We start from the raw sequence: 57,671 nt of genomic DNA on the forward strand, positions 1-57,671 counted from the left end.
AAGCAGCCGATTTACTCTTCTTGGTAATTGTGGCCCTTCCTTTTCGTACTAATTGTGAAATTGTTGGCATACTAATATATATGTATAAATACTACCCTCGTTTAAGGGCTGGCAAATGTAGTAATTATTCATTATAATTCAAATGCTATCCCATAATTTTATGTGATTTTTTTTTCGCTGTTTTTCATAGAGGGTTATAATGACGCAAAGGAGTCTTTTTAATACTAAATTAATTCTGGGTTTATACCTTAATATATAGGCTATCTAAATTTAATTATTTGATAGTCCCAATTGTCAACTTCACTATAATAATCATAAGAATTCTAATGATTATTATTTAATTAAGAATATTTTAATTTATTATTCATTTTTTTAACAATTCTTTTGATAAATAATTTAACAATACACTCTTAAATTGTTTTTTTTTCGGTCTTTCTTCTTAAAGTTTTATTAAAATATGTTTGGATTATTAACATGAAATTTGGATTTTCGCAGTTAGCTAATTCAAATAATTAAAAAATGAGAACAAATTTAAATGGAATCTTGACGCTGCTATTGGCGTTTGTTGTGCATTTATCATTTGCGCAAGACAAAGCGATTTCGGGTACAGTTACCGATTTTGAAGGTTTACCCCTGCCGGGTGTAAACATCCTTGTTGAAGGTACAACAACCGGTACCCAAACCGATTTCGATGGTAATTATACTATCAGTGCAAGTGAAGGTCAGGCACTTCTCTTTACTTACATCGGACAAAGAGATGTAAGAATTGTCATTGGCGCATCGAACACCATTGATGTGCAGATGGAAGAAGATGCCCAGGCACTGGAAGAGGTTGTAGTAACTGCACAAGGTATCGAGAGAGAGGAGAGATCGTTGGGTTATGCGGTATCAACCGTAGATGAAGCGGCAATTGAATCAAGACCGGAAGCAGATATAGGTAGGGTACTACAAGGAAAAGTAGCCGGGGTAAATATTACCGCCAGTAATGGCCTTTCAGGTTCAGGTACTAACATAATTATTAGAGGTTACACTTCTGTGACCCAATCTAACCAGCCACTTTTTGTGGTAGATGGGGTACCAATTGATTCAGGAACAAATAACCAGGGATCCATCTTGGACGGTAACACGGCTTCAAGTAGGTTCTTAGATCTGGATCCGAACACAATCCAGGAAGTAAACGTTCTTAAAGGGTTGAGTGCAACCGTTCTTTATGGTAACAGAGGTAGAAACGGGGTAATCCTTATTACTACTAAAAGTTCCGCAAAAGGCGATGCTCCAAGTAAAATGGAAGTTAGTGTAAGTACTTCAGCCTTTATTTCTGATGCTATTCTGCCTAAATACCAGGATAACTACGGAGGTGGTTTCCACCAGGGATTTGGCTTCTTCTTTAGTAACTGGGGTCCAAGGTTTGACAGGACAGATGATGATGGAGTATCTCTGGCCGGGCAATTTCTAGGTAATCAGTCTGGATTTGCACAATTAAGTCATCCTTTAAATTTTCTGGCAGACCAATCATTGGTAGCCGGTTATGAAGATATTGCTGCGCAACCTTATGAGTACAGACCTTACAATGGAGTTCGAGATTTCTTTAGAACCGGTTATGTTACCAGTACCTCTATTAACTTAAGAGGGGGTAATGAAAATGCCAGCTTTAATTTTAACTACGGTAGAACAGAAGATAGAGGTATCACTCCTGGAAACAAGGTATTAAGAAATAACTTTTCTTTAGGTGGTAATGCAAGACTAAATAACAAGTTTTCAATTCAAGGTTCTTTCCAGTTTATCAAAACAGATTACAACTCGCCTCCAGTGGCCCCTTCTTTGGGTAGTGGATCTGCCTTTAACGGAGGGTCAGTTTTTGGAGATGTTTTGTATACTCCCAGATCGGTTGATTTAACAGGTCTTCCTTTTCAGGCGGCAGATGGCAGAAGCATGTATTACCGTTCCGGTAACGACATTCAAAACCCTTACTGGACAGTCGCAAACGTACAAACAAGTCAGGATACAGACCGTTTTATAGGGAACACCAGCATTTCTTATGAGATCAACGACTCTATGAACCTTTCATATAGATTAGGTTTAGACACCTATACAGAATTTAACAAATACGGACAAAACAAAGGGGGAGTTGACGGGCAGCCTTTGGGTCTTTTAAGAACCCGACAGGTTAGAAACACTATCTGGAACCATGATATTATATATACGTTAGATAAGAATTTATCAGAGAGTTTAAATTTAAAAGCAATTGCCGGTTTTAATGCCAGACGCGATGTTTTCAATTCTGATGGACTCGAAAGCCAGGGACAGTTAGTATTCGGCGTATTGGAACACTTTAACTTTACTACACCATCTGCACAAAACTCTTTTGTTAGAACAGGGAATGCCAATTTAGCACAAACCTTTGAAGAAAACCTTTTAGGAGCATATGTGGATTTAACCTTTAGCTATGAGGATTGGATCTATGCAAACGTGGTTGGTAGAAATGACTGGTCTTCTACTTTAGAACAAGAGAACAATTCTTTATTCTATCCCGGAGCCAGTGTTTCATTTATTCCTACATCTCTTTGGGATTCATGGTCTAGCGATGCGCTTAACTACTTGAAGTTCCGTTTTGGATACGGTTCCTCTGCAGGTTTCCCAACACCTTATAACACAAGAAATGTATTAGGCTTAAATGCTCGTGCACTAGTTGATATCAACGGAAATGTAGTTTCTTCTAACTCGGTGGATAATTCTTTGGGTAATCCAAATTTGAAACCTGAAAGAGTTGCAGAACTTGAATTAGGAATAGATACCAGACTTTTCAATATCTGGAATTTAAATGTGAGTGTGTTTGATAAGAAAACTACCGATTTAATTACGAACAGGCCATTAGATAGTTCCACCGGTTTTACAGGTACAACAGTAAATATCGGAGAAATTAAATCTAAAGGTATCGAAGTAGATACCAATATTGATATTCTTAAAGAATTCGAACATGGAGTAGGATTTAATATTGCAGCTAATTTTACCGCAATAGAAACAACCGTAACAAAGTTGGCAGAAGGAACAAACAATATTCTTCTTACTTCTGCTATTGCCGGAGAAGCAGCTAACTATGCCGTGGAAGGAAGGCCCTTTGGAGTATTTTTAGGAACGACAATCCTTCAGGATGATGCGGGGAATAATTTGGTTAACGATGCCGGTCGTTATTTAGTAAATAATACTATTTCGGAAATTGGAGATCCTAATCCGGACTGGAACACTGCTGTGATTCCTACTATTTCGTATAAGAATTTTTCACTGTCGGCTAACTTACAATACCGCCATGGTGGGGATATCTATTCTACAACAGCCACAACTCTTATAGCGCGTGGCGTAGTAGATGATGATACACCTGTTCAAAGAGAAGCTCAATACATCCTTCCTGGTATCCGGCAAGCAGATGGACTACCAAACCAAACGGCAATTACTGCTACGCAACTAGGTTTTAGCACATACTTTGCAGATGGTATTAATACTTTTACCGTATATGATGGAAGTACGTTTAGAATTCAAGAAGCTTCGTTAACTTATGCTTTACCTTCTAAGACGCTAGATCAGACTCCATTTGGAAGTTTGTCTTTCACTTTATCAGGTCAAAACCTTTGGTTTAACGCAATTAATATGCCTTCCAATGTTAACTATGACACTAACTCTTCTAGTACAGGTGTTGGTAATGGACAAGGAATTGATTTCTTTACGGGGCCTTCGTCAAGAAGATATGGATTTACTGTAAGGGCATCCTTTTAATAGATAAGAGAAATGAAAAATATAACGAATATTATGAAAAATAGGTTTAAGTTTATTGGTTTGGCATTTATTGCCACATCAATGTTACTAATAAATGGATGCGAAACAACGGATCTGGATGTGCAGCCGAATCCAAACTTTTTAAGCCCGGAGCAATCGGATATTGATTTTTTCCTGAATGCAATTCAAATAAGAATTGCCAATTTACATTCAGGAACTGAAGGACGTGGTGAAAATGGATGGGCACAGTTTGGAATGGAACCTGTAAGAATACAACACGGTTTTGGCCCTACTTACCGGGATTTTTATGATCCGGGAGATTTTGATCAAATTTGGGATGATGTGTATTCTGAATTACTGATCGATATCAGAACCATGACTCCTTTAGCAGAAGAAGCTGAATTGTATACACATGTAGCAATAGGACAGATAATCGAAGCATATGCTATGATGAACATGGTAGATTTGTTTGGAGATGTTCCTTACTCTGAAGCCGCCAGAGGGGTAGAGGGAATTTTTAATCCTGCTGTTGACTCAGGTGCTGATATTTATGCAGCTTTAGATGCTCTTTTACAAGATGCTATTGCTAATATTCAAAAATCCGAATTGGCTCTTCCAACCAATGATTTGTATTATGGAGGAGATGAAGGTAAATGGAGAAAAGCGGCTAATACTATGAGATTGCGTTTGGCTGTTCAAAGTAGGCTGGTAAGTCCAGCTGCTTCTGCTGCTACTATCAATAGTATTGTTGGTGGGGGTCAGTTTATCGCGTCCTCTGCAGATGATCTTCAATTCCAGTGGGGTACAAGTAACGCAGCACCGGATAGCAGGCATCCTTATTTTGATGCCAATTACGATGGTGCAGGCCCTAGTTCTGACTTTTACACCTGTAACTATTATATGAATTTAATGGCGAATCAGTATACGGCTATTGATCCACGAATTCGCTATTATATGTACAGACAACAAAGTAATTATGACGGGGCTGATAATATTACCAAAGAATGTGTAAATGAACCATTAGTACCTAGTTGGTGGACAGGTTTTGATTACTATTGCACAGTACCGGCAACCAATGGATATGGTGGTCTTTGGGGAAGAAACCACATGGATGATGATGGTATTCCGCCAGATGACGCTTTTAGAACACTCCATGGTACATATCCTATAGGAGGGCCATTTGATGCAGAGGATTTCCGAAATGTTTCCGGTTCTACTGCGGTTAGCGAAGGTTTAGCCGGAGCAGGAATTTCTCCTATGCTTTTAGCTGCCAATACCCATTTAATGTTAGCAGAATCTGCTCTTGAACTGGGAACGGCCGGAGACGCCAGAACTTATTTAGAAACAGGCGTTAGAGAATCCATGAACAAAGTCGCAGCCTTTGGAGCTCCGGTGGCAACCGGATCTGGTTTTGAAGCTACTCCTGCACTTATTGATGCTCATATTGCGAGGATTCTAGCCGCCTATGATGCAGCCGACAATACTGGAAAACTGAGAATTATTGCGGAGCAAGTTTTCATTGCTTCCTGGTGTGACGGTATGACTGCGTATAACACCTATAGAAGAACAGGACAACCAGATAATTTAAGCCCTGCTTTTGTTGTTGAAAATCCTGGTAACTTTCTGAGATCTATGTGGTATCCACAGACGGCTTCAGATAATAATACCAATATTTCACAGAAGGCAAATCCGGATACCCCGGTATTCTGGGATACTAATCCTCCAGGTTTTGTAAATTAAAATATCGATAAAAAATGAAAAATATGAAAAATATAAGTAAAATCATTTTAGGGATTCTTGCCGTTGCCTTAACTATGGCATCCTGCGAAGATGAAGACAAGTTTCCACTAAGTGTTCATTTGGATGACGCCAACAAGGCGGCTTATGTCCGTACGGTTGTTAATCAATATCTTTATCTTGTAGAAGATATTAAGGATGCTTCTTTTGAAGCAACCGTAGATGTACCGGTTGACAATGTAGCCCAGTATGATCTGAGCTTTACTTTGAGAAGTGCTAGTGGTGAGTATGATACTATACCATTGAATACTATTACTGAATTTCCCACAAGTATCTCATACACTTATGCGGAACTAGCTGGTTTAGTAGGGTATTCTATCGATGATATAGCTGGCGGAGACATTTTCCAGTTCATTGGTACTTGTATAGGAAAGGACGGGAGTTTTTGGACAGTTGACAATTATACGGGAGATGTTACCGGGCAACTAGCACAGCGTAATGGCTTTGCTTTTAATGTATTAGTTGAATGTGCTCCTATTACGGATGTTGAAACGGCAGGGACCTGGGTTGCTGATTTACAGGATACATTCGGAGATGGCTGGGATGAGGCTTTCTTAACTTTTAGTATAGACGGTTCAACAACCGCTTATACTATTTCTGCAGCTCAAGGAGGTTCAGCAACTTACGATATAGAAGTACCAGACGGTGTTGTATTGGAAATTTTTTATACGCCTGGAAACTTTGAAAGTGAACACACGTACCAGCTTTACTCCCCTGACGGAGCGCTTTATGGCGATTACGGACCGGCTCCCGGGAGATGTGCTAACTAAATTTTAACATAATCTGGAAGTATCTAGATAATTAGATACTTCCAGATTTATATCTTTTAAAAGCTATATTTCGATTATTTATATAATTGATTTATAGCTTTTTTCTTTTGTTAATGAAGAGTCCTCGTAAATGGTTAGTATTTATCTATCTTTAAAGCATGCAAAAAACCTCCCGCATTTACGGTATAAGAGCTGTTATAGAGGCTATTAATTCTAAAAGCACCATAGACAAAATATTTATTCAAAAAGGTCTTGGCGGCAGTCTTTACAAAGAATTAGAATCCCTGATCCGTGAAAATGGGATAAGCTTCTCCTATGTTCCTATAGAAAAGCTCAACAGGCTTACACGAAATAACCACCAGGGAGTAATTGCCAATATCTCGCCCATTGAGTTTTACAACTTTGAAACTTTAGTTGAAGAGGTGATGGAAAAGAAGGAAGCACCTTTATTTCTACTTTTAGACCAACTCTCTGATGTAAGGAACTTTGGGGCCATAATACGAACTGCTGAATGTACCGGCGTGGATGGCATTATAATTCAAAAAAAAGGCGCCGCACCGGTAACGGAAGATACCATAAAAACATCGGCCGGAGCTGCCTTTAAGGTGCCAATAGCTAAAATAGATCATCTGAAAGACGCCGTTTTCTATTTACAGTCGTCAGGAATTCAGGTAATTGCCGCTACAGAAAAAACGGAACACAGTATTTACGATATAAATTTTAAGGTGCCCTGCGCCATTATTATGGGCTCTGAAGATTCAGGCATATCACCATCAATATTAAAAACCGTAGACCATAAGGCAAAATTGCCTCTTTTAGGTGAAATAGCCTCCCTTAATGTATCAGTAGCCTGCGCGGTTTTTTTATATGAAGCCGTAAGACAAAGAACCACTTAATTCAATTGCCTTGGTCATTGGTTTTATCCTTCCTGAAATGATATTTTATTTTATAAGTCCTTTCCTGAGATTCTGAATCGTCGTTTTTACTTTCAATAAAGTTTCCTTGTTCATCAAAGTGTTTTAAAAATTCATCCTCCTCTTCATTGTAATTTTCCAATTCCCAGGCATATTTTTTCACAGATGGTAGTTTTGCCTTAACAAATACAGCAAGGAGCAATCCGGTAATAAATCCGGCTAAATGCCCTTCCCAGGAAATATCCTCCTTCAAAGGAAATATGAACCATAACAAACCTCCATAAATAAATACAACCATTAATGAAAGGGCTACAAGCCGGTAATATTTGGTGAAGATTCCTTTAAAGAAAATAAAGCTGGCCAATACATAGATCAAACCACTGGCGCCAATATGATAAGACGGCCTTCCTATAACCCAGGTTAATAATCCCGAAAATAGCACACCCCACAGCAGGACCTTGAAGGAGACACTTCTGTAAAAATAGACCAAAGAAACAGTTAGAATGGCAATTGGTATGGTGTTATTGTAAAGATGTTCAATTGAGCCGTGCAGAAACGGGCTAAAAAACACTCCTCTTAATCCCTTTAAAGTTCTGGGATATATACCGTATTGATTTAAATTGATCTGAAATCGGATCTCCACCCAAAATACAGTCCAAATCAATAGCACCGCTATCATTGGAACTAGCAGTACTCTATTCGAAAATTTAAAATAGCTATCCTCAGACATAAGATTAAGTTACATTTTATTTCCTCAATTTATTGGCCACAATCACAAAACATGATAAATTGTCAGGGCAATGTTTTTAATTATAAATTTAGAAACCTTGTAATAAATTAAGTAATCGTATTAGGTATAAACGTATTTATTACATTTATCATATGAATGAGCCACTTGCAGAGCGGGTACGCCCAAAAACACTTGAAGATTATATTAGTCAGCATCATTTGGTTGGTGCAGATGGTTCTTTAACAACCCAGATAAAAAAAGGCAGTATTCCATCACTCATTCTTTGGGGGCCACCGGGTACGGGAAAAACTACCCTGGCCCATATTATTGCAAATGAAAGTGAACGTCCCTTTTATACATTAAGCGCCATAAACAGCGGCGTTAAGGACATCAGGGAAGTAATAGAAAAAGCCAAACAAAGTGGTGGTTTATTTACCGCTAAAAATCCTATTCTATTTATTGATGAGATACATCGGTTTAGCAAATCACAGCAGGATTCTTTATTGGGGGCCGTTGAAAAAGGCTGGGTAACACTCATTGGGGCAACTACAGAAAATCCAAGTTTCGAAGTTATTCCGGCACTTTTGTCGCGTTGCCAGGTTTATATCCTCAAATCTTTTGGAAAAGAGGACTTAGAAGCATTGTTGCAAAGAGCAATGGCCGAAGATATAATGTTAAAGTCAAAAAATATAAAGCTCAAAGAAACAGAAGCGCTTTTACGACTTTCCGGAGGAGATGGCAGAAAATTGCTGAATATATTTGAGTTGGTAGTTTCCTCTGAAGATAAAACGGATATTATCATCACAGACCAACTGGTGATGCAGAAAGTCCAGAAAAACACTGTATTATATGATAAGACAGGGGAACAACACTACGATATAGTATCGGCCTTTATAAAATCTATCCGTGGTAGTGATCCCAATGGAGCAGTATATTGGCTTGCCAGAATGATTGAGGGAGGAGAAGATGTAAAATTTATAGCGCGGCGTTTACTAATATCTGCGTCTGAGGACATTGGTATGGCTAACCCTACTGCATTGGTTATCGCCAATTCTACTTTTCAGGCCGTTAGTACTATTGGCTATCCTGAAGCCCGAATACTGCTTAGCCAATGCACAATTTATCTGGCAACTTCACCAAAAAGTAATACCAGTTATATGGCTATCAAAAAAGCACAGGAGTATGTTAAGGATTCCGGAGATCTTTCTGTGCCACTAGCGTTGAGGAATGCCCCCACCAAGCTTATGAAAGAATTAGGTTATGGTGAAAACTACAAATATGCACATGACTATGAGGATAATTTTACAGAACTGGAATTCTTGCCAGATCAAATAAAAGGGACCTCCTTTTATATCCCCGGAGATAATAAAAGAGAGATGGCACTCAAAGAATTTCTTAAAAAAAGATGGAAGGATAAATACTAGAATTTAATAGTAAATTCTTCTAATTGTGCTTGGCCAGAAACATAATATTCAAAATACCATTGGTTTGAGCGTTTATAAACTAAGCCGCTTCCTTTTTCATTGACGCCTATATAAACCTCCGGAATGGAAGTCTGATATATTTTCAAACGAATTTTTGGGGTACTGTCTACTAGCTGATATCCATTTGGAATTTCCTGGGCATACAATACATATGAATCTGAAGTCTTGGGAATAGTGCTCGTGCTTGCAGCAACCACGGCCGTATTTTCGATGGCGGCTGTTTTTGGATTCGGGGTTATTTCGGATTGTGTTAAATTCTCCTCAACTGCGGTGGTTGTTTGCCTGCCCTTATTCTCTGATGGCTCTCCTTTTCCCTCTGCATCAATTACAACTGCTGTGGTAGATACACTTTTGGTCTCAACAGGATTATACTTGTAGTTAAGGGAATTGATTGACGTAAAAGCCATTTCAATAGCTTCCTTATAACTCGATGTGTAATCCTTTTCTTTGCTCCTTCCTTCCAAACTTTTGTAAACTTCATTGGAATTGCAATCCTCCAGAACAATGGAAGCTTTAGTTACGAACATACTGGTTGTATGATCCAATTGTGCCAGGAGACCAAGACATCTGTTCGTATTTAAGTCAGATGGCAAATCATCTTCATAATAAGTTTCAAATCCCTTTTTTGTAAAAAGATACTTTAACAGCGTACTGGTCTTGTATTGATTTTCATCTTTAAAGCCCTTAAAGTTTTTAGGTATAATAATATATTTATACTCATTCAACTGGGCTTGCAGCCCTAATGAAAATATAAAAACCAGGAACAGGCAGGAAAATAAATTCTTCATTTAGTATACAGTTCAGTTTCTCTCCCAAGATATGATATTTAATCCTAACTGAAAAGAAGCGTAATTGCTATCGGCTACGTTGCCATAAGAGAATAAATTATCCCCCATAATATAAAAGTTCACCGGTCCTGCCTGGAGACTCATACCTAAACCCACGTTTGAGGCCGTGAACTTATCAACAGTATAAGTTGCTTTTAACGCAAGGACTTTAGCAAATCTTCTTTGATAAAATGCGGTTAAAGCAAACTGGGGACCCCGAGGTCTGCTAATAGCATACAATTGACCGCCTACACTATTCAGATAATATAACGATCTGTCACCACTCTCCGCATTATTATCACACTCACAATCTGCTGCAATTGGCGTGCCTTGCTTACCAAAATTATATCTAATGGAGGAGTAAAATTTTATAGGCCTGAAGCTTACATAGTTCTTGCTGTCCTCTTCAAAGGGAACCAGCTCTTCAATTTCATCTACCAGATCTTCCCAAAAATCAGCATTCGGATCATTTAGGGCATCTGGCAAAATTACTTCTACACCCTCAACGGATGTGCCCCCTTTAAGTGTATAATTAGTTACATCAGAGGAGTGATACAACAATCCGATATCTAATAGACTTCCCGTAATTACTGTTTGGTCATTGAGATTATAAGTTACCCCTAAATCAAATCCAAGTCCGGGATCACCACCAAAAAACCCTCTTTTTGTGAATAAACTTGTCACACTACTACCATTATCATTGGCATCTATAAGAGCATCCAGACCCGAAGTTCTTAATTTCATATCTGAAACCAGGGTATTCCTCAACAAATTATTCTGGCCTAAAGTTGTCTCAAAATAACCGCTATTATTTGTGGATCTAATGTCTATTATTCCCGAATACAATTTGATTCGTGCTCCTAAAGTGAGATTATTTTTTATTTGTCTGTTAATTCCAAAATGCAGCACATTTATGAATTGCCCGCTGGTATTGAGATCATTGAGATCAAATCTTTGTCCCAGTCTGTCGGCATTACCTTCATAAGCTAAAATTGCAAGATCTTTTGGCCAATAATTTAGTGCATAACCTTCGACATACATTCCAAATGAGAAGAAATTAGCCGGGTTCTTTTGACTACGAAATCCACCGTTTAATATATCAACCTGAAAGATGCCATTTACTTCATCGCGTTCACTCAATGCATTGAGTGCCCGATCTCTTATTTTCTGATTAATATCGAGTCCATCAGCAGCAAAAATATCGTTTACGGTAAGCCCGCTTGTTGCTCCCTGTGCATATATACCCGATATAAATGGTATACCCGCATACCAATTATAAATTGTATTTATACCCGGATTAACCATTATTGCCTGTGGAATCTCCTGAAAATCATACAGCACCTCCTTATTTTGGGCATAACAGCTTAGGTATCCTGTGAAAAGGATAATCAATGATAATAGCTTCCTTATCATTTCAGCCGAATCCTGAATTTTGCGCTCGACCTTAAGAAAATTGCCGGGCTAGGTAACGAAGACACACTGATATTATCACCTAAATTTGTAGCACTTACTCTTATTGCAGAGGTATTTCTAATAATATCCAGGCTTCTACCTGCGGGTCCATAAGCAATTTCTCTTGTTAATATTGCAGTAGGGGCTGCATTAACCATAAAATTTTCAGAATCCAAAACATTCCCTGCCTCATCTAAGAATTCGAAAGTTATATCGAGAGGTTTGCTTGTCGTATTTTCAACTTCATAAGTAATAACTCCATCGAGGACATTGTCGGCAACAAACTCTTCGCTAAAAGCATCGAAATTAAATATCTGGGAATAAAAATTTACCCCATTTAATTGATTAATTATATACTCAGGGGTTTCAACATAAAGAATGCTGGCTTCCGCCGTTGGAATAATGTCGAAATTATCTAATTGATCAAAATCCTGTTTTTCCGCGCAGGAACTAAAGATTCCAGTGCAAAAAAGAATTGCAAGTACAGATATCGGGATATATTTCATTGCTTTATACCAGTTTTAAAATGGTTATTATTTATTTTACCACCTAAATAGGTATTGCCTCCTATATTATTCTCCCATATATAACTCTATAAATAGTTTTTTATTTCACGCAGATTATGAATCATTGCACAATGCTCGTGTTTCGGATCATTATGAGCATTAAAATGTAAGGCATGAAATCCTGCTGCTTTCGCCCCAAGTATATCTGCCTCGATATTATCGCCAACCATTATTGACCTGTTGGCCTTAGCATTTGCCTTTTGAAGTGCAAGTTCGAAAATTAATGGATTTGGTTTTTTTACCCCTGCCATTTCAGAATTAATGACCTGATTAAAATATCCGAAAATATTTGAATTGACCAGTTTTCTGGTCTGTACTTCTTCAAATCCGTTGGTAATTATATGTAGTTTGTATTTGGGTTTTAAATAATTCAGTATCTCAATCGTATTCGGTAACAAATTATTATAGGCAGCAAGGTTAGTAATATATTCTGCCGATAGTATATCTATAACTTCATCTTTTATTTCGTATCCTATCTCATCAAAAGTTGTTTTTAGTCTTTGAAAGCGCAATTCCGGTTTCTTAATTTTATCTTCACGATATAATTTCCAAAATTCGAGATTCAGGGGCACATAAACTTCCAGGAATTTGGAGAGATTTACTTCTAATTCCGCTTCGGCAAATATTTTTTCGAATGTCAATGCTGAATTTCTTTCAAAATCCCATAGTGTATGGTCCAAATCAAAAAATATATCTGAAATACCTTGACTATACATGATACTTTTGAATTACTTTTTGGTACAAATTTAACCAGTTTATTTCCTGCTCTCCACCTAATAGTTCATTGGAGAAAATGGTGATAAAGTGACCATTAACCTTTTTTACCTGATCGTAATAAATCTTTATTTTTTCAAGTATTTCCTCTTCAGAGTAGGAATTAAGTAAGGCATAATCATGAACAGCGAATGGGTGTACTTTTATGGGTTGCTGTTCTTCTATTGTAATATCATAAAAATTAAAAGGCGTACATGTGCCGGCTTTAAAACCCATTTCATGAGTGTATCCCATAGTATAATCATCTGTGAATTCTGCCTCCACAAGGTTTCTGTAAGTATGAGGAATATCTACCCTGTTATATCTCATTCTTGAATTGTTTATTGGCCTATTCACAACATTCGATAGCCTCTTTTTCTCTTCTTTCAATAATTCAATGTCCATAAAAGAACTATATGAAGCTGCCAGGGACACTAAGCTATAGTCTGCAACAGATTTAATAAGGTATTTAAAATTATTGTTTTCGGGTGAAACATTTTTATCATAGGTTGAATAATTGGCGAACTGAAAGAAGAATATACTTTTTATTTGAAATTTCCTATGAATTTCTATGAGGCTTTCGTAGTTATTATAAGGATCTTTTCTAATCTTTAACCACACAGAAGTGCGCTGCACCACACGTTTCAATTTAAAAGTACCAATGTCATATAACAAGCCTGCTATGCTCCGCATAGGCCCTCTGTGTGCAAAACAGTGTGAAGAAGTAACATCAATAATAGAAGTAAACCGAAACTTACGTTCTCTGCTATCTATAGCAGGAAATCGTTCTTTAAGCTTATCCAGAAATTTGTATGCCCAAATATCCACCACAGGTACTCGCAAAAAATTATTCTTATAAGCAATACTTTCTGAGGGAGGAAATCTGCCATGCACATCTTTTAGGTATGGCAAATATTCTTCGTATCTGGTTAAAAGATAAAAACTTGCAGCAAAAATATCATAAGGAATAGCACTGGGCTCACTTGTCCTGAAAAAACAAGCTGTGCCCTCCCACTCCTCAACAGTTATTTGCAAATCAGTTATTCCATGTACAAATAACAGATCTTTACTTCTTACAAAAAACTCATTTTGCAAAGGCTGCTTGCTATAAGTGATCTTAGGACCGGTGTGTTTTATAAAATCTTCAACCTTTGTAGTAAAAATGATATCTATCCCAAGTATCCTTGTAAAAATCTGCTTCATGGTGTAACTGAAGCGCGAAGTAATTTTATGGGTATATATCAGGAGCATATTTATATCAAATTATTATCGGCAAAGCTATAGTATTTGTTTTGTGTAATAATTACATGATCGAGTACCCTTATATCCATAGCTTCAGAAGCTTTTTGAAGCTTAGTTGTAATTTTTTTATCTGCCTCACTTGGTTTAAGTGTGCCTGAGGGATGATTGTGGGCTAATATTAAGGATACCGCTCCTAATTCCAGTGCCTGTTTTATTACTAAACGAACATCTACCAGAGTGCCAGTAATACCTCCCTTACTCAATTGAGCTTTTTGAATGACCTTATTTGAGTTATTTAAGTAAACAATCCAGAATTCCTCGTGAGGAAGGTCTGCAAGCAAGGGTTGCAAAAGATCGAAAACCGACTGGCTCCCTAAGATCTGTGGCTTCACCATGGCCTTCTCATTTTGCCTCCTCCTGCCTATCTCCAAAGCCGCAGCAATTGATACGGCCTTGGCCTCGCCAATACCTTTAAATTTCATTAATTGTTTTATGGATACCTTACCTAATTCATTTAAGTTATTATTGGTAGATGCCAAAATTCTTTTAGAGAGCGCCACTGCTGTTTCGTTTTTGGTCCCCGAACCAATTAAAATGGCAATAAGCTCGGCATTAGAAAGAACTGAACGGCCCTTATGCACTAATTTTTCCCGTGGTTTGTCATCATCAGACCAATTCTTAATGGAAAAAGAAGAAGATTTGTGTTGCATGGCCTAAAGATAATCAACTAAAAAAATTATTGTAAATTTCATTCATAAATTCCTAACTAAGAATTCATGAAATCTATTTTTGATGAAGCTACCTATAACGAAGTTGTAGAGCGTTTTAATCAGTTAAGTGCAGAATCAGAAGGTTTATGGGGTAAAATGAGTGTTGGCCAAATGCTATGGCATTGCCAAATATTCATAAAAACGGCGATTAAAAATAAAAAATATGACAAACGGGCAAATCCGATTATAAGCTGGTTATTTAAAAAGTCTATGTACAACGATAAGCCCTGGCGAAAAAGCTTACCTACTCCACCTATAGCGAGGGCTAAAGAAGAGAAAGACTTTGAGGTAGAACATAAAAAGTTACAGGAATTAGTTAAGGAACTATATAATCTTCGCGACAGGAAGGACTGGAATGCACATCCCATTTTTGGAGATTTTACCCCGGAGCAATGGGGTAAACTTGAATACAAACATTTAGATCACCATTTAAGGCAATTTGGGGTTTAAGAGATATGATTAAAGGAGTGTAACAATGATTAAACGGTCTTAGTTAATTTCGATCATATTTACGATCTCATTCAAATCAAGCCCGCCATAGTCTCCTGAGCTCATAAACAGCACTATACTGTTAGTAACATCCTGATTGAAAAGAAATTCTTTAAAAGCAGTACTATTGGTAAAAATATGAAGCTCTTGCTGTTGAAATGCCTGCTCGATCTGTTCTTTTGTTATTTCATCTAAACCCTTTATTTTAAGCGATTCAGGTATATAAAATACAGCCGATACATCTGCTTCTTTCAAAGACCCCCTGTATTCCTTTAAAAATTCCGCATTTAAACTGCTATATGTATGTAGTTCTAAACAGGCTATTAGTTTTCGATCCGGAAATTGTTCTTTTACTGCCTTTGCGGTTGCTGCTACTTTACTTGGAGAATGGGCATAATCTTTGAAAATTATTGTATTCTCATTTTGGCCAATTTTTTCCAGGCGTTTTGATGCCCCCTTAAATGATGAAATGGCTTCATAAAAGTCTTCTTCATCCACACCCATATTTTGGCATATCCACTTAGCTCCTGCCAAATTATTCAAATTATGTCGTCCGAAAATATTCAGTGGCATTGGGCCTTCCTCTGTATTTAAAAAAGTCTGCCCGTTCTCAACAAAAAAATCCGGGGTTGAATAGGGAAGTTTCCGTATTGAATTTGTTGAAGCTTCAACAATACTTTTTACATTAAGATCCTCCTCATTATACGTAATGCTCCCTCCTTTAACTATACTATCTACAAAAATTTTAAATTGCTCAAGATAATTTTCAAAAGTGGGAAATACATTAACATGATCCCAGGCTATGCCACTTAACAGTGCAATATTTGGTTTGTAAAGATGAAACTTTGGCCGCCTGTCTATGGGAGAAGAAAGATATTCATCTCCTTCTAAAACTATAAAATCATTTTCATCGGTGAGATGTACCATCCGGTCAAATCCCTCCAATTGAGCACCCACCATATAATCAACGGCCTTCCCATGATAATTCATTACATGAAGGATCATTGAAGTTATCGTGGTCTTGCCATGACTACCTCCAATAACAACACGTGTTTTGTTTTTAGATTGTTCATAAAGGAATTCCGGATATGAGAAGATTTTTAGATCAAGCTTTTTGGCCTTTATCAATTCAGGATTATCGGGCTTGGCATGCATTCCAAGGATAATAGCATCTAAAGAAGTATCAATTTTATCGGGAAACCAACCAAACTCAGAAGGGAGAATTCCTTGTTTAGCCAATCTGCTTTTAGAGGGTTCAAATATTACATCATCACTACCGGTAACAACATATCCTTTATGATGCAGAGCAAGGGCCAGATTATGCATGGCACTTCCTCCTATAGCTATAAAATGAATTCGCATCCTTTCGTTTAATATTCCTCAAAGATAGGTATTGAAAAGTGCAACTCAAATCATTATTTACCTCAGAATCTTTCTATCTTAGTAAGATACTTTATTTCAAAACTTTGCTTACTAAAATTAACATACATGAAACGGCTTTTGTTACGGCATCTTTTCGAATGGGTGATGTAGCCCTAAGCAAAGACCGATATGCCTATTTGTGGTCTAAGAGCAGTATTGACATTCATGCTGAACGCTATAGCACTGCTGTTTCTTCCTATGAACCCTATGCGCACTGTTTGCGCAACCGTTATTTTTACGATACCATAAACGAACTCATGAATAAAAACAAAATTGAAGTCCTTATCAATTTTGGTTGTGGCTTCAGTATGTATCCGTATTTATTAGAAAATTCACTTGATTATATCGAAATTGACAAATCGGATGTTGTTACACACAAGAAGGAAATGACCACCAAATGGGAAAGGGAAGGGAAATTACCACGAAGAAAAATCACCTATTTGGAAGCCGATTTTAACCTTAGATCCCAGGACAAACTTTACGAGCAGGTAATAGCACTAAAAAATGGAAGAAAATCTTTTATCCTGCTGGAAGGAGTACTCTTCTTTTTAAGTAAAGATGATACGAAAAGGCTTTTCAAACTCTTTGACCGCATTCAGGAACCCGATGAATATTTAGGCAGTGTTTCCTTTCTACCCCAATTGGAAAAGCAATTAGTGTTTAAAAAACTGATCGATTATGTTGAAAGCAACCTCGAAAAAAATAAGAGATTTCAATATCAAACTGTTGCTGAGAAATTTTATAGAAACCTTAAAAACTATGAACTAATGAACCATGAGGATACGTTTAGCCTTTCGGCCCGTTATGAGCCCAAACGCTTCTTACCTAAAGAAGAGGTCCTCAATGAGCATATGTATCTATTGAAAAAAACCAGTATCCAATGAACTTAGCATTATCAGACATTGAATCGAAAGAAATTATACCAGGTTTTCATGGTAAAATGATCCATAGCGAGACCATGACACTTGCCTTCTGGGAAGTAGAAAAGGGAGCGACGGTTCCGGAACATTCTCATATTAACGAGCAGATTATGCACGTATTGGAAGGGGATTTTGAATTTAAGGTGGCAGGCGTCACTAAAATCTACAGACCCGGGGAGTTGGCAATTATTCCCTGCAATATTCCACATAGTGGTAAGGCCCTAACTCCCTGTAAGCTTATGGACATTTTTAGTCCTGTGCGGGAAGAATATAAATAGAATAGGACATGCAAATCAGTTTAAAAGGAAAAAATGCGCTGGTAGGAGGTAGCAGCCGTGGTATTGGCAAAGCAATTGCCTGGCAATTGGCGGCAAGTGGTGCCAGGGTTACGCTTATGGCCAGAAATGAAGATCAATTAAAATCTATTGCAGCCAGTCTCGCATCTAATGGTGGCCCTCCTCACGACTATTTGGTTGTAGATTTTACGGATTTTAATAAGTATAAAAATATAATCTCCAGGTACTTTGAAGATCATAGAGTAGACATACTTGTAAATAATACACAAGGGCCGGCTCCCGGCAATGCCCTAGAGAAGAATATCACAGATTATCAGGAGGCCTTTGACCTGCTGTTTAAGTCTGTGGTATACACCACTGAACTGGCTTTGAAAAACATGATGCAAAATAAATGGGGGCGCATAATTAACGTTGCCTCAATATCTGTAAAGGAACCATTGGGTTATTTGGCTCTCTCAAATACTATCCGGGCCGCCGTGGTTACATGGGCAAAATCACTGGCCACTGAAGTTGCCAGAGATAAAATTACAGTAAACAATATATTAACAGGATACTTTGATACGGAGCGAATCTCAGATTTGAATAAAAAGAAAGCGGAACAAATGGGTATTTCTGCGGATCAGGTCCGCAAGGCTATGGAAGAACAGGTGCCTGTGAAACGTATTGGTGATCCTAAAGAATATGGCTATTTAGTTGCTTTTCTGGCTTCCGATAAAGCTTCTTATATAACAGGGACAAATATTCCAATAGATGGTGGCTTACTAAAATCACTATGAAAAGTATTAATCCCTGAATTAAATAGTCATTCTAATCTTTTAAAGCCAGAATGCGTTGTTTTTCTTCCAAAGCTCTTTTAAACCCTTTTTTTTCTTCCAAAGCTCTGTTTATCCAAAGTAAAGAATTCTTTTTGTTTCCTTTTTTTCGATATAATAGCGCCATCCGATAGTAGGCCCATTCCAATGGGACTCCATCTTTAATTGAATGATTCTCAATATAGGTTGTCATATATTCTATTCCACTATCTAATTGAAGTCCATAATCACTGCAAACCTTACCTAACTGATAATTCAATTGGTTTCTTTCAAACTTTTCGGAATCCTTCACCAGGGATAATGCCTCTAAATAATTTGTCTTGGCATTAGCTGGTTCATCGTTATATTCATATACATAAGCAAGAGCTAAATAACCGTCTAATGTTGAAATTTGCTTTAGTTGTGTAGCAAGTTCATAAGCTTTATCATAGCTTCCGCCAACGATTCCCGGCAGTGAAACGTAAAAATCTATAAGGGCCCAGTATGCTCCGGTATGTAACGGATCAATGATGAGGGTCTTTTTAAAGTTCGATTTTATGCGACCTATAAGAGTAAGTCCAACAAAAGGATTACTGTTTTGAGCCTTTTTTGCCAAAACTCCTCCGTACTTAAAAAAGTAAGAAGGGTTATCCATAATTAAGCTCGTTAGCCTTTTATATATGTCGATGGCTTTGTCCCATTCTTCCTGATAGGCATAACTTTCTCCTAATTTGTCTAATAGGACAGGATTGGAATACAGCTTGGGTTGTTCTAATAATAATTCACTGGCGCGCTTGTAATTCCCTGCATCTATCCAATAGTCTATATCAGAGGAGACAATTTGCGCATTCAAAGCAATAACACTCGTTAAAACTATAAGGAATATGAATTGTCTCATACTATCTACCATTTATACTCACCCATTGTGTCGTAAACGAATTTTAATCCTTAAAAATTATCAGCGCTTTAGGCTAAGTATTGATTCTTTTGCCAAAGTCAATGTTGGCCTTAAGCTTTGTGTAATTTAAATACCAAGCTAAATTTTACGAAATACCCAAATTTATATATCCAGCTTAAAAGTGTAGGAATACCTGTTGGGCACTTTCGCTTAGCTATCTTTTATCAAAGTATTTATCAGGAGTAACTATGGTTGATTATTTCTTGCTCTTCTTTATTAATGGCGGGTACTTTGAAAATACTTTAGTAACGATTTCATGAAGCTTTTTTTCTCTGGTTCCAGGTGAATTATTCTCACTAAAATTACTTAAACTTATTGCCTGCCAGAATAATGCATCCTTTTGGCTATCCACCAGGTCAAATATTATCTCGCGTTCCAGATTGGAGCCTCCTAAGGGAACGCCTACAGATACACCCCCGCCTACATTACCGCCTGTTCCCCCTATTCCGACACCTACTGAGCTATTGCTGGGCGTAACAAAAGACTGGCTTTGAATATTAATATAAAAATCCGGTTCCTCGGATAATAAAATTCCACGCATTTGCATAGTTGAATCAATCGCATTGAAAAGTCGCTTTGAGTCCAAATCACTTAGACCGGTTTGCATTTGAGGATAATAATTATAAGTATTGTAACTGGTAAAATCAGCAGATTTATCGAAATCATAGTTTACGCGCACTGTGCTGCAGGAAATTGCGCATAGAACAATCAGTATGATCATTATACCTCTCATAAGCAATTTTATATAAAAATAATGAAAAAAAACAGGGAAGCTGAAAATTGTAATCTTTAATCGTTTAAGAGCAGCCAGAGCCTATCTTTAAGCTCATCCAGTCCTATTTCTGATACGGATGAGATGAAGATATAGGGGGTCTCTTTTAAATCTTTATCCAATTCAATTTTCATTTCCGCAATTAACTCATCATCCAACATATCTGATTTGGAGATGGCTACTAATCTGTTTTTATCTAATAATTCAGGATTATACTTTCGTAGTTCATTTAAGAGAACTTCGTATTCCTGGCTGATATCTGTGCTATCTGCCGGAATCAAAAACAGTAAGATTGAATTGCGTTCTATGTGACGTAAAAAATAATGCCCTAAACCTTTGCCTTCTGCAGCTCCCTCAATTATTCCAGGAATATCTGCCATGACGAAACTCCTAAAATCTCTGTATTTTACAATTCCCAGGTTAGGTTTGAGAGTAGTAAATTCATAATCTGCTATTTTGGGTTTTGCAGAAGTCATTACGGATAACAATGTAGATTTTCCCGCATTTGGGAATCCTACCAAACCAACATCTGCCAGGACTTTTAGTTCCAGAGTTAATTGTTTCTCTTGGCCCGGTATACCGGGTTGTGCATACCTCGGTGTTTGGTTTGTTGGGGTTTTAAAATGCCAATTCCCTCTTCCTCCTTTACCTCCTTCAACTGCAATTTTTTCTTCCCCATGTGCAGTAATTTCAAAAAGAACCTCATTGGTATCCGAATCACGAACAACAGTACCCAAAGGAACATCTAAAAACACGTCTTTTCCATCGGCTCCTGTACTTCGGTTTTTACTTCCATGCTCACCATGCCCTGCCTTAAAGTGCCTTTTATATTTGAATCCAAGAAGTGTCCAAAGGTTTTCATTACCACGAATAATGATATGGCCACCTCTACCGCCATCACCTCCATCTGGCCCGCCTTTTGGCACATACTTTTCCCTGTGTAAATGTGCAGACCCTTTGCCACCATTGCCCGAGGCAACATGCATTCTCACATAATCCACAAAATTTCCCTCGGTCATCGTTCAAGTTTCTTTTATAAAAAGTAGTAGTAGTAAAATCAGATCTAACCTAAAGTGCTGTCAAAATCATTCCTCAACCTTTAATGCATCAATTACTTTGCTAAGGCGATCTGTAATAGCTTCTATTGCCCCTATACCATTTACTGTATGGAACTTATCCTGGGCCTTATAATATTCTTTAAGAGGTGCAGTTTTTTGATTGTATTCTTCAAAACGATTTCTAATCTTATCCTCGTCCTGATCATCAGTTCTTCCGCTTAATTTGCCCCTTTCCAACAAACGCTGAATTAGTTCTTCATCGTTGGCTTCTAAGGCAATTACTGCGTCAATTTGCATTTCCTTTGAATCCATTAAGTTGTCCAGAGCTTTTGCCTGGTCTACTGTTCTTGGAAAACCGTCAAAAATAAATCCATTTGCTTCAGGATGTTTCTCTACTTCATCCCTTAGCATTTTAATAGTAACCTCATCCGGAACCAAATCTCCCTTATCCATAAAGGTTTGTGCAAGTTTCCCCAGTTCGGTATTATTTTTAATATTAAATCTAAAAACATCTCCGGTGGATATGTGCATTAAATTATACTGATCCTTTAAAAAAGCAGCTTGTGTTCCCTTACCTGCTCCTGGTTTACCAAAAAGTACAAGATTAATCATATGGTGTTGGTTTAGTTGGTATACATCTCTCAAATTTCTTCCCTGTTCTTTATAATCAAGCCCATAGCCTACAATAAACTTATTTGGAATTTCTATTCCAACATAGTCAATAGGATATTCTCCGTTGTAAATTTCTTGTTTAAAAAACAGACTTGCTATTTTAAACTCCTTAACGTTCGTCTTCGCGAATAAATGGACTAATTCCTGTAGGGTTCTCCCTGTGTCTATAATGTCTTCTACAATGATCACACTTCTGCCCTCAATATTTTCAGGAAGATCTAAAAGCGTTTCTACAATTCCCGTAGATATAAGACCCCTGTATGAAGCCAATTTAACAAATGATACCTCACATGGATGTGGATAATTTTTCAATAAATCTGATATAAACATGAAGGCACCATTAAGTACCCCAACAAATATCGGCACCTCATCCTTGTAGTCCCGAGCAATTTCAGCGGCAATTCTCTCAATTGAAAGTTGTATTTCTTCTTCCTTTAGAAATGGCTTAAACAATTTGTCGTGCAGCTTTATCAATGGTAGTGGTTTTATAGGATGGCAAAGATAGTATTTTGCTTTCTCTTTTTTAGGCTAAGGACCCCAGATTCTAACATTTAGGTGTATTTTTGTAGCCAGTCAAAATAATCTGTTACACCTGAGAAAGTAAAACTTCATGAATTTCTTTTCTTCTGATTTTAAGCTGGGCATTCTTGGAGGAGGTCAATTGGGTAAAATGCTCTTGTATGAAACAAGGAAGTTTGATATTTATACGAAAGTATTAGACGCATCTCGCGAGGCCCCTTGCAAAATAGCATGCAACGAATTTGTTGTGGGTAATTTAATGGATTTTGATGCGGTTTACAATTTTGGAAAGGATGTAGATCTGCTGACAATTGAAATTGAGAACGTAAATATAGATGCTCTTGAAAAATTGGAAGAAATAGGGAAAAAAGTTTATCCGTCTTCAAGGGTCCTCCGCACTATTCAAAACAAGGCAAAGCAGAAGTTATTTTATATAGACAATCAAATTCCTACAGCACCTTTTTCCAGATTTGCCTATACTAATGAGATAAAGGACAGTATTTCTAATGGAGGTATTGCGTTTCCTTTTGTGTGGAAAAGTACCCAATTTGGATATGACGGGCAAGGCGTAAAGATAGTACGCTCTTTGAAAGATCTTGAGAATCTTCCCAATGTTGAATGTATAACTGAGGATCTCATTCCCTTTAAGAATGAACTGGCGGTGATAGTTTCGAGAAATGTCCGGGGCGAAGTAGTTGATTATCCGGTAGTGGAAATGGAATTTCATCCGGAAGCCAATCAGGTTGAATATGTCCTTTGCCCGGCCAGAATTAATGACGAAGTGGCTATAAAAGCCAGAAAGATAGCCTTAAAACTGTCTGAAAAATTGGAACATGTGGGTCTTCTGGCAGTTGAAATGTTTCAAACATCAGAGGATGAGATTTTGGTCAATGAGGTTGCGCCCAGACCCCATAACAGCGGCCATTACAGCATAGAGGCAAGTTACACCAATCAATTTGAGCAGCACCTGAGAGCCATCCTTGGATTTCCGCTTGGATGTTCAGACAGTAAAGTCACAGCAGTAATGGTAAATTTGGTTGGTGAAGAAAAATATACCGGCGTAGTTTTATATGAAAATATTGAAGAAATATTTAAACTAAGCGGAGTTACACCCCATATTTATGGTAAAAAAGAAACAAGACCATTTAGGAAAATGGGGCATGTAACTATTATTCACAGCGATATAAATGAGGCGCGTAAAACAGCCGAAAAAGTGAAAAAAACAATTAAGGTAATTAGCAAATAGTATAAATATGAGCAAAGTAGCAGTAATTATGGGTAGTTTAAGTGATCTTCCCGTTATGCAGGAAGCAGTGGATATTTTAAAGGGGTTTGATATTGAAGTAGAGGTTGATGTAGTTTCTGCCCACAGAACGCCGGATAAATTATTCGCGTTTAGTAAAGAAGCTCATAAAAATGGATTCTCGGTGATCATAGCGGGCGCCGGAGGTGCTGCACACTTACCTGGGATGGTAGCTTCACTTTCACCTCTACCTGTCATAGGTGTGCCGGTTAAAAGTAGTAACTCTATAGATGGCTGGGATTCAATTTTGTCCATTTTGCAAATGCCCGGGGGAGTTCCTGTAGCTACCGTTGCCCTTAATGGTGCAAAAAATGCAGGAATACTTGCGGCCCAAATAATTGGTAGTTCTGACCAATGTGTAATGGATAAAATTGTGTTCTACAAAGAAGGACTAAAGGATAAAGTTATAAAAGGTGCTCAGGAACTAAATAAATCCAAATAGAATACTTTAATATTGTTGTCTTCCTAAAATTTATTCCGCCATTATTAAATATTAAAAAAAGTTGATTTGTAAATGAATCCATTATTAACCCCATTTGATACAGCACCCTTTTCAACCATTAAGAATGAACATTTTATGCCGGCCTTTCTCCAGGCCATGGAAAGTGCCCGTAAAGAAATTGATGAAATTGCCAATTCTGAAGAAGAACCCACTTTTGAAAACACTATTGAGGCTTTAGAATTTTCGGGCCAGCATTTGGATCGTATAGCCGGTTTATTTTTTAATCTGAATTCTGCTGAAACAAATGATGGTATTCAGAAGATTGCCAAAGAGATTTCACCTTTGCTGTCTGAATTTAATAATGATATCATATTAAATGAAAATTTATTCAGAAAAGTACAAAAGGTCTTTGAGGAAAAGGATAAGTATTCCCTAACAGAAGAACAACAAACCTTGCTTGATAAAAAATATAAAAACTTCAGCAGAAATGGTGCTAACCTCAATGCAGAACAAAAAAAACGACTAAGGGAAATAGATGCAACCCTTGCCACATTAAAATTGAAATTTGGTGAAAACCTACTAAAAGAAACAAATAAATACGAAATGCACCTAACCAATGAAGATGACCTTGAAGGACTTCCGGAAAGTGCAAAAGAAGCTGCTGCACAGTTAGCAAAAAATAAAGAAAAAAAAGGATGGCTTATAACTCTGGATTACCCAAGTTATGTACCATTTATGAAATATGCACGCAACAGAGCGCTTAGAAAAGAGTTATCAATCGCTTTTGGAAGCAGAGGTTTCCATAATGATGAATTGGACAACCGGGCTAATGTGATCAAAATAGCGAATTTGCGCCATGAAAGAGCTAATTTATTAGGCTATAAAAGTCATGCAGATTTCATCTTAGAAGAACGAATGGCTGAAACCCCTGAAAAAGTATATGATTTCTTGAAAGAATTGCTGTTAAAAGCAAAACCTGCCGCAAAACAGGAATTTAAGGAACTATCAGAATTCGCAAAAGAATTAGACGGAATTGACCAACTGCAGACTTGGGACGGGTCTTATTACTCCGAAAAATTAAAGCAAAAACGCTTTAACCTCGACGATGAAAAGCTTAAGCCTTACTTCAAGCTGGAAAATGTAATTGAAGGAGTGTTTACAATAACCGAAAGACTATACGGATTGTCATTTAAAGAAGTTTTTGATATTGACAAGTATCATCCAGAAGTCAAAACTTACCGAATTTACGACAACGACAACACATTTATATCCTTATTCTACGCCGATTTTCATCCCAGAGAAGGGAAACGGGCCGGTGCATGGATGACTTCGTTTAAGCCGCAGTTTAAATTCAAAAATAAGAATGAAAGACCGCATATTTCTAATGTTTGCAATTTTACCAGATCTACTGAAAAGAAACCTTCACTGTTAACTTTTAATGAAGTAACAACACTATTTCATGAGTTCGGGCATGCTCTCCATGGGATCCTTGCCAATACAAGCTACCCAAGTTTATCAGGCACCTCTGTATATTGGGATTTTGTTGAGTTACCAAGCCAAATATTCGAAAACTGGTGTTATGAGAAAGACGCGCTTGAGCTATTTGCAAGGCACTATGAGACTGAAGAACCCATTCCTATGTCTTACGTTGAAAGCATAAAGAAATCTGCCACATTTCAGGAAGGAATGGCTACAATGCGCCAACTTAGTTTTGGTTTCCTGGATATGTCGTGGCACGCATCTGATCCCTCGGATATTTCGGATGTGAAGAAGCATGAGGTTAAAGCTTTTGCGGACACTTTGCTATACCCGGATAATCCTGAGACCTGTATGAGTGTATCATTCGCACATATCTTTCAAGGCGGGTATTCCGCGGGCTATTACAGTTACAAATGGGCTGAAGTTTTGGACGCGGACGCTTTTGATTATTTTAAAGAAAAAGGGATTTTTAACCGCGAAGTCGCTGAAAAATTCAAGAATCATATTCTTTCCAAAGGAGGAACTGAAAAACCAATGGTGCTCTATAAACGCTTCAGAGGCAGAGAGCCTAAAATAGAGGCTCTTTTAGAACGTGCCGGATTAATAAAAAAGACGGCTTAGTTTAATCTTTGTCCTCAAGAGCATCATAACCTCCCAAAAGATCTATAACATTTTTATACCCGGAGGAAGTAAGTAATTCTGCCGCGCTTGCACTTCGGCCACCTTTTTTACAATAAACATAAATAGTTTTGTCTTTTTCTATAGTCTTGAATTGATTGATAAAATCCTCTTCATACCAATTGATATTAACTGCATTGTCTAAATGCCCTTCAGCATACTCCTCCGGGGTCCGAACATCGATCAGGACAGCATTTTCGACATCCTCAGACGTCAATTCTGTGATTGACATAGATTTAGTTTGAGTGCAGCTTATTTGAATAAAACACAAAAGAAGGAGGTAACCGATATTTTTCATAATTGGGTAGTTTATATTTAAATTCAATATTTTCATTAAAAATAATTTATTTTTGGATTCCACACGCATCAAAATGACTGAAAATAAGCTAAATCCTGATTCTTGGGTCGACCAATACGCCGACTATCTATTCAATTATGCTGTGGCACGGGTGAGTAATGCGGAGATCGCTAAGGATTTGGTTCAGGAAACATTCCTTGCGGGGTTAAAATCAGCTAAAAATTTTCAGGGAGCTGCAGCTGAGCGAACCTGGCTAATCGCCATTTTGAAGCGAAAAGTTATTGACTATTACAGAAAAATTAATTCAAAGAAAGGCAAAGCCGAGGTTCGAATGACTTATAGTAACCAAAGTGACTCAGCTGGTGATTGGTTGGAGGAAAATGTAGCGGACCCTTTTAGCACTCTGGAAAATGATGAAATAGAAAATGAGGAATTGGGACTGGCTATACAGGAATGCATTGCTAAACTGCCAAAAAAGCAATCCTCTGTATTTGTAATGAAAACTATTCAAGGATTTAGCACCGAAGATATCTGTAATGAGCTGGGAATAAATCCGTCTAACCTTTGGGTAATGGTACACAGAGCCAGAACAAGTCTTATGGGTTGTCTTAATGAAAATTGGTTTAAATTATGATTAACTGCGAGCAAGCAAGTACAATTTGCAATAAAAAGCAATACAAAGAAGCTACACTTCTTGAACGAATCAACTTAAGTCTGCATCTGTTTATTTGTAAAGCCTGTTCTTCATTTTCCAAGAAGAACAGCAAACTAACGGTCCTTTGTAACAAAGCTGATTTACATCTCCTTTCTGAGCAGGAAAAGGTAAAAATGAAAGAAACGATTGAACGCAGTATCTAAATATCTAAATATAATTCTCCAGGATAATTAAGATTCCCAACCAACAAATTGGAATACTTTCCACAAAAAATGAAGCAAAATATTTAGATTGATTTCTATGCGTCAATAGCAGCATAACATTTAAAATCAAAAAAAGTATTGTCTTTCCGAAAATTTCCAACCGACTTAAATCGTCTTTAAAAAAAGTAATCATCAAAAAAATAAATGACAATACTACCCCAAGGGTTTTGGTTTTAGAAACTCCAATCCGCTGAGGTATTGTTTGGAGATGTAATTCATCATATTCAAGATCCCTTATCTCAAATGGAATTAACAGTATTAGTATAAGAATAAACTGTTGTAGTATCAGAATACCTATATCCCATGAAAATGACAGAGATGAAGCAACTACCGGAATTATGAACGTTGTTCCTGTCCAGACAAGAGCTACCAACAGAACTTTGATGATACCTGAATTCCTCAAATTCTTGTGCTTAGAAGAAACCGGTAATGCGTACAATCCTACCAGCAGGGCCAATACAGCACACATGAGCCACACCTCATAACTCAAAAAAAATAAGTGATATCCTGCAAGGGCAAACAATACTAAGCTAAAAATCTGTATTTGCCTGTGATAACTATTATTTACCAGGATATATTTTTTGGCTTTAGCTCCGTATTTAATGAAATTATAACTAGGAACAGTTGCAAAAAAAACAAAAAGAATCAGATGCTGTTCCGGTAAAATGTTTAAGAAAATATTAGTTGTCATCAGCAGACTTATCACTGCAAACGCAACGTGAATACTGGCATCCAGATAAAAACCAAAAATTCGGCTCAACCAACCCATTAAACAAAAATAGCTAAACTGTTCATAACGTATCCTTTTGGTTAAAAACTTTAGGTTTCCGCACTACGAATTAGCCAATTTTACAAGAATTAATCCCTAATTTTGTTCACTATTATTTTAGCTATAAAATTCGGTATTATGGTTACTGACCTGTTTGCTTCGAGACATATAGGAATACGAAAAGATGATCTGTCTAAAATGCTTAAAACTATTGGTGTGGAAAGTATAGATCAGTTAATTGATGAGACTATTCCCAGTGAGATAAAGCTTAAAAAACCCTTGGATCTTAGCAAGGAAATGAGCGAACATGAATTCTTGTCTCATGTAAATTCCCTTTCCCGGAAAAATAAGGTATTCAAAACCTATATTGGCCTTGGATACAACGAATGTATTACTCCATCTGTTATTCAAAGGAACATACTTGAAAATCCCGGATGGTATACAGCATATACACCATATCAGGCAGAAATTGCACAAGGTAGATTAGAAGCCTTGTTAAATTTCCAAACCATGATTTGCGATCTTACTGCTATGGAGCTATCCAATGCTTCACTGTTAGACGAAAGCACCGCAGCGGCGGAAGCTATGACCATGTTATATGATGTGAGACCGAGGGAACAAAAGAAAAATGAAGTTGTAAAATTTTTTGTTTCCAACGAAGTAATGCCGCAGACCCTGTCAGTACTGCAAACCAGATCTAAACCTCTTGGAATTCAATTAGTAATCGGTGATCATGAGACATTTGATTTTAAAGAGGGCTTTTATGGGGCCTTACTGCAATACCCCGGAAAATATGGCCAGGTATGCGACTATAAAAGTTTTGTTCAAAAAGCAAAGGAAAAAGAGATGAAAGTAGCAGTGGCTGCAGACATACTCAGTTTGGTTTTATTAACCCCACCAGGCGAAATTGGTGTGGATGTAGTTGTTGGAACAACACAACGATTTGGAATTCCTTTGGGCTATGGAGGCCCACACGCTGCATTTTTTGCAACCAGGGAAGCCTTTAAAAGAAATATACCCGGGAGAATTATAGGGCTTACGAGAGATACAGATGGAAACCAGGCATTGCGCATGGCTTTGCAAACCAGAGAACAACATATTAAAAGGGATAAAGCCACATCCAATATATGCACGGCACAGGTATTGCTTGCGGTCATGGCGGGTGCTTATGCAGTCTATCATGGTCCGGAAGGATTGAAATATATTGCAAATAAAGTTCACAAGAATACAAGGCTTTTGAGTCAGCAATTGGAAAATCAGGGATTTGAACAATTGAATACCGTTTTTTTTGACACTATTAAAGTGCTGGTTCCGGATACTAAATCCTTAAAATCTATCGCTGAAAAAAAGGGTATAAATTTTAACTATATTGATAATAATACGGTTTCGATATCCATCAATGAGGCAACCAGTGAAGATGATATTCAACTAATTTCCGATTGCTTTAATGAGTTGCCTGAATCAAATAAGATGAAACCTCTTAACGGCAAAACAAAGGATATTATACCATATTCGTTAGACCGTAGCACCCCTTTCCTGGAAAACGAGGTCTTTAATTCTTATCATTCTGAGACAGAATTGATGCGTTATCTCAAAAAATTGGAACGAAAGGATTTAGCTCTAAATCAGTCTATGATCGCATTAGGTTCTTGTACTATGAAATTGAATGCCGCGAGTCAAATGCTCCCCTTGAGCATGCCCGCATGGGGTAATATTCATCCATTTGTTCCTGTAGAGCAGGCAGAAGGTTATCAGATTATACTACGGGAATTAGAAAGGGATTTAACGGAAATCACAGGATTTTCAGGCACCTCCCTGCAACCAAATTCCGGTGCACAAGGCGAATATTCGGGATTAATGACTATTAGGGCATATCACGAATCCAGAGGTGACCAACATAGAAACATCTGTATAATTCCCGCATCAGCGCATGGCACCAATCCTGCTTCGGCCGTAATGGCAGGAATGAAAGTTGTTGTAACTAAAACAGATGATCGGGGAAATATTGATATGCAGGACCTACAGGAGAAAGTAGAAATGCATTCAGATAATTTAGCTGCATTAATGGTAACCTATCCCTCTACACATGGCGTTTTTGAATCCTCCATTAAAAAAATAACAAAGCTAATTCACGATCACGGGGGACAGGTTTATATGGACGGTGCCAATATGAATGCACAGGTAGGATTAACAAATCCGGCGACTATTGGAGCCGATGTTTGCCATCTCAACCTTCATAAAACTTTTGCTATCCCGCATGGTGGAGGTGGTCCTGGCGTTGGACCAATTTGTGTTGCAGAACAATTAGTGCCTTTCCTTCCGGGTAATCCGGTAATAAAAACAGGTGGTGAAAAAGCAATTTCTGCAATTTCAGGAGCTCCCTGGGGTAGTTCTTTGATATGCTTAATTTCTTACGGTTATATTAAGATGTTAGGGGCAACCGGATTAACTGATTCTACTAAAATTGCAATTCTTAATGCAAACTACATAAAGAATAGGTTGAGCGGAAAATTTGATGTTCTTTACACCGGGGAAAAAGGGCGGGCAGCCCATGAAATGATTATAGACTGCAGGCCTTTTAAAGAAAATGGAGTAGAAGTAACAGATATTGCCAAACGCCTAATGGACTATGGATTTCATGCTCCAACGGTATCTTTTCCAGTGGCCGGTACCATTATGATAGAACCAACGGAAAGTGAAAATCTGAAAGAACTAGATCGTTTTTGTGATGCTATGATATCGATCCGTGCAGAAATTGATCAGTCCTCTGCTGAAGATATCAATAATGTATTGAAAAACGCCCCACATACACTTCATATGGTGACCAATGATTCGTGGGAATTTCCATATTCCAGACAAAAAGCTGCGTTCCCATTGCCCTATGTTGGTGAAAACAAATTCTGGCCTAGTGTTAGAAGAGTTGATGACGCCTATGGAGATCGTAATTTAATTTGTACCTGTACACCTATCGAAGCCTATATTGAAGCTTAAATTATTACTTATAAACAGGGACTTGAAAGGCTACGAAACAGCTGAAGTCCTTGTTTTATTCTTGTTTGTTTCTTCTGAACATCGTAATTAATTTTCATACGCGCTGTGCACAGTATTTTTTTTTATTAGTTTGTAAAAAACTTAAACAACGCTACTTTAGATGAGTATTGGAATTAGCGGTACAGGGTGTTATATCCCGTCTATCACTACTCAAAATATTGATTTTGAGCAACATAATTTTCTTACCGATGAAGGCACTCCTTTTCCTTATTCGAATGAGGTCATTATCGAAAAATTTAAAGCAATAACAGGGATTGATGAAAGACGCTACGCCGATAAAGAACTAAACACTTCAGATTTGGGATACTTTGCAGCTCTTGATGCCATCGAGGATGCCGGCATTGATGCAGAAGATCTGGATTATATCATTTTCGCCCATAATTTTGGGAATGTTAGCCATGGACAGTTTCAAAGTGATACAGTTCCAAGTTTAGCGACCAGGGTAAAGCATCTCCTAAAAATCAAAAACCCCAATTGTGTAGCTTATGATATGCTTTTTGGTTGTCCCGGCTGGATTGAAGGAGTAATTCAGGCAAATGCCTTTATTAAAAGCGGCATTGCAAAAAAATGCCTTGTAATAGGTGCAGAAACTCTTTCCAGGGTAGTCGATCAGCACGATCGGGATTCAATGATATATTCAGATGGAGCCGGCGCATGTATTATTGAAGATTCGGAGGATTCTGGTGAGATTCTTGCGCATACTTCTGCTACCTATGCCAATGAAGAAGCTTATTATTTGTTTTTTGGTGAATCGCATAATAAATCGTGCCCCAGCAAAACACAATACATAAAAATGTATGGTCGTAAAATTTATGAATTTGCGCTAAAACATGTTCCAAAGGCCATAAAAAATTGTTTGAATAAAAGTGGTATCCCAATTGAAGATGTAAAAAAAATATTTATTCATCAGGCAAATGAAAAAATGGACGAGGCTATCGTAAAACGATTTTATAAATCTTATAATATGGAAATGCCAGAAGGAGTTATGCCAATGAATATCCATGAAATGGGTAATAGTTCTGTAGCAACCGTTCCTACCTTATTTCATATGGTTAAAACAGGAAAAATGGAAAATCAGCATATAGAAAAAGGGGATGTTGTTATCTTTGCCAGTGTTGGTGCAGGTATGAATATCAACGCTATAGTCTATAGATGCTGAAAATATGTATGAAAAAACATTTCCTGTTAAAAGGTATAAAAATACACTTGCCTTTCTTCAAAAGCATATAAACACACAAGAAGCCATATTGGATTTAGGGGTAAAAAACCCGTTTTCTGAAATAATGAAGCAACATGGCTATAAGGTTGAAAATACCAGCGGTGAAGATTTGGATTTGGATTTTGAATTAATAAAGAAATCGAAAGCCAAGGTTGTTACTGCATTTGAAATCTTTGAACACTTACTTGCACCTTATAATATTTTAAGGGAAATTAAAGCGGATAAAATTGTAGCAAGCGTGCCCTTAAAACTCTGGTTTGCCCCTGCCTACAGAAGCAAAACTGATCCGTGGGACAGACACTATCATGAATTTGAAACATGGCAGTTCAATTGGTTGCTTGAAAAAGCCGGATGGGAGATAAAGGATACTTTTAGATGGGCTAATCCTGTTAGGAAACTGGGGATCAGGCCTTTATTACGGATTTTTACGCCACGATATTATATTGTTTATGCTGAGCGAAAAAGGTAACCCGAAAGTGCTGCATCTATTGCATCAGAATAATTATACCATACTGCAGTGAATTATTATATTGTAATCTGTGCGCATAATGAAGAACTATACCTTGCTGATACACTTCGGTCTGTACTAGAACAAACCTTGCAACCTGAGAAAATTTTGGTTGTGAACGATAACTCTTCAGATAAAACAGAAGCTATCATAGATGAGTTTATCTCCGAAAACGAGCATATTTTAAAGGTTAACAGGTCTTCCTCAAACCTTCATTTACCGGGAGCCAAAGTTGTGGAAGCATTTAATGAAGGTTATCAATTGTTGGATGATCAATACGATTTTATTGTGAAACTGGATGCTGATATCATCCTACCTGAAGATTACTTTGAAAAAATCTCAGAACTAATTGGTTCAGATTCAAAGGCAGGTATTTTAGGTGGATTTGCCTATGAACAAGATGCCGACGGAGCATGGAAGTTAAATCATCCAATGAATAAAGATCACGTGCGTGGCGCTTTTAAAACCTATACAAAAGAATGTTTTAAAGCTATAGGTGGATTAAAGAATGCCATGGGGTGGGATACTGTAGATGAACTTCTGGCTCAGTATAATGATTTGAAAGTGATTACGGATGATTCATTAAAAATAAAGCATTTGCGTCCTCTGGGGACTTCCTATAACAAACGGGCACGTTTTCTGCAGGGTGAAGCAATGTACAGAATGCGCTACGGCTATCTGATAAGTTTCATTGCCTCACTTAAAATTGCCTGGAAAAGAAAAAAATTGGAATTATTTTTTGATACTTTAAAAGGCTTTATTAAGGCCAAAAAGAGGAAACTTCCTTTTTTGGTTTCTGAAAAAGAAGGCATATTTATCCGCAAACTCCGATGGCGAAACATTTTGAAAAAATTATTCTAATACTGCTGTGATAGGCTTTCCGGTAGTTCCATTCGGGAATGCTATCCCAAGCATTGTGGCTATTGTAGGTGCAATATCAGGGATTTCTGTTCTGTGAGATGTTGAGCCCGCTTTAATTCCCTTTCCATAAAAAAGAAGTGGTGTATGGGTGTCATAAATCTGAGCAGAACCATGTGTAGAGCCGGTTTTACTATAATCAATACTTCCCGGTTTCGGCACCATTAATACATCGCCCGAACGTTTCATATTATATCCATTCTGAATAATGTATGGTATCCCTGAAGTATATTCATTATTTCGCATTTGATAAGCAGTATATACTCTAGCCATATCGCTGGATGATAATAATTCATCAGCCAAAGTCTCCTGAACTTCCTTAAGACTTAAATCCAGATTTTGGATTACCTTATGGTCAAGAAAAAGTTGATTATTGGAATAATTTTTAATTAATTCTGCCGATCCGTATTTATATTTAATGAATTCTGCGAGTTTTGCCTGCATTTCTGACCTATTAAGGTATCCCGCCGGAATTTTTTGATCATTCAGGTAGGCGGGAACATTGATTGCTCCATGATCTGCAGTAAGAAAAACGGTGTATTCTCCCTTACCTACTTTGGTATCTAAATATTTAAATAAACGTTCCAAATCCCGGTCCAAACGAATGTATGTATCTTGAATTTCCTTGGAATTTACGCCGAACCAATGGCCAACATAATCTGTACTTGAATAACTTATGGCTAAAAAGTCTGTGATATCGTCTGTTCCAAGCTGCTCCCCTTTTAATGCTTCCAAAGCAAAATCAGTTGTAATGCTATTTCCAAAAGGCGTTACCTTTAAAATTTCATATTGACTATTCTTATCCCATAAACCGGGAAGGTCATGAGGAAAAACCGGAGCACTTTCTCCTGAGTAACGACCCTCGTAGCTATTGTTATCAGGGCTGCTTTCCACATAGGTAGTTATATCTTCAATGGTATTCCACGGTTTCTTATATCTCTGAACTGAATTAGAGGAATTAAAATCCACTACCCATTTAGGCAAACTCTCCATATAATAGGTACTGCTAATCCATTTCCCTTCACCCCCACCAAGGAACCAGTAAGCCGCATTTGCTGTATGGCCTCCTGGTAGTACAGCACCCCTGTCTTTAAGTGCTACGGCAATAACTTTACCCTTCATTTGTGTATGCAATCGCAATTGATCTGTAATAGTGGTTACGGTCATTCTATGCGGGGACATTTTTCCCGCGTCTGAAATCATTCCTACCGTTTCATATGATTCATCAGAAGCACAATAAACCAGTTTATCAATTTCCTTATCATACCAGTTATTACCAATAATGCCATGCGTTGCAGGAGTAGCCCCCGTATATACAGATGCGTGTCCCGGGCCAGTACTCGTAGGTGCATAATTGAAGTGATTATTCTTACAATTGAACCCTTCGTTAACAAGGCGTTTAAAACCATCATCCCCATAATGATTCCAAAAACGGGTCAAATAGTCATACCTCATTTGATCTACTACAATTCCCACAACCAATTTCGGTGTGGTCATCAGGGGTGCTGCAATCTCCGTTTTAGCAGTTTCTTTTGCCCGCCGCTGACTTAATGCTTCCAAAGAATTTAAGATGAAGCTTACTATTAGAATGTATGTGAAAAAGCCTTTACTAAACATGTTGAATTGGTTCAGGATTTAAAAATGCCTAAATTAAGTTTTAAAATTTTAAATGAAGGTTAAATGAAGGCTAATATTACTATTTTTACAGCTAAAAGTATCCTATAGTTTTATGAATTACATCTCATCAATTGGCAGCTATTCTATTATGGTATGGGAGGTTTTTAAAAAACCTACAAAATGGTCAATTATGAAATCTTTAATTTTAAAAGAAATTGATGAATTGATTTATGGATCAATGGGGATCGTTATTTTTATTTCTGTTTTCATTGGAGGCGTTGTAGCTATTCAGACGGCATTAAACCTTACAAATCCCCTCATTCCCAAAGACCTGATTGGTTTTGCTACCCGACAATCCGTTATTCTTGAGTTTGCCCCTACATTTACATCTATAATCATGGCTGGAAAAGTAGGGTCTTATATTACGTCCAGCATAGGCACTATGCGGGTTACCGAACAGATAGATGCTTTGGAGGTTATGGGCGTGAATTCTCTTAACTACCTCGTTTTTCCAAAGATAATAGCCATGCTATTTTATCCATTTGTAATCGCTATTTCCATGTATGTTGGAATTTTTGGAGGTTTAATTGCCAATTCCTTAGGAAATTACAGTACCTCAACTGAATTTATTCAAGGTATACAACTAGACTTTATACCTTTTCACGTGACTTATTCCTTTATTAAATCTGTGGTTTTTGCTTTTATTATTGCTACTATTCCTTCTTTTCATGGGTATTATATGGAGGGTGGGGCCCTTGATGTTGGCAAAGCAAGCACAACCTCTTTTGTTTGGACCAGTGTAGTGATCATCATTACTAACTTTGTACTAACCCAACTATTGTTAGGCTGATGATAGAAGTAGAAAACTTAAACAAATCCTTTGGAGATGTCCAGGTATTAAAGGGCATAACAACCTCCTTTGAAAAGGGGAAAACCAATCTGATTATAGGTCAAAGCGGCTCAGGAAAGACCGTATTTATGAAATGCCTTTTGGGGTTAGTTGTACCGGATAAGGGAACGATTAGTTACGATGGAAGAATGTTTTCAAAACTAACTGTTAAGGAAAAACGAAATTTAAGACAGGATATGGGGATGGTGTTCCAGGGAAGCGCCCTATTTGATTCAATGACAGTTGAAGAAAATGTGATGTTCCCGATGGACATGTTTACCAAACAGTCACGATCTGAAATGGAAGACAGAGTCAATATTGTATTAAAACGTGTAAACCTCATTGATGCACATAAGAAATATCCGGCTGAAATTTCAGGAGGTATGCAAAAAAGAGTTGCTATTGCCAGGGCAATAGTTATGAATCCGAAGTATTTATTTTGTGATGAGCCCAACTCAGGCCTTGATCCCAATACAGCGATCTTAATTGATAACCTAATTCAGGAGATCACAAAGGAATTTGACATAATTACAGTAATTAATAGCCATGACATGAATTCTGTTATGGAAATTGGTGAAAAAATAATCTTTCTTAAAAATGGTATCAAAGAATGGGAAGGCACCAATAAGGAAATCTTTAAAACAGATAATAAAGCAATAACTGATTTTGTCTATTCCTCGGAATTATTTAAAAAGGTCAGGCAAATGTATATTGAAGAGAGGGACTAGCCGCTTTCTACCTTAACCTTACTTTATTATCATTCAATCGCAATTTGAGCCAGTTACTTAGTTTTTCCGAGTCCTCAGTAATACTACGAGGTTTTGTCTCTTTTTTCCAGGTAACTTCAAAAATGGGTATAGTATCTATTTTACTAAAGTCTGTTGTAATTGTATAAGCAAAACCAAGGCTTTCAATATTTTCATAATTTAATTTAGCTTCGGCACTGATTTGTTCAAATGGTATTTGTTTAGTTGTAAGCTTACTAAGTTTAGCTATTTCAGATTCAAGCAGGTTTATACGCTCATCCTTATTTAATACTTCGGCTTTTTTAGATTCGTATAATTCATTTATATAATTGAATTTTATTTCAGAATCGTCCCTTCCCCCCTGTACAATTTTAAGTTCGGTGTCCCCCAGCTTTGAAAATGAATTTTTTTGTTCAATCCAGCTGGCAATAACATTATCCGGTATTAGTTCATCGCCCATACAAACTAATTCGATGGTTGAACCACCTTTCCTGTTATAATTTATTTCTGTAAGATTATCCAAATACCTGCCTCTATCCTTAAATTTATATAGTTCGATTGTATTATTAATCAAATCCTGAGCCTGCCTCATATATCTGGATTTCTGCCAAACATTATAAAAGGTAATTGTAGCAGGTACCATAACCAAAAGGGCAATTAAAGAAGCTATTCTGGCATAGAACCTTCTCTTCCTGGAATTAATATATTTCACCATTGGAAAACGAAGGAGCTTAAGAACAATGACTGTGGCAAGTGCAATGAAAATAGTGTTTATTATAAAAAGGTACATAGCCCCGGTTGCATAATGCCAATTGGCAATTGCCAAGCCAAAGCCTACTGTACAAAGAGGTGGCATTAAAGCTGTTGCTATGGCTACCCCAAAAATTACAGTGGCGATAGTTCCCTTTTTAGCCCTGGCTATAACCAGAGCGAAACCACCAAAAAAGGCGATCAGAACATCTCTGATATCCGGCTCTGTCCTAGCTAATAATTCAGAGGATTCATCACTAAGAGGGAAAAATTCGAAGAATAAATAAGCCGTAAGAATACTTATGGTAACCATTACCGCAAAATTCTTTAATGAACGCCGAAGCGTGTCAACATCGTTTATGGCAATAGACATTCCAATACCTAAAATTGGACCCATTAGTGGAGAAATAAGCATGGCTCCAATAACCACTGCTGTAGAATTTGCATTCAACCCTACGGAAGCAATAAATATGGAACATATCAATATCCAAACTGTGTGTCCTTTAAATGGAATATCTGCAATAATAGCTTCCTTGGTAGCCTCCTGATCCGTGTTTTGTCGGATATTCAAAAGTCCAGTAATGAATTTTCGCGCACTCCCATAAAATCCCTGAAAATCCTTTTTAGCCTGCTCTCCGCTTAGATTCTCCTTGTTTTCAGACAATGAACTTTTATCTTTAAAATCTTCTTCCATAATTATGTGTATTGGTCTCCGAATCGTTTTTTTACTTCCGCCAAAATACTTTTAATAGATTGTTCCTTGGATTTAGGGCAAATCATCAGAACTTCTTCTTTATCAACAATTATATAGTCTTTTAATCCATCAATAACCGCTATTTTATCTTTAGGTAATCGAATCATATTTCCCTCAGCATCCTCGCTCAGTACTTTACCGTTAACAATAGCGTTACCATCTTTATCTTTGTCGAGTTTGTGATATAAAGAACCCCAGGTACCGAGGTCATTCCAATCAAATGTAGCCGGAAGAACAAAAATGGATCTGGCCTTTTCCAGTATGGCATAATCTATTGAAATATTGTCTGCTTTGGGATAGTTCTTATCAATGAAATCCTTTTCGCCAGGACTATTTAGCGTGTCATATCCGGCATTGAACAAGTTAAACTGCTCTGTTTGAAATTCCTTGAATGCAGCCAAAATGGTTCTTACGCTCCAGATAAAAATACCTGCATTCCAAAGAAAATTACCTTGACTTAAAAATGACTTTGCAGTTTCATAATCCGGTTTCTCCCTAAATTGTTTGACGACATATAATCCAGAACCTTCTTCCCGGGGTGTTGTTTGATCAAACTCAATATAACCAAATCCCGTATTTGGGAAAGTAGGCTTTATTCCAAGTGTGCATATTGCTTTCTCTTCCTCGCATTTATCAAAACAACTTTTAACATTATTTTCAAAGGCCTTTTCATCTTCTATCCAATGGTCACTGGGCGCCACAATCATCAATCCTTCAGGATTCATTTTTTTAATTTTCAACGCTGCATATAAAATACAGGGGGCAGTATTGCGCATTACAGGTTCCAAAATCACCTGATTTGAGCTTATCATAGGAAGCTGACTCAAAACAAGTTCATTATATCTTTCATTCGTAAGAATAAGAATATTTTCAGTAGGTATAAAGTTATTGAGACGACTAAAGGTTTTTTGCAGAAGCGTATCTCCTGCACCCAACATGTCGTGGAATTGCTTTGGGTAATCAGAAGTACTTACCGGCCAAAACCGCGAACCTACTCCCCCAGCCATTAAAACCGCATAATAGTTTTTATTTTTTTCCATTGGTTATTTCTTGATTACTAGTTCAACTTCGGCATGAGGCTGAAACAGATATACCCTTCCGGATGAAACCTCAATACATTCGTATCTTTTTACTTTTCTTTGCCCCTTCTTAAATAATTTCCCATTATACAATTTAAAAATACTTCCTGAAGGTAATTCAAAAACTTGAATTTTATCAGAAGGAATATCATAAGCTTTCAAAGCCATGGACAAAGATGAATCCGTGGTGCTGCTGGCTTTTGGGTTCCTAAAATGTTTTGCGAGAATTGGTAAAAGGGAAGATGGAAATATTTCCGGTCTAATAAATGGAAGCATTAAATACTGAAATGTCCTCTTCCATTCAAGGCCATGAGGTTTTATTCTTCTTCCATACTTTTCGAAAGCCACTAAATGTGCAATTTCATGAATAAGCGTTATTAAAAAACGATATTTATTTGAAGTGGCATTGACAGTAATTTGATGAGAACCATCAGGCAACAGACGATAATCTCCATGGCGTGTTACTCTCTGATTAACTATTTTTAAATTTACTTCACTGGCTCTTATAAGATCAAGACAATGTGGGACCGCATTCTCAGGAAGGTATTTTAACAGTGTTTTATTCATTCAAGTAAAATATTACTAAAATTAAGGGGTGGTGCTACTTACCTGTAATAACTTCCCATTGTAAAAGCGCTGTCCATTTAAAGCAAATTCCATAATATAAGCAGCCATATCATCTGCTGTAATAGGCGCCTGATACCCAGGAAAGGCTTCTTCCAGCATTTCTGTCTGGACTGCTCCAATAGCCAGAACATTAAAGGAAGGTCCAGATTCCTTGAATTCCTCAGCCCACAATTCGGTTAAGGTAATTACTGCACCTTTACTGGAACTATAGGCTGCCAGGCCTGGAAATTTAACGCTTCCCTGAACGCCGCCCATGGAACTAATAGTTACGACATGGCCGCCAACAGACATTCTTGGTATGAGGAGTCTGGTAAGTTCTGCAACTCCGAACACATTTACCTTATAAATTTCTTCAAATTCCTTCCTGGTAGTTTGAAGAAAAGGCTTGTTTAATAATTGTCCGGCGTTATTAACTAGAATATCAACAGTTTTCCAATTGTCATCTAAAAAGGCTTCAAGCTTTTCAAAATCTTTGTCTTTACAAATATCAAAAGAAAATGCTGAAATATTAGTTTCATTTAATTCCTTAACGGGTTTATCATTTCTGGAAAGGGCCAGAACTTTATGTCCGCTTTGGGCAAAAAGGCGGGCTAATTCATATCCTATACCCCTGCTGCATCCTGTAATTATTACGTTAGCCATTTAATAATACTTTACTTCTTGTTCAGGTGAATTTGAAAATCCTTCCAATACAGGTATCATATTATTTATGAGTCTTGCCATATGTTCAAAATCCATTAGATCTACCTCATCACCCACCTTGTGATAGAAATTATAATTAGTGAAATCAAAAGTGCAATAGGTTTGAGAAGGAATATTAAACTCGTTGTGAAAAGGGTAGTTATCCGATCTTTGAAAAAGACCAAATTCCTTTGCTGACGGTAAAAACCCTACGAAATTTTTATTCGCATATTTATTAGATACTTCTGCTATATTAGATTTATCGAAACCTGTAACATACATCATATAGTCCCTATTCACCATAGGAACGCCCGTCATTTCGAAATTAATCATCATATAAAGGTTTAGGCCTTCTTCCTTCAATTTTTTGGCGAGATGATTGGATCCTAGTAAACCCTTCTCCTCGGCACTGAACAATGCAAAGATGAGGCTCCTTTTGTTACTTCGGGAATTTCCAAAATACCTTGCCAATTCCAGTACGGTGGTTGTCCCGGAAGCATTGTCATTAGCTCCATTGGCAATAGCATCGCCATTTTCGGGAGTTAATATACCTATATGATCATAGTGCGCTCCAATGAGGATATATTCATTTCGAAGTTTCTTGTCAGTTCCTTTTACAACGCCGACTATATTATAAGCTGTTTTATGAAAATTAGACAATGTATCCCTATAAGTTTTAAAATAGGGCTTTAATTTGTTTTGAAGAAAGATACCTTCTATGAATTCAGCAGCTTTTTCTATCCCTTCACCTCCTGAATCCCGGCCTTTTAAGTCGTCTGACGCTAAATAGTTCATTATTCCGAGTACCCTGGTGCTATCTGAAAATTCATCACTTCGAATTTTCTTAACTGTGGCAGCTTTGGATTCCTTAGTATTTGGATTTGCTGCAGTACTTTCTACATTTCCTTTAAGGCCATCAGGCCCGGCAGGCGGGTTACCGGATTGCGTTTTTTTTAACGACCCACAGGCTGATAAAAAAAATAGTGCTAATAGTAATATTACATGTTTCATTTGTATTCTATATAACAAAAGGTATCCTAAATATTTAGGATACCCCATTTTACGAATAATCAGACTTTTTTTCAAGAAATATAATTGTTTTATCAAGCCAACATAGTAACCGGATTTTCCAGATACGCCCTAAGGGTTTGCAAAAACTGTGCTCCGGTAGCACCATCAACCGTTCTGTGATCACATGCCAGGCTAATCTTCATTGTATTTCCAACAACGATTTGACCATTTTTTACCACCGGTTTTTCAACGATGGCGCCTACGGAGAGAATGGCTGAATTAGGCTGATTAATAATTGATGTAAACTCAAGAATACCAAACATGCCCAGATTAGAAACCGTAAAAGTGCTTCCTTCCATTTCGGCAGGAGTTAATTTTTTAACTCTGGCTCTTCCTGCCAAGTCCTTGACCGAAGTTCCAATCTGAGTAAGACTCATCTGATCTGTAAATTTTAATACAGGCACTACTAAACCATCGTCTACCGCTACGGCTACACCTACATGAATATGCTGATTATATCTGGTAGTATCTCCATTCCAGGAAGTATTTACCTGAGGATGTTTTTTAAGTGCCATTGCACAGGCTTTAACCACCATATCATTAAAGGAAACTTTAGTGTCCGGAAGACTATTGATCTTTTCCCTGGAAGCTATGGCATTATACATATCAACCTCTATCATAAGGTAATAATGAGGAGCTGTGAACTTGGATTCACTCAATCTTTTGGCTATAACCTTGCGCATTTGGGAATTTTTCACTTCCTCAAAATGTTCTTCCCCGGTTGGTAGGATTTGTGGTGCCAATACCGGGCTTTCAGTCGTTGTTTTGGCTTCAGCAACATCTGTAGCAGCAACTTGTGCAGCCGGTACAAAGTTTTCTACATCCCGTTTAACAATTCTGCCATGATCTCCACTACCCTTAACGGACATAAGATCAATTCCTTTTTCCGCGGCAATTTTCCTTGCCAATGGAGAAACAAATACCCGCTGTCCTGAATCTAATTTCTTTTCCTCTTTAACATCAGTATGTGTCTCTTCCTGAGGAGCCTCCGCCTTAGCGGTTTCGGCTGTTTTGGTCTTTGAAGCAGGTTTAGCCTGCAATACAGCCTCAATATTGGTACCCTCAGGTCCGATAACGGCCAATACTTCATCAACAGGCGCTGATTCGCCTTCCTGTATTCCTATGTAAAGGAGTTTCCCTGAGTAGAAGGACTCAAATTCCATAGTTGCCTTATCAGTTTCAATTTCGGCCAGGATATCACCTTCTTCCACTTCATCCCCTACTTTTTTTAACCAGGAAGCAACGGTGCCTTCTTCCATTGTGTCACTAAGGCGAGGCATTTTTATAATCTCAACGCCTTCCGGTATTTCATTGGAAATGGCTTCTGTATTAGCGGTAGCTTTCTCGGTTTCTTCTATTGATGTGGTTTCTCCCTGAGCTTCTACTTTATCAGATGTTCCCTGGGCGCCATTTATTAAGGATGAAATATCTTCTCCCTCGTCACCAATTATTGCAAGCAATGTATCAACCGGTGCACCATCTCCCTCTGCAATTCCGATATGTAATAAAGTACCTTCATGAAAAGACTCAAATTCCATTGTAGCCTTATCTGTTTCTATCTCAGCCAAGATATCTCCCTCTTCAATCTTATCTCCAACATTTTTTAACCATTTTGCAACGGTACCTTCTTCCATGGTATCGCTTAATCTGGGCATATTAATTACTTCCGCCATTTACTTATAATTTGTGTTGTACAAAGGGATAGTCTTCTTGTTCATAAACCATATCGTAAAGCTGTTCCACCGGAGGATATTCAGACTCTTCTGCAAATTTTTCACATTCTTTTACGAGATTTTTCACCCTATCATTAATGGCTTTAATTTCCTCTTCAGTAGCGTATTTTTTCTCCTTGATAACATCAAGAACCTGACTTATAGGATCTATCTTTTTATATTCTTCAACCTCATCTTTTGTCCTGTAATGTTGAGCATCAGACATAGAGTGACCTCTGTATCTATAGGTCTTCATTTCCAGGAAGGTTGGACCGCCACCACTTCTGGCTCTTTCAATTGCCTTTGTCATTGCTGTGGCTACAGTTAACGGATCCATTCCGTCAACGGGAGCACTAGGCATTTCATATCCCAAACCGAGTTTCCAAATATCCGTCGTATGAGCAGTTCGTGCTACTGAAGTTCCCATCGCATAACCATTATTTTCACACACAAATACAACCGGAAGTTGCCAAAGCATAGCTAAATTAAATGTCTCATGCAGTGAGCCTTGTCTTACAGCACCATCACCCATGTAGCAAAGCGTTACAGAGTCTCTTTTAAAATACTTGTCGGCAAAAGCCAATCCTGCACCCAGAGGAATTTGCCCGCCTACAATACCGTGACCTCCATAAAACCTGTGTTCCTTGGAAAAAATATGCATGGAACCCCCCATTCCTTTGGAAGTGCCCGTTACTTTGCCATATAATTCCGCCATTACCTTCCGAGGATCTTCGCCCATTCCTATGGGCTGAACATGATTCCTGTATGCTGTTATCATTCTATCTTTAGTAAGATCCATTGCGTGCAGGGCGCCTGCTAAAACAGCTTCCTGACCATTGTACAAGTGCAAAAATCCTCGTACTTTTTGTTGAATGTATACGGCAGCCAGTTTATCCTCAAACTTTCTCCAGAACAACATTTCCTCGTACCATTTTAGGTATACCTCTTTGGTAACTTTTTTCATCAAATATTTTTCTTTTAAGTATACTTGTTTTTTGCTGAAATATTCAGATTTGAATTGTTCAGGTATATCAAGGGAAAACAAAAATACACATTATATCAATAGTGAAAAAAAAATGATAAAAAAGGTATAATTTCGGTGCAATAAAACGATTTATGGTAATTCTAAATTCTATGGGAGAATAAACAAGTTTTACTATAAGTAGGAATTGCCAAAGGCCAAAGGCAGGATATCTTCCAGGGATTCGCATTTGAATATTTTGCCTGAAACACCCATCATTAGGATAGTAATAGGGGTATTTTGCTTTTGTTCATATTCAGCAATGGCTTGCCTGCAATTACCGCATGGTGCTGCTGGCCTGTCTACTTTATGAGTTTTAGATGATACACTTATCGCAATTGAATCTATTGCAACATTGGGATATTTTGCACCTGCCTGGAAAACAGCCACGCGTTCTGCGCATAAACCGGAAGGAAAGGAGGCATTTTCCTGATTGCTGCCTATCACGATTTCTCCGTTGGCTAAAAGGACTGCTGCCCCTACCATGAACTGGGAATAAGGAGCATAGGCATTTTTTCTGGCTTCTATGGCAATTTGCATAAGGTCTTTTTCACCTTGGGAAAGCTCATCTAAAGTGTCAAAAACCAATAAATCAAAGGAAATCCTTCGTTTTTCCATAGTTTGCTGCAAATATCCGGGCTAACCGGAGTTAAATTTAAATGTACTTTATTTTAGATAGCTGTGCAAAACTGCTTCTTAGCTAAATAAAAAAACCTGTCCGGAGACAGGTTTATTAATTCGTTATATTTTGATTAATCATTATAATATTCCGCTCCCAAGTTAAAGGTAAGCGCGAATCGCAATGTGTTTTCTAGAGGGTTCTTCACTTTTGAAGTAGAGAATAGATACGAAAGATCTATCTGAACTGATTTGAATTTAAATCCGGCTCCCAGTGTAAAGAATTGTCTTGCTCCTTTAAATTCGCTTTCATGAAAATAACCTGTTCTAAACATGAAAGCATTTTGATACGCATATTCTGCACTCAATGCCCAGGTTACCTCCTGAAGTTCCTCACTAATCCCATCTGGTGCATCTCCAAAGGATTTAAATACGCCTTCTAACCAGCCAATCTGCTGATATATGTCATTATCTGCAGAGTCTATTACACCATCACCATTAAAATCCTGAGGAGTAGGTACTAATAATTTGTTGAATTCCAAATTTAAACCCAATACATTATCCTGGTCAAAAATGAAATCAAACCCTCCGCCTATTCCAAGATTCGTGGGTAAAAAATTGGGTTGACCCCCTTCCTCGTATGTTATTTTACCTCCAAGGTTCGAGATATTAAAACCGGCTTTCCATCTGCCATCAAAACTATTGTAGGCTACTTCTCTTGATCTAAAGTAACCCGCAATATCTACAGCAAATGAACTCGCTGACTGCGAATCCACATCACCACTTTCCGGTAATCTGAGATTGGAATTAATGTATCTCCCTGCAATGGCCATAGAGAATTGATCGCTAAGCTTTAATGCATAAGAACCATCAATAGCCAATTCATTTGGTTTAGCTATTGTACCCGGATCACCAGCGAATTGTCTTAATTCAATTTCACCCAAAGTAAAATAACGCAAACTGAACGCAAAAGCACTCCTGTCGTTTATTTTGTTATAAAAATTTCCGCTTAATAAGGAGACATCTGTAATAATGCTCTCCAGATAGGGGGTATAACCTAAACCTATACCCATTTTTCTTTCGGCAAATGCATACTTGGCAGGATTCCACTGCTGCGAAAATGCATCAACAGATGTAGATACGCCCATATCTCCTAAACCACCAGACCTTGCGTCTGCCGCAATAGTCAAAAAAGGAACTGCCGTAGTTATTACACGATTCTGCTCCTGGGCAGATATCTTGAATACAAAGGCAATTGCGGCCAGAATAACGAATTTTCTCATTTTTGTCATGTACTGTTGAATTCGTCAAAAGTCGCGAATAAAACTTAAATAATATCCACCATATTTTGACTTATTACTTGTTAAGTAACGAGCATTTCAAAAATATCTTGCATTTAGAGGTGTTTAATTTTTGTATTTGGGGCAATAATGCTGAATATCAGTACTTTATTTAGATTACAAATTAAATGTATACTTATTAATGTAAAGTTATATGACAAGGATTATACTTAATAAATCAAAAGAAATGTTTCTATCCATACTATAATATGTTTTGTGCCGTTATCAAAATGGCAAAGGTCCTAATAAATGTTGCCTGCGCAAATGGGTAAAAATATTTTCGGAACTATAAAATATTATGTGATAATCATCGTTTTATAAGCCGAAAGCGACACAATTTTTTTAAATATTCTATCAAATAGCGAACAAATACTGTTTGATATTGAACTTAAGTCCTAAATACAGATGAAAAAACAGTTGATCAAAGTTGTACTTTCTTGTGCAGTGTTAATGGGAAGTTTTACATTTAACAGTTGTAAAAAATCTGCCTCAGCATCATCAAAAAATGTTTCAAGAGCTACAGGCTGGAAAATAAACGCCAAAGAAGGTGGTTTTCAGTACAATTCTGACTTTAAAGAACAAGCCACAGGTCCCGGACTTGTTTTTATAGAAGGAGGTACTTTCACAAAAGGGAAGGTCCAGGATGACGTAATGCATGACTGGAATAACACTCCTACAACACAACACGTGCAGTCCTTTTACATGGATGAAACTGAAGTAACCAATGTAATGTATTTGGAATACCTCGATTATCTTAAAGCGGTATATCCTCCGGAAAATCCAAAATATACAAATATTTACAAAGGTGCTTTACCAGACACATTGGTATGGCGAAACCGATTGGGTTATAATGAAACAATGACCAACAATTACCTGCGCCACCCTGCATATGCAGAATATCCTGTAGTAGGTGTGAATTGGATTCAAGCTGTCCAGTTTTCTGAATGGAGAACAGACAGGGTGAATGAAGCCATGCTTGAAAAAGAAGGTTATTTGGCTCAGGATGCCAAATACCGGGCAATGGGAGGTGAAGTAGAAGGTACTTTTAGTACTGAAGCCTATCTTAACCGTCCTGAATCTGTATATAATGGACAAATAGATTCTTTACAAGGTAAAATGAAAAAAGATTCTGTTTCTACTTTTGCAAAGAGAAGTACTGGTATAATAATGCCTGCTTACAGGCTGCCTACGGAAACTGAATGGGAATACTCCGCAGCTGCGCTGCAAGGTACAAGAGAATACAATAATTACCGTGGTAGAAAAAAATATCCATGGGAAGGTGATTATACAAGAAATGGACAGCGTGTGGGAAGAGGCGATCAGTTAGCCAACTTTAAACAAGGTAAAGGTGACTATGGCGGAATTGCAGGTTGGTCTGATGATGGAGCTGATATCACAGCCCAGGTAAAATCTTACAAACCCAATGACCTCGGTCTATACGATATGGCTGGTAACGTTGCAGAATGGGTGGCTGATGTATATCGTCCGATTGTAGATGATGAAATAAGTGATTTCAATTACTATAGAGGTAACATTTATATGAAAACTGCTATTGGCGAAGATGGTAAAGTAACTATTCTTAGAGATAGTGTAATTTTTGACACCTTGCCTAATGGAAAAGTTGTAGCAGTAAATCTTCCGGGAGAAATTAAAATGGTACCTGTTGATGAAGAGGAAACTTATTTAAGGACGAATTTCTCGGATAGTGACAACAGAGGTTATAGAGATGGTGATGCGGGATCATCCAGATTTTTTGACCGATTTGCAGGTGATGATGAAGAGGATCCGGCCCGTAAGATGTATGATGCACCGAAGCATAAAGTGGAGCGCGATTCTGCTGGTGAAATAATTCGCGAGTATGACAAAAGCAACAACAGGACGACACTTATAAATGATGAAGTCAGGATTTATAAAGGAGGATCTTGGAGAGACAGGGCGTATTGGTTAGATCCTGCACAACGCAGATTCTTACCACAATACATGGCCACAGATTATATAGGATTCAGATGTGCCATGTCCCGAGTAGGCTCCAAATCTAAGACTAAAAATAAAACTGTACGAGGAAAAAAAGCAAAAGCAAAATAATAAATAATTCCTGAATATAAACTAAGCCCTGATGTTAGCATTAGGGCTTTTTTATATCTTTGTTTTTATGACAATTGAGAAATTGCACCAACTTTTTTTAAAGTATCCCCAGGTTTGTACAGACACCCGTAACATTCAACCAAATTGCATATTTTTTGCCTTTAAGGGCCCGAATTTCAATGGCAATAAATTTGCGTCTGAAGCTATAAAGAATGGTGCTGCGTATGCCATAGTAGACGAGGAAAAGTATATGACGGGTGAGGCTTTCGTACTCGTAGAGGATGTGTTGAAAACCCTTCAGCAATTGGCAAACTTTCACAGGAATTATTGTAAGGCAAAAATTATTGGACTAACAGGTAGCAATGGTAAAACCACAACGAAAGAGTTAATATATGCCGTCTTATCAAAAAAATATAATGCTATTGCCACGAAAGGTAACCTAAACAATCATATTGGGGTACCTCTTACGCTACTTACGATTAAGGCAGATACAGAATTTGCCATCATTGAAATGGGTGCAAACCATATCAAAGAAATTGAATTTTTATGCAATATTGCTGAACCTGATTTTGGATATATAACCAATTTCGGGAAAGCCCATCTGGAAGGCTTTGGAGGTTTAGAAGGTGTTATCAAAGGTAAAAGTGAACTCTACGGCCATCTTATTGCAAATAAAAAATTTATTTTTCTTAATGCAGACGATCCTATTCAAGTAGAGAAATTAAAAAATTACTCAAATAAATATGGGTATAGCATCTCAGATAACAAACATTATAAGATAACCTTATTGGGATCACAGCCCTTTGTAAAACTGGAAACAGAAGAAACCGTAATTAACACTCAGCTTATAGGCAGTTATAATTTTACGAATTGCGGAGCAGCAGTACTTATGGGAAAATATTTTAACGTACCCTTGGAGGATATAAAAAATGCGATTGAAGCCTATGTTCCTAAAAACAACCGTTCCCAGATTATAGACAAGAAGGAATATCATATTATCCTGGACGCCTATAATGCAAACCCAAATAGCATGGAAGCAGCTCTGGAATATTTTAGTAATCTTCCCGGGAATGGAAAAGTTGTTTTTCTGGGGGATATGTTTGAATTAGGTATAGACGCCAAGGAAGAACATCAAAAAATTGTTGATCTGGCTTCAGGAATGAATTTTGATAAAGTCTATCTCGTAGGGCAAAATTTCTATAAAACGCATTCAAAATTCACAAAATTTGCAACTTTTGAAGACTTATCCGACTTCCTTAAAGGCAATAAATTAAAAAAAGGCAATCTTCTAATTAAGGGATCCCGGGGCATGGCCCTGGAAAGAATTCTGGATTATCTGTAATACCTTCATGCTGAAGAGTGTATTGGATTAACTCGATAAGCTCGCTGATCCAAATACAGTTCCCTGTTTAGCAAGCATAAAAAATCCACACAAGTTTGCGTGGATTTTCTGCTTGGCGTGGAGTGTATTGGATTCGAACCAACGACCCCCGCCCTGTCAAGGCGGTGCTCTAAACCAGCTGAGCTAACACTCCTTGTATTATTATATCGGTTCTATTTAAACCAATTGATAAAACAGGCTGCAATATCGTAAAATTATCGCGATCATCCTTAAATTTTAAAGCAAGATCACACATTACAAAGATTTAAAATGCATTTTCGCTGCATGGCCCTTTAGGGAACTATTTAACCCTTGTATATGAATAAAGTGTGTTATTTTTATGCAAATTAATTTTGTTCAAAATGAAGATAGTTTCATGGAATGTTAATGGTATCCGGGCCATAATCAAAAAGGAATTCTTTGAATCGATAAATGTTTTGAATCCTGATATACTTTGTATTCAGGAAACAAAGGCCCAGGATATTGAAGTAGAAAAAGCCTTATTACCCCTAAAAGACCAACATCTTTATATTAATTCTGCTGAAAAAAAAGGCTATTCCGGTACTGCAATTTTAAGTAAACTCAACCCTATCACTATTAGTTATGATATGGGTATAGCCGAGCATGACTCAGAAGGAAGGGTAATCTGTGTTGAATATGCCAACTTCTTTTTAATAAACGTTTACGTTCCCAATTCTGGCCAGAAATTAGATCGTTTATCATATCGTAGTAAGTGGGATGCAGACTTCCTTCAATATTTAAAAGAAAAAGAAAAAATAAAGCCCCTTATCTTATGCGGGGATTTCAATGTTGCTCATCGGGCAATAGACCTCAAAAACGACAAATCTAATTACAATAAAACTGCAGGGTACACACAAATTGAAATAGATGGAATGGACAATTTTATAAATTCCGGATTTGTAGACTCATTCAGAAATTTAAATCCGGATGGGGTGGCATATACCTATTGGAGCTATCGCTTCAAGGCACGTGAGCGCAATACAGGCTGGCGAATAGACTATTTTTTAATAAGTAAGTCATTACTACCCAAAGTTAAATCTTCACAAATCCTTCCGGAATTCTTTGGTTCTGACCACTGCCCTATTCTTCTGGAAATAGATATATAAGGCTTAAAGCCCTTCTATTTTTCTCCTGAGTTTTTTGACCAATTTTCCTACGGTAAGCCCTTGAACAATTATGGAAAAAATTACGACAACATAGGTCATAACTAAAAACAACTCTCTGTGCATTTCGTAGGTTAGACCAAGTGCAAGAGCAATGGATATAGCTCCTCGTAACCCGCCCCAGGTCATTATCAGATTGGTGTTAGGAACAAAATCTAAACGCTTCGCAAAGACATTTACGGGGATAATAAGAGAGGCATACCTGCAAATTAATGCAATGGGTATGGCCAGGAGTCCGGCCATTATATATTCTGGCTCCAGGTCTAAAACCAATAATTCCATTCCAATAAGTACAAAAAGTAGTGTATTTAAGAGAATGTCTATCAGTTCCCAGAACTTATCCACATAATTTTCGGTAAGCTCCGACATTGCCAATTGCCTGGCTGTATTTCCTCCAACAACTAATCCTGCAACTACCATGGCCAGCGGAGCAGATATGTGCAAGTATTGTGCAACTATAGTCCCGGTCATGACCGTTGCCAATGTTATAATGACTTCAATGTCATAATCGTCTATAGACTTCATTAACCTTACTGTGACCCATCCCAGCAGTGCTCCCAATAGTAATCCTCCGCCTACTTCATGAATAAAAAGAATTAGAACGTCAGTCATAGAAAAATCTCCGGAACTTCCACTTGCAATCCCGAAAATGGTTAGAAAAATTACGACCCCAACTCCATCATTGAAAAGTGATTCCCCTACTATTTTAATTTCCAATTTTTTAGGCACGTTAGCCTTTTTTAGTATGCCCAAAACGGCGATAGGGTCTGTTGGGGATATAAGTGCTCCAAAAAGAAGACAATTAATAAATTGAACCTCTATCCCTATGCCATGTAGCATATAAAATATAATTGTTCCAACGAGGAAAGTAGAAACAAGAACCCCAAAAGTTGCAAAAATCAGAATGGGCCATCTAAGTTCCCTTAATTTTTGCAAATCGGTATGAAGGGCCCCGGCAAACAGCAAAAAGCTCAGCATAATATCAAGAAGTACAGATCTGAAATCTATATGGGTTATGATATAGCGTTCGGCATTTAATAAGGTATCATCAAAATAACTAAGTGCGAAAACCCCAAGAGTAAATAGAATAGTAATCACAGTAAGCCCAATAGTGTTTGGGAGCTTAATGAATCTTACATTTAGATAACCAAAGAATGCAGATATAAACACTAATATACTGGCAATTACAAAATAATCCATAGGCTGCTAAGATATTCATTTCCTTACTAAAATGATAGTATTTTGATTTCAAGGCATCGTTAAATGTATGGTGACTGATCAAAATCATTCCGAATTGAAAATCACCATTCTAAATTTGTATTTCAAATAATGTTTAACCTTTAAAAAAAATATCATGACACTAGTTAAATTTAGAAAAAGGGCAAGGCCTTTTGGAAATCTGATCACTTCCGATTTTTTTGACATGGAAAATTTTTTCGAAGACAAATTTTGGAATCGTGGATTAGTAAATGATCGCTTCTGGAATGCAAGAGCTGGTGAACCTGCGCTAAATATTATCGAAAAAGAAGACCACTTTGAAATTGAATTAGCAGCACCGGGATTTGCAAAAAAAGACTTCGAGATCACTATTGACGAAGGATACCTTAATATTTCGGCAAAAAAAGAAATGAAAAAGGAGGAAAAGGAAGACGATTACACAAGAAGAGAGTTTAGTTATAATGCATTTGAAAGATCCTTGCTTTTACCAGAAAATGTTAAAGAAGAGGAAATTAAAGCAAAATACAATGACGGTATTTTAAGCTTTAAATTAGCAAAAAAAGAAGTAGCTGTAAAAGCTAAACCAAAAGTTATTGAGATTAGTTAATTTCTAATTCTTAGCTTAAAATGCCCTCTGTTTGCGATCTTAAATTTGTCCATGTAGTAAAAGATCGCACCGGAGGGCATTCTTTTTGTATCAATTTAAAAAGTCGCTAGCTAAAACATTACAAACCGGTCTTTTGTGGCATTTGTAGATTAGAAGAATTCTCCAAAGCCATTATTGCCGCCTCATAACCCAAATTAAAAACAGTATCCATATCTTTTATGGAAAATGTTCTATGATTAATCAAATCCTTTGGAGATATTACCAGTGTGCAATCCCCAAATTTAGGGAGAGAATCCTTAGCGGCCCTTATCTGGTATGCACGTTCTAAGACATTATAAGAGCGTTTTAACTGATCTATTTCTAATTTAAGAAAAGGATTTACGTAAACACCAATTATATGTTTACAATGTTCTTTGATCAGATCTACTGGAAAATTGTTTAAGGCCCCGCCGTCCACATAATAAGAATCAGCTATTTTAACCGGTGTAAAAACTCCCGGAAAAGCAGCAGAGGCCAATATGGGTCTGATAAGCTCTCCTTTTGTAAATACTTTTAAACTACCTTCCAAAATGTCAGTAGCCGTGATGTATAATGGAATTTTGAGGCTTTCAAAATTATCATCCGGAAAGAACACCAAAAAGTCATCATATAACTTTTCAGTATCAACAAATCCCGGTTTGCCAACCGCATAATTATTAAGACTAAAAATATTGACTTCTTTTATGAACTCAAGGATTTGCTTCCAATCTAACCCGCCGGCATACAAGGCACCTATGACAGCTCCGGCACTTGTACCCGCTATATGGGTAATCTCAAAACCAAATTCATCAAGAGCCTTTAGAACCCCTATATGAGCAATGCCCCTGAAACCGCCCCCAGACAAAACTAATCCTATCTTCATAATATAGCTGTTAGTTCAAAGATACTCTATATCTAATCTATTAGTTGGCTGTAGCGGGATTATTAACTTATCTCATTATGAAAATAAAATACTACATAAAAAAATACCATAGGAGTTTGCCATACGCCTATGGTATTTCTAAACATCTTCATTATTGCTATTCAGACAGTCTTTTTCTCTTTAAAACCTTTGTCAAGATAAAGGGCACTAATACTCTAACAACAAAACCATCAATACCTTTCATTAAATTAATAGGATAGAAATACGTTTTGATTTCCTGGAAGCTATACTTTGTATATTCCTTATTTATCTCTCTTTGCAGCGCAAGAATTTTTAAATCCTCGTCAATTTCCTTAAATGAGTTGTATTTTTTGTTCATGGTTCATCAAAAAAGTATTCAGAAAACATTTTCAGCAGAGGTTTATTTAACTTATCCCTAAATCTGTAGCCAATAATTCCAAGAATCAGATAAACAAGTCCAACTATCGCGAATCCATAAATAGTATTGTCCATTGCATTGCCAATTGCAAAAGAAGCCGCCATGCTCAAAAACAGTAAGGCCAAAACAGCTATGGTACCTACCAGAATAACCTTTGCTAAATAGGTGACCAAAACCATTGAGATCTTAAAACTTTTGAGCCTGGCGTATTCTATGCTATGCTCCACATAGGAACTAACATTTTCGTCTAATTCAGAAATATTTTGTCTTAATCCTTCAAAAGCCATAAGAATCTACTTCTGTAATTGTGCATTTTTCTTCCTGATCTCCTCAAGCTTACGTTCTAATTGAACAATTATTTCATCTGCTTTATAACTCATCGTAGAGATAGTATCTTCGAGTTTTTGTTCAAAAACTTCTTTTCGCTCATCAGCTACTTTGGTGAGTTCGTCTTTAGCATGAGAAATTCGTTCTGTTAAATCATGCTTGGTTTCAAGTGCTTTATCTTTAATTTTTTTTCGGGTCTTAATCCCTTCGTCAGGAGCATAAAGTATTCCTATACCAGCTCCTATTGCTGCCCCTGTTAACAGAGCTAACAAAACATTACTACTGTTGTCTGACATGATAAATTTTTTTTAGGTTAATATTAATAATTGGTTAAGTTATGACATAGACTTTCTTTACCAAATGATCTTTATCATTTCAGTGATAATTTTACATTAAATTGAAACCAATTCAGGAATTATATTACGTGATAATTTCTTAAGGCCGCGATTGTAATGGTAGCCTTAAGGATTGTAATGGTAGCCTTAAGGATTTAATGTTGTTGCGCATTTTTAAGAGTTCAATAGCTGAAAAGATTGCTTTGCTATTTCCAATTCCTCATTTGTAGGTATGACTAAAATTTTCACTCTGGAAGACTCCTTCTGTATTTCACGAAATTCAGAGGATTTTTGGTTATTCTTCTCAATATCCATCTCGATACCAAAAAAATCCATTTCAGAGCAAACGAGTTCTCTGAGGTAACCGGAATTTTCACCTATACCGGCAGTAAATATAAGAGCATCCAACCCATTCATTGCAGCGCTGTATGCCCCAATATATTTTTTAATCCTGTACGCATTCATTTCCAATGCAAGCTGACATTGAGTATCACCTTCGTTGGCTTTCGCCTGAATTTCCCGTAAATCACTATAACCGGTGAGGCCTAACATTCCACTTTTCTTGTTTAGCAATTCATTTACTTCCGTCAAACTATAACCTAGCGATTCTACCAAATAAAAAATCATAGAATGATCAATATCACCACTTCTTGAACCCATGATAAGTCCATTTGAAGGAGCAAAGCCTAAGCTATGATCTATACTTTGTCCATTTTGCACTGCGGTAATACTGCAACCATTGCCTAAATGAATACTAATTATCTTTGTTGTTTTTTTATTCAAAAAGCGTATCGCTTTTTCTGTTACGTATTTGTGACTGGTACCGTGAAATCCGTAGAGTTGAATACCATGATCGTCATATAATTCATTAGGTATGGCATACTTACGAGATTTTAAAGGAATAGTTTGATGAAAGGCAGTATCAAAGACTGCAACCTGTTTGGCATTAGGAAATAATTCTTCTGCAATCAATATTCCCTCAAGGTTATGCGGATTGTGCAATGGTGCCAACTTACTCAAAGCTGCAATCTTATCTTTTACTTCCGCGGTAATCTCCGTAGTTTCGGAAAAGGCAGTTCCACCGTGTACTACCCTGTGCCCTACGACATTTATTTCATTTGCATTACTTATTGCGCCATTAACAGGGTCCAAAAGCATTTCAATTACCTGCTGCAGTCCTTTTCTATGTGATGGAACCTGAAGACTTTCATGAACCTCATAATCTTCCTTTACATATTTCAATTTAGCATTTTCCAGACCAATTCGATCAACCATTCCGGAGCATAAAACACTTTCCGAAGGCATATGCACTAACTGATACTTTATTGAAGAACTACCTGTGTTAATAATTAGGATATTCATTGAAATGACTAAATTATACCGCCTGCGCCTGTATGGCAGTTATAATAACTGTATTAAAAATATCGTTCACCGTACTTCCCCTGCTCAGGTCGTTTATGGGCTTATTGAGCCCCTGGATTATTGGACCTATTGCCAGGGCACCAGTTTCTCGTTGCACGGCTTTGTACGTATTATTACCTGTATTTAGATCGGGGAATATAAAAACACTTGCCTGTCCGGCCACTTCCGAATCAGGCATTTTGGTTTTACCAACTTTTTCATCTACCGCGGCATCATATTGGATAGGACCCTCTACTTTTAAATAGGGTGCTCTTTTTTTAACAAGCTCTGTAGCTTCCCGCACTCTTTCTACATCCTCACCTGCACCGGAA

The 57,671-nt window shown here is 37.3% G+C and carries 54 protein-coding genes, 1 tRNA gene and 1 pseudogene (1 of these 56 running past the window's edge); 23 read left to right on the top strand and 33 right to left on the bottom strand.

Going from position 1 to position 57,671, the window contains the following annotated elements; genetic code table 11:
• Positions 1-70, bottom strand: a pseudogene (locus Q0X89_RS10015) (30S ribosomal protein S12); the annotation flags it as partial.
• A 449-nt stretch (positions 71-519) separates the two neighbouring features.
• Here Q0X89_RS10015 and Q0X89_RS10020 point away from each other — a divergent pair.
• The 4 genes from Q0X89_RS10020 (at position 520) to rlmB (ending at position 7,234) form a co-directional block, all read left to right on the top strand.
• Positions 520-3,771 carry a SusC/RagA family TonB-linked outer membrane protein gene (locus Q0X89_RS10020; RefSeq protein WP_297693678.1) on the top strand — a complete coding sequence of 1,084 codons (3,252 nt, stop codon included), beginning with the start codon at positions 520-522 and terminating at the stop codon, positions 3,769-3,771.
• A 33-nt stretch (positions 3,772-3,804) separates the two neighbouring features.
• Entirely contained in the window at positions 3,805-5,511 is a 1,707-nt protein-coding gene (locus tag Q0X89_RS10025; protein ID WP_297693680.1) for a SusD/RagB family nutrient-binding outer membrane lipoprotein, read from the top strand.
• A gap of 23 nt (positions 5,512-5,534) precedes the next feature.
• Positions 5,535-6,338, top strand: coding sequence for a hypothetical protein (locus Q0X89_RS10030; RefSeq protein WP_297693682.1), 804 nt, complete (start codon positions 5,535-5,537; stop codon positions 6,336-6,338).
• Positions 6,339-6,496: 158 nt separating this feature from the next.
• Positions 6,497-7,234 (top strand): 23S rRNA (guanosine(2251)-2'-O)-methyltransferase RlmB, encoded by a 738-nt coding sequence (gene rlmB, locus Q0X89_RS10035; protein WP_297693684.1) that lies wholly within the window; start codon positions 6,497-6,499, stop codon positions 7,232-7,234.
• A gap of 1 nt (position 7,235) precedes the next feature.
• Here rlmB and Q0X89_RS10040 read toward each other — a convergent pair whose 3' ends face one another.
• The gene (locus Q0X89_RS10040; protein WP_297693686.1) at positions 7,236-7,982 is read right to left on the bottom strand and encodes a rhomboid family intramembrane serine protease; all 747 of its coding nucleotides are present in this window, start codon (positions 7,980-7,982) and stop codon (positions 7,236-7,238) included.
• Between the two features lie 152 nt (positions 7,983-8,134).
• Here Q0X89_RS10040 and Q0X89_RS10045 point away from each other — a divergent pair, with 152 nt between their 5' ends.
• Positions 8,135-9,406, top strand: coding sequence for a replication-associated recombination protein A (locus tag Q0X89_RS10045; RefSeq protein ID WP_297693688.1), 1,272 nt, complete (start codon positions 8,135-8,137; stop codon positions 9,404-9,406).
• On the opposite strand, the gene Q0X89_RS10050 is transcribed toward Q0X89_RS10045, so the two are convergent.
• From Q0X89_RS10050 to radC, 6 genes are all read right to left on the bottom strand, one after another.
• Entirely contained in the window at positions 9,403-10,254 is an 852-nt protein-coding gene (locus tag Q0X89_RS10050) for a hypothetical protein (RefSeq protein ID WP_297693690.1), read from the bottom strand. The two genes, Q0X89_RS10045 and Q0X89_RS10050, sit on opposite strands and share 4 nt — an antisense overlap.
• A 12-nt stretch (positions 10,255-10,266) precedes the next feature.
• Complete coding sequence (locus Q0X89_RS10055; RefSeq protein WP_297693692.1) at positions 10,267-11,706, bottom strand: DUF5723 family protein; 1,440 nt, start codon at positions 11,704-11,706, stop codon at positions 10,267-10,269.
• A complete protein-coding gene (locus Q0X89_RS10060; protein WP_297693694.1) occupies positions 11,703-12,251 on the bottom strand; it encodes a hypothetical protein in 549 nt (182 codons plus the stop codon). The genes Q0X89_RS10055 and Q0X89_RS10060 overlap by 4 nt, the downstream gene beginning before the upstream one ends.
• Positions 12,252-12,337: 86 nt before the next feature.
• Positions 12,338-13,027, bottom strand: coding sequence for a YjjG family noncanonical pyrimidine nucleotidase (locus Q0X89_RS10065; RefSeq protein WP_297693695.1), 690 nt, complete (start codon positions 13,025-13,027; stop codon positions 12,338-12,340).
• Positions 13,020-14,315 carry a polysaccharide deacetylase family protein gene (locus tag Q0X89_RS10070; protein ID WP_297693698.1) on the bottom strand — a complete coding sequence of 432 codons (1,296 nt, stop codon included), beginning with the start codon at positions 14,313-14,315 and terminating at the stop codon, positions 13,020-13,022. Before Q0X89_RS10070 ends, Q0X89_RS10065 begins: the two co-directional genes overlap by 8 nt.
• Positions 14,316-14,317: 2 nt before the next feature.
• Positions 14,318-15,016, bottom strand: coding sequence for a DNA repair protein RadC (gene radC / locus Q0X89_RS10075; protein WP_297693700.1), 699 nt, complete (start codon positions 15,014-15,016; stop codon positions 14,318-14,320).
• Between the two features lie 66 nt (positions 15,017-15,082).
• On the opposite strand from radC, the gene Q0X89_RS10080 reads away from it, so the two are divergent.
• Positions 15,083-15,526, top strand: a complete 444-nt coding sequence (locus tag Q0X89_RS10080) for a DUF1569 domain-containing protein (protein WP_297693702.1) — start codon at positions 15,083-15,085, stop codon at positions 15,524-15,526.
• A 39-nt stretch (positions 15,527-15,565) separates the two neighbouring features.
• Here Q0X89_RS10080 and murC read toward each other — a convergent pair whose 3' ends face one another.
• Complete coding sequence (murC, locus tag Q0X89_RS10085) at positions 15,566-16,927, bottom strand: Mur ligase family protein (RefSeq protein WP_297693704.1); 1,362 nt, start codon at positions 16,925-16,927, stop codon at positions 15,566-15,568.
• 104 nt (positions 16,928-17,031) lie between these two features.
• Between murC and Q0X89_RS10090 the strand changes: the two genes are divergently transcribed.
• Genes Q0X89_RS10090 through Q0X89_RS10100 form a run of 3 tightly spaced genes read left to right on the top strand, consistent with a single transcriptional unit; the run spans position 17,032 to position 18,979 of the window.
• Positions 17,032-17,871, top strand: coding sequence for a class I SAM-dependent methyltransferase (locus Q0X89_RS10090; RefSeq protein WP_297693706.1), 840 nt, complete (start codon positions 17,032-17,034; stop codon positions 17,869-17,871).
• Positions 17,868-18,185: a cupin domain-containing protein gene (locus tag Q0X89_RS10095; RefSeq protein WP_297693708.1), complete on the top strand. Its 318-nt coding sequence runs from the start codon at positions 17,868-17,870 to the stop codon at positions 18,183-18,185. The genes Q0X89_RS10090 and Q0X89_RS10095 overlap by 4 nt, the downstream gene beginning before the upstream one ends.
• 8 nt (positions 18,186-18,193) lie before the next feature.
• Positions 18,194-18,979, top strand: coding sequence for an SDR family oxidoreductase (locus tag Q0X89_RS10100; protein ID WP_297693709.1), 786 nt, complete (start codon positions 18,194-18,196; stop codon positions 18,977-18,979).
• Between the two features lie 31 nt (positions 18,980-19,010).
• On the opposite strand, the gene Q0X89_RS10105 is transcribed toward Q0X89_RS10100, so the two are convergent.
• The 4 genes from Q0X89_RS10105 to Q0X89_RS10120 all read right to left on the bottom strand — a co-directional run bounded on the left by Q0X89_RS10105 (position 19,011) and on the right by Q0X89_RS10120 (position 22,928).
• Positions 19,011-19,892 (bottom strand): hypothetical protein, encoded by an 882-nt coding sequence (locus Q0X89_RS10105; protein WP_297693711.1) that lies wholly within the window; start codon positions 19,890-19,892, stop codon positions 19,011-19,013.
• Between the two features lie 256 nt (positions 19,893-20,148).
• Positions 20,149-20,685 (bottom strand): DUF4136 domain-containing protein, encoded by a 537-nt coding sequence (locus Q0X89_RS10110; protein WP_297693713.1) that lies wholly within the window; start codon positions 20,683-20,685, stop codon positions 20,149-20,151.
• Between the two features lie 56 nt (positions 20,686-20,741).
• Positions 20,742-21,743, bottom strand: coding sequence for a GTPase ObgE (gene obgE / locus Q0X89_RS10115; RefSeq protein ID WP_297693715.1), 1,002 nt, complete (start codon positions 21,741-21,743; stop codon positions 20,742-20,744).
• A 66-nt stretch (positions 21,744-21,809) separates the two neighbouring features.
• On the bottom strand, positions 21,810-22,928 hold the full coding sequence (locus Q0X89_RS10120; protein ID WP_297693717.1) for an adenylate kinase: 1,119 nt from the start codon (positions 22,926-22,928) through the stop codon (positions 21,810-21,812).
• A 136-nt stretch (positions 22,929-23,064) separates the two neighbouring features.
• Here Q0X89_RS10120 and Q0X89_RS10125 point away from each other — a divergent pair, with 136 nt between their 5' ends.
• From Q0X89_RS10125 to Q0X89_RS10135, 3 genes are all read left to right on the top strand, one after another.
• Positions 23,065-24,219: a 5-(carboxyamino)imidazole ribonucleotide synthase gene (locus Q0X89_RS10125; protein ID WP_297693719.1), complete on the top strand. Its 1,155-nt coding sequence runs from the start codon at positions 23,065-23,067 to the stop codon at positions 24,217-24,219.
• A 7-nt stretch (positions 24,220-24,226) separates the two neighbouring features.
• Positions 24,227-24,718, top strand: a complete 492-nt coding sequence (gene purE / locus Q0X89_RS10130) for a 5-(carboxyamino)imidazole ribonucleotide mutase (RefSeq protein WP_297693722.1) — start codon at positions 24,227-24,229, stop codon at positions 24,716-24,718.
• Positions 24,719-24,790: 72 nt separating this feature from the next.
• Complete coding sequence (locus Q0X89_RS10135; RefSeq protein WP_297693724.1) at positions 24,791-26,818, top strand: M3 family metallopeptidase; 2,028 nt, start codon at positions 24,791-24,793, stop codon at positions 26,816-26,818.
• Between the two features lies 1 nt (position 26,819).
• Here the strand turns inward: Q0X89_RS10135 and Q0X89_RS10140 are convergent, their stop codons facing one another.
• Positions 26,820-27,107 carry a rhodanese-like domain-containing protein gene (locus Q0X89_RS10140; RefSeq protein ID WP_297693726.1) on the bottom strand — a complete coding sequence of 96 codons (288 nt, stop codon included), beginning with the start codon at positions 27,105-27,107 and terminating at the stop codon, positions 26,820-26,822.
• A gap of 139 nt (positions 27,108-27,246) precedes the next feature.
• On the opposite strand from Q0X89_RS10140, the gene Q0X89_RS10145 reads away from it, so the two are divergent.
• The gene (locus Q0X89_RS10145) at positions 27,247-27,807 is read left to right on the top strand and encodes a sigma-70 family RNA polymerase sigma factor (RefSeq protein ID WP_297693727.1); all 561 of its coding nucleotides are present in this window, start codon (positions 27,247-27,249) and stop codon (positions 27,805-27,807) included.
• A gap of 228 nt (positions 27,808-28,035) precedes the next feature.
• On the opposite strand, the gene Q0X89_RS10155 is transcribed toward Q0X89_RS10145, so the two are convergent.
• Positions 28,036-28,860, bottom strand: coding sequence for a hypothetical protein (locus Q0X89_RS10155; RefSeq protein ID WP_297693731.1), 825 nt, complete (start codon positions 28,858-28,860; stop codon positions 28,036-28,038).
• A gap of 138 nt (positions 28,861-28,998) precedes the next feature.
• Here Q0X89_RS10155 and gcvP point away from each other — a divergent pair, with 138 nt between their 5' ends.
• From gcvP to Q0X89_RS10175, 4 genes are all read left to right on the top strand, one after another.
• Entirely contained in the window at positions 28,999-31,851 is a 2,853-nt protein-coding gene (gene gcvP / locus Q0X89_RS10160) for an aminomethyl-transferring glycine dehydrogenase (protein WP_297693733.1), read from the top strand.
• A 160-nt stretch (positions 31,852-32,011) separates the two neighbouring features.
• Positions 32,012-33,070 (top strand): 3-oxoacyl-ACP synthase III family protein, encoded by a 1,059-nt coding sequence (locus tag Q0X89_RS10165; RefSeq protein ID WP_297693735.1) that lies wholly within the window; start codon positions 32,012-32,014, stop codon positions 33,068-33,070.
• Positions 33,071-33,074: 4 nt separating this feature from the next.
• Complete coding sequence (locus Q0X89_RS10170) at positions 33,075-33,599, top strand: methyltransferase (protein WP_297693737.1); 525 nt, start codon at positions 33,075-33,077, stop codon at positions 33,597-33,599.
• A 48-nt stretch (positions 33,600-33,647) separates the two neighbouring features.
• Positions 33,648-34,499 carry a glycosyltransferase family 2 protein gene (locus tag Q0X89_RS10175; RefSeq protein ID WP_297693739.1) on the top strand — a complete coding sequence of 284 codons (852 nt, stop codon included), beginning with the start codon at positions 33,648-33,650 and terminating at the stop codon, positions 34,497-34,499.
• On the opposite strand, the gene pafA is transcribed toward Q0X89_RS10175, so the two are convergent.
• Positions 34,491-36,173, bottom strand: a complete 1,683-nt coding sequence (gene pafA, locus Q0X89_RS10180) for an alkaline phosphatase PafA (protein WP_297693741.1) — start codon at positions 36,171-36,173, stop codon at positions 34,491-34,493. The two genes, Q0X89_RS10175 and pafA, sit on opposite strands and share 9 nt — an antisense overlap.
• A gap of 112 nt (positions 36,174-36,285) precedes the next feature.
• On the opposite strand from pafA, the gene Q0X89_RS10185 reads away from it, so the two are divergent.
• Positions 36,286-37,023, top strand: a complete 738-nt coding sequence (locus tag Q0X89_RS10185; protein WP_297693743.1) for an ABC transporter permease — start codon at positions 36,286-36,288, stop codon at positions 37,021-37,023.
• A complete protein-coding gene (locus Q0X89_RS10190) occupies positions 37,023-37,790 on the top strand; it encodes an ABC transporter ATP-binding protein (RefSeq protein WP_297693744.1) in 768 nt (255 codons plus the stop codon). Before Q0X89_RS10185 ends, Q0X89_RS10190 begins: the two co-directional genes overlap by 1 nt.
• A gap of 7 nt (positions 37,791-37,797) precedes the next feature.
• Here the strand turns inward: Q0X89_RS10190 and Q0X89_RS10195 are convergent, their stop codons facing one another.
• From Q0X89_RS10195 to porV, 9 genes are all read right to left on the bottom strand, one after another.
• Positions 37,798-39,252: a DUF389 domain-containing protein gene (locus Q0X89_RS10195; RefSeq protein WP_297693746.1), complete on the bottom strand. Its 1,455-nt coding sequence runs from the start codon at positions 39,250-39,252 to the stop codon at positions 37,798-37,800.
• Positions 39,253-39,254: 2 nt separating this feature from the next.
• Complete coding sequence (locus Q0X89_RS10200; protein WP_297693748.1) at positions 39,255-40,352, bottom strand: mannose-1-phosphate guanylyltransferase; 1,098 nt, start codon at positions 40,350-40,352, stop codon at positions 39,255-39,257.
• Positions 40,353-40,355: 3 nt separating this feature from the next.
• Positions 40,356-40,958, bottom strand: coding sequence for a SprT-like domain-containing protein (locus Q0X89_RS10205; RefSeq protein ID WP_297693750.1), 603 nt, complete (start codon positions 40,956-40,958; stop codon positions 40,356-40,358).
• A gap of 21 nt (positions 40,959-40,979) precedes the next feature.
• On the bottom strand, positions 40,980-41,660 hold the full coding sequence (locus Q0X89_RS10210; RefSeq protein WP_297693752.1) for an SDR family oxidoreductase: 681 nt from the start codon (positions 41,658-41,660) through the stop codon (positions 40,980-40,982).
• Entirely contained in the window at positions 41,661-42,710 is a 1,050-nt protein-coding gene (locus Q0X89_RS10215; RefSeq protein ID WP_297693753.1) for a M28 family peptidase, read from the bottom strand.
• Positions 42,711-42,802: 92 nt separating this feature from the next.
• Positions 42,803-44,443 (bottom strand): pyruvate dehydrogenase complex dihydrolipoamide acetyltransferase, encoded by a 1,641-nt coding sequence (locus Q0X89_RS10220; protein ID WP_297693755.1) that lies wholly within the window; start codon positions 44,441-44,443, stop codon positions 42,803-42,805.
• Positions 44,444-44,447: 4 nt separating this feature from the next.
• Positions 44,448-45,446: a pyruvate dehydrogenase (acetyl-transferring) E1 component subunit alpha gene (gene pdhA, locus Q0X89_RS10225; protein WP_297693770.1), complete on the bottom strand. Its 999-nt coding sequence runs from the start codon at positions 45,444-45,446 to the stop codon at positions 44,448-44,450.
• A gap of 192 nt (positions 45,447-45,638) precedes the next feature.
• Entirely contained in the window at positions 45,639-46,121 is a 483-nt protein-coding gene (gene cdd / locus Q0X89_RS10230) for a cytidine deaminase (RefSeq protein ID WP_297693772.1), read from the bottom strand.
• Positions 46,122-46,255: 134 nt separating this feature from the next.
• On the bottom strand, positions 46,256-47,404 hold the full coding sequence (gene porV, locus Q0X89_RS10235) for a type IX secretion system outer membrane channel protein PorV (RefSeq protein ID WP_297693774.1): 1,149 nt from the start codon (positions 47,402-47,404) through the stop codon (positions 46,256-46,258).
• 462 nt (positions 47,405-47,866) lie between these two features.
• Here porV and gldJ point away from each other — a divergent pair, with 462 nt between their 5' ends.
• Positions 47,867-49,546, top strand: a complete 1,680-nt coding sequence (gene gldJ / locus Q0X89_RS10240; protein ID WP_297693776.1) for a gliding motility lipoprotein GldJ — start codon at positions 47,867-47,869, stop codon at positions 49,544-49,546.
• A gap of 31 nt (positions 49,547-49,577) precedes the next feature.
• Complete coding sequence (gene murF / locus Q0X89_RS10245) at positions 49,578-50,888, top strand: UDP-N-acetylmuramoyl-tripeptide--D-alanyl-D-alanine ligase (RefSeq protein WP_297693778.1); 1,311 nt, start codon at positions 49,578-49,580, stop codon at positions 50,886-50,888.
• A 118-nt stretch (positions 50,889-51,006) separates the two neighbouring features.
• Here murF and Q0X89_RS10250 read toward each other — a convergent pair.
• Positions 51,007-51,081, bottom strand: a tRNA-Val gene (locus tag Q0X89_RS10250).
• A 208-nt stretch (positions 51,082-51,289) separates the two neighbouring features.
• Here Q0X89_RS10250 and Q0X89_RS10255 point away from each other — a divergent pair.
• Positions 51,290-52,054, top strand: a complete 765-nt coding sequence (locus Q0X89_RS10255; protein WP_297693780.1) for an exodeoxyribonuclease III — start codon at positions 51,290-51,292, stop codon at positions 52,052-52,054.
• A 3-nt stretch (positions 52,055-52,057) separates the two neighbouring features.
• On the opposite strand, the gene Q0X89_RS10260 is transcribed toward Q0X89_RS10255, so the two are convergent.
• Positions 52,058-53,311: a sodium:proton antiporter gene (locus tag Q0X89_RS10260; protein ID WP_297693782.1), complete on the bottom strand. Its 1,254-nt coding sequence runs from the start codon at positions 53,309-53,311 to the stop codon at positions 52,058-52,060.
• 223 nt (positions 53,312-53,534) lie between these two features.
• Here Q0X89_RS10260 and Q0X89_RS10265 point away from each other — a divergent pair, with 223 nt between their 5' ends.
• Entirely contained in the window at positions 53,535-53,936 is a 402-nt protein-coding gene (locus Q0X89_RS10265; protein WP_297693784.1) for an Hsp20/alpha crystallin family protein, read from the top strand.
• Positions 53,937-54,054: 118 nt separating this feature from the next.
• On the opposite strand, the gene Q0X89_RS10270 is transcribed toward Q0X89_RS10265, so the two are convergent.
• From Q0X89_RS10270 to pta, 6 genes are all read right to left on the bottom strand, one after another.
• Positions 54,055-54,837, bottom strand: coding sequence for a patatin-like phospholipase family protein (locus Q0X89_RS10270; RefSeq protein WP_297693785.1), 783 nt, complete (start codon positions 54,835-54,837; stop codon positions 54,055-54,057).
• A 157-nt stretch (positions 54,838-54,994) separates the two neighbouring features.
• Positions 54,995-55,216 carry a DUF6327 family protein gene (locus Q0X89_RS10275; RefSeq protein ID WP_297693787.1) on the bottom strand — a complete coding sequence of 74 codons (222 nt, stop codon included), beginning with the start codon at positions 55,214-55,216 and terminating at the stop codon, positions 54,995-54,997.
• The gene (locus tag Q0X89_RS10280; RefSeq protein WP_297693789.1) at positions 55,213-55,563 is read right to left on the bottom strand and encodes a phage holin family protein; all 351 of its coding nucleotides are present in this window, start codon (positions 55,561-55,563) and stop codon (positions 55,213-55,215) included. Before Q0X89_RS10280 ends, Q0X89_RS10275 begins: the two co-directional genes overlap by 4 nt.
• Positions 55,564-55,569: 6 nt before the next feature.
• On the bottom strand, positions 55,570-55,899 hold the full coding sequence (locus Q0X89_RS10285) for a YtxH domain-containing protein (RefSeq protein WP_297693793.1): 330 nt from the start codon (positions 55,897-55,899) through the stop codon (positions 55,570-55,572).
• A gap of 213 nt (positions 55,900-56,112) precedes the next feature.
• Positions 56,113-57,300, bottom strand: coding sequence for an acetate/propionate family kinase (locus Q0X89_RS10290; RefSeq protein WP_297693795.1), 1,188 nt, complete (start codon positions 57,298-57,300; stop codon positions 56,113-56,115).
• 13 nt (positions 57,301-57,313) lie between these two features.
• On the bottom strand, positions 57,314-57,671 hold the 3' end of the coding sequence (pta, locus tag Q0X89_RS10295) for a phosphate acetyltransferase (RefSeq protein ID WP_297693797.1). Its footprint extends 1,736 nt past the window's final position; only the last 358 of its 2,094 coding nucleotides appear in the window; its start codon lies off the right edge, out of view; the stop codon is at positions 57,314-57,316.

It is taken from the genome of uncultured Eudoraea sp., assembly GCF_947258525.1.
Classification (GTDB): domain Bacteria; phylum Bacteroidota; class Bacteroidia; order Flavobacteriales; family Flavobacteriaceae; genus Eudoraea.

Bases quoted from the DNA above. Each gene is read 5' to 3' on its own strand.
- pafA (WP_297693741.1), bottom strand. From the start codon at position 36,173: ATGTTTAGTAAAGGCTTTTTCACATACATTCTAATAGTAAGCTTCATC.
- Q0X89_RS10145 (WP_297693727.1), top strand. From the start codon at position 27,247: ATGACTGAAAATAAGCTAAATCCTGATTCTTGGGTCGACCAATACGCC.
- Q0X89_RS10185 (WP_297693743.1), top strand. From the start codon at position 36,286: ATGAATTACATCTCATCAATTGGCAGCTATTCTATTATGGTATGGGAG.
- Q0X89_RS10045 (WP_297693688.1), top strand. From the start codon at position 8,135: ATGAATGAGCCACTTGCAGAGCGGGTACGCCCAAAAACACTTGAAGAT.
- Q0X89_RS10260 (WP_297693782.1), bottom strand. From the start codon at position 53,311: ATGGATTATTTTGTAATTGCCAGTATATTAGTGTTTATATCTGCATTC.
- Q0X89_RS10100 (WP_297693709.1), top strand. From the start codon at position 18,194: ATGCAAATCAGTTTAAAAGGAAAAAATGCGCTGGTAGGAGGTAGCAGC.
- gldJ (WP_297693776.1), top strand. From the start codon at position 47,867: ATGAAAAAACAGTTGATCAAAGTTGTACTTTCTTGTGCAGTGTTAATG.
- Q0X89_RS10210 (WP_297693752.1), bottom strand. From the start codon at position 41,660: ATGGCTAACGTAATAATTACAGGATGCAGCAGGGGTATAGGATATGAA.
- Q0X89_RS10080 (WP_297693702.1), top strand. From the start codon at position 15,083: ATGAAATCTATTTTTGATGAAGCTACCTATAACGAAGTTGTAGAGCGT.
- Q0X89_RS10275 (WP_297693787.1), bottom strand. From the start codon at position 55,216: ATGAACAAAAAATACAACTCATTTAAGGAAATTGACGAGGATTTAAAA.
- porV (WP_297693774.1), bottom strand. From the start codon at position 47,404: ATGAGAAAATTCGTTATTCTGGCCGCAATTGCCTTTGTATTCAAGATA.
- Q0X89_RS10050 (WP_297693690.1), bottom strand. From the start codon at position 10,254: ATGAAGAATTTATTTTCCTGCCTGTTCCTGGTTTTTATATTTTCATTA.
- Q0X89_RS10270 (WP_297693785.1), bottom strand. From the start codon at position 54,837: ATGAAGATAGGATTAGTTTTGTCTGGGGGCGGTTTCAGGGGCATTGCT.
- radC (WP_297693700.1), bottom strand. From the start codon at position 15,016: ATGCAACACAAATCTTCTTCTTTTTCCATTAAGAATTGGTCTGATGAT.
- Q0X89_RS10170 (WP_297693737.1), top strand. From the start codon at position 33,075: ATGTATGAAAAAACATTTCCTGTTAAAAGGTATAAAAATACACTTGCC.
- Q0X89_RS10135 (WP_297693724.1), top strand. From the start codon at position 24,791: ATGAATCCATTATTAACCCCATTTGATACAGCACCCTTTTCAACCATT.
- Q0X89_RS10285 (WP_297693793.1), bottom strand. From the start codon at position 55,899: ATGTCAGACAACAGTAGTAATGTTTTGTTAGCTCTGTTAACAGGGGCA.
- Q0X89_RS10025 (WP_297693680.1), top strand. From the start codon at position 3,805: ATGAAAAATAGGTTTAAGTTTATTGGTTTGGCATTTATTGCCACATCA.
- gcvP (WP_297693733.1), top strand. From the start codon at position 28,999: ATGGTTACTGACCTGTTTGCTTCGAGACATATAGGAATACGAAAAGAT.
- Q0X89_RS10020 (WP_297693678.1), top strand. From the start codon at position 520: ATGAGAACAAATTTAAATGGAATCTTGACGCTGCTATTGGCGTTTGTT.
- Q0X89_RS10060 (WP_297693694.1), bottom strand. From the start codon at position 12,251: ATGAAATATATCCCGATATCTGTACTTGCAATTCTTTTTTGCACTGGA.
- purE (WP_297693722.1), top strand. From the start codon at position 24,227: ATGAGCAAAGTAGCAGTAATTATGGGTAGTTTAAGTGATCTTCCCGTT.
- cdd (WP_297693772.1), bottom strand. From the start codon at position 46,121: ATGGAAAAACGAAGGATTTCCTTTGATTTATTGGTTTTTGACACTTTA.
- Q0X89_RS10265 (WP_297693784.1), top strand. From the start codon at position 53,535: ATGGAAAATTTTTTCGAAGACAAATTTTGGAATCGTGGATTAGTAAAT.
- Q0X89_RS10095 (WP_297693708.1), top strand. From the start codon at position 17,868: ATGAACTTAGCATTATCAGACATTGAATCGAAAGAAATTATACCAGGT.
- Q0X89_RS10215 (WP_297693753.1), bottom strand. From the start codon at position 42,710: ATGAAACATGTAATATTACTATTAGCACTATTTTTTTTATCAGCCTGT.
- Q0X89_RS10220 (WP_297693755.1), bottom strand. From the start codon at position 44,443: ATGGCGGAAGTAATTAATATGCCCAGATTAAGCGATACCATGGAAGAA.
- Q0X89_RS10280 (WP_297693789.1), bottom strand. From the start codon at position 55,563: ATGGCTTTTGAAGGATTAAGACAAAATATTTCTGAATTAGACGAAAAT.
- Q0X89_RS10040 (WP_297693686.1), bottom strand. From the start codon at position 7,982: ATGTCTGAGGATAGCTATTTTAAATTTTCGAATAGAGTACTGCTAGTT.
- Q0X89_RS10155 (WP_297693731.1), bottom strand. From the start codon at position 28,860: ATGGGTTGGTTGAGCCGAATTTTTGGTTTTTATCTGGATGCCAGTATT.
- Q0X89_RS10055 (WP_297693692.1), bottom strand. From the start codon at position 11,706: ATGATAAGGAAGCTATTATCATTGATTATCCTTTTCACAGGATACCTA.
- Q0X89_RS10200 (WP_297693748.1), bottom strand. From the start codon at position 40,352: ATGGAAAAAAATAAAAACTATTATGCGGTTTTAATGGCTGGGGGAGTA.
- Q0X89_RS10105 (WP_297693711.1), bottom strand. From the start codon at position 19,892: ATGAGACAATTCATATTCCTTATAGTTTTAACGAGTGTTATTGCTTTG.
- Q0X89_RS10255 (WP_297693780.1), top strand. From the start codon at position 51,290: ATGAAGATAGTTTCATGGAATGTTAATGGTATCCGGGCCATAATCAAA.
- Q0X89_RS10205 (WP_297693750.1), bottom strand. From the start codon at position 40,958: ATGAATAAAACACTGTTAAAATACCTTCCTGAGAATGCGGTCCCACAT.
- Q0X89_RS10065 (WP_297693695.1), bottom strand. From the start codon at position 13,027: ATGTATAGTCAAGGTATTTCAGATATATTTTTTGATTTGGACCATACA.
- Q0X89_RS10195 (WP_297693746.1), bottom strand. From the start codon at position 39,252: ATGGAAGAAGATTTTAAAGATAAAAGTTCATTGTCTGAAAACAAGGAG.
- Q0X89_RS10165 (WP_297693735.1), top strand. From the start codon at position 32,012: ATGAGTATTGGAATTAGCGGTACAGGGTGTTATATCCCGTCTATCACT.
- pdhA (WP_297693770.1), bottom strand. From the start codon at position 45,446: ATGAAAAAAGTTACCAAAGAGGTATACCTAAAATGGTACGAGGAAATG.
- obgE (WP_297693715.1), bottom strand. From the start codon at position 21,743: ATGACCGAGGGAAATTTTGTGGATTATGTGAGAATGCATGTTGCCTCG.
- Q0X89_RS10190 (WP_297693744.1), top strand. From the start codon at position 37,023: ATGATAGAAGTAGAAAACTTAAACAAATCCTTTGGAGATGTCCAGGTA.
- Q0X89_RS10030 (WP_297693682.1), top strand. From the start codon at position 5,535: ATGAAAAATATAAGTAAAATCATTTTAGGGATTCTTGCCGTTGCCTTA.
- murF (WP_297693778.1), top strand. From the start codon at position 49,578: ATGTTAGCATTAGGGCTTTTTTATATCTTTGTTTTTATGACAATTGAG.
- rlmB (WP_297693684.1), top strand. From the start codon at position 6,497: ATGCAAAAAACCTCCCGCATTTACGGTATAAGAGCTGTTATAGAGGCT.
- Q0X89_RS10140 (WP_297693726.1), bottom strand. From the start codon at position 27,107: ATGTCAATCACAGAATTGACGTCTGAGGATGTCGAAAATGCTGTCCTG.
- murC (WP_297693704.1), bottom strand. From the start codon at position 16,927: ATGCGAATTCATTTTATAGCTATAGGAGGAAGTGCCATGCATAATCTG.
- Q0X89_RS10290 (WP_297693795.1), bottom strand. From the start codon at position 57,300: ATGAATATCCTAATTATTAACACAGGTAGTTCTTCAATAAAGTATCAG.
- Q0X89_RS10110 (WP_297693713.1), bottom strand. From the start codon at position 20,685: ATGAGAGGTATAATGATCATACTGATTGTTCTATGCGCAATTTCCTGC.
- Q0X89_RS10125 (WP_297693719.1), top strand. From the start codon at position 23,065: ATGAATTTCTTTTCTTCTGATTTTAAGCTGGGCATTCTTGGAGGAGGT.
- Q0X89_RS10070 (WP_297693698.1), bottom strand. From the start codon at position 14,315: ATGCTCCTGATATATACCCATAAAATTACTTCGCGCTTCAGTTACACC.